The sequence below is a fragment of the Pseudosporangium ferrugineum genome, from assembly GCF_003002065.1.
GTDB lineage: Bacteria > Actinomycetota > Actinomycetes > Mycobacteriales > Micromonosporaceae > Actinoplanes > Actinoplanes ferrugineus_A.
The window spans coordinates 1-55,417 of the sequence record NZ_PVZG01000002.1 but is presented as its reverse complement, the minus strand read 5'-3'; the positions used below and the strand labels follow the sequence as shown (position 1 = coordinate 55,417).

Annotated in this window: 50 protein-coding genes and 3 pseudogenes (1 of these 53 cut by a window edge); 30 read left to right on the top strand and 23 right to left on the bottom strand. The window is 75.3% G+C overall.

The window, feature by feature from the left end; genetic code table 11:
• A protein-coding gene (locus CLV70_RS04495) for a GDSL-type esterase/lipase family protein (RefSeq protein ID WP_106125086.1) crosses the window boundary here: on the top strand, positions 1–876 show its 3' portion. It extends 222 nt beyond the left edge of the window; 876 of the gene's 1,098 nt are visible here — the last part of the coding sequence; its start codon lies off the left edge, out of view; its stop codon occupies positions 874–876.
• Here CLV70_RS04495 and CLV70_RS04490 read toward each other — a convergent pair whose 3' ends face one another.
• Positions 877–1,446 carry a TetR/AcrR family transcriptional regulator gene (locus CLV70_RS04490; RefSeq protein ID WP_106125085.1) on the bottom strand — a complete coding sequence of 190 codons (570 nt, stop codon included), beginning with the start codon at positions 1,444–1,446 and terminating at the stop codon, positions 877–879.
• Between the two features lie 120 nt (positions 1,447–1,566).
• Here CLV70_RS04490 and CLV70_RS04485 point away from each other — a divergent pair, with 120 nt between their 5' ends.
• Both CLV70_RS04485 and CLV70_RS04480 read left to right on the top strand, forming a co-directional pair.
• Positions 1,567–2,229 (top strand): NADPH-dependent F420 reductase, encoded by a 663-nt coding sequence (locus tag CLV70_RS04485; protein WP_106125084.1) that lies wholly within the window; start codon positions 1,567–1,569, stop codon positions 2,227–2,229.
• On the top strand, positions 2,226–3,167 hold the full coding sequence (locus CLV70_RS04480; protein ID WP_106125083.1) for a quinone oxidoreductase family protein: 942 nt from the start codon (positions 2,226–2,228) through the stop codon (positions 3,165–3,167). Before CLV70_RS04485 ends, CLV70_RS04480 begins: the two co-directional genes overlap by 4 nt.
• A 19-nt stretch (positions 3,168–3,186) precedes the next feature.
• Here the strand turns inward: CLV70_RS04480 and CLV70_RS04475 are convergent, their stop codons facing one another.
• Complete coding sequence (locus tag CLV70_RS04475) at positions 3,187–3,744, bottom strand: TetR/AcrR family transcriptional regulator (protein ID WP_106125579.1); 558 nt, start codon at positions 3,742–3,744, stop codon at positions 3,187–3,189.
• A gap of 80 nt (positions 3,745–3,824) precedes the next feature.
• Here CLV70_RS04475 and CLV70_RS04470 point away from each other — a divergent pair, with 80 nt between their 5' ends.
• The gene (locus tag CLV70_RS04470) at positions 3,825–4,241 is read left to right on the top strand and encodes a nuclear transport factor 2 family protein (protein ID WP_106125082.1); all 417 of its coding nucleotides are present in this window, start codon (positions 3,825–3,827) and stop codon (positions 4,239–4,241) included.
• The gene (locus CLV70_RS04465; protein ID WP_106125081.1) at positions 4,238–5,056 is read left to right on the top strand and encodes an NAD(P)H-binding protein; all 819 of its coding nucleotides are present in this window, start codon (positions 4,238–4,240) and stop codon (positions 5,054–5,056) included. Before CLV70_RS04470 ends, CLV70_RS04465 begins: the two co-directional genes overlap by 4 nt.
• On the opposite strand, the gene CLV70_RS04460 is transcribed toward CLV70_RS04465, so the two are convergent.
• Both CLV70_RS04460 and CLV70_RS04455 read right to left on the bottom strand, forming a co-directional pair.
• Complete coding sequence (locus tag CLV70_RS04460) at positions 5,041–5,970, bottom strand: carbohydrate kinase family protein (protein WP_106125080.1); 930 nt, start codon at positions 5,968–5,970, stop codon at positions 5,041–5,043. The two genes, CLV70_RS04465 and CLV70_RS04460, sit on opposite strands and share 16 nt — an antisense overlap.
• Positions 5,971–5,980: 10 nt before the next feature.
• Positions 5,981–6,190: a hypothetical protein gene (locus CLV70_RS04455; protein WP_106125079.1), complete on the bottom strand. Its 210-nt coding sequence runs from the start codon at positions 6,188–6,190 to the stop codon at positions 5,981–5,983.
• A gap of 207 nt (positions 6,191–6,397) precedes the next feature.
• Between CLV70_RS04455 and CLV70_RS04450 the strand changes: the two genes are divergently transcribed.
• The 7 genes from CLV70_RS04450 to CLV70_RS04420 all read left to right on the top strand — a co-directional run bounded on the left by CLV70_RS04450 (position 6,398) and on the right by CLV70_RS04420 (position 16,836).
• Positions 6,398–7,264, top strand: a complete 867-nt coding sequence (locus tag CLV70_RS04450; protein WP_106125578.1) for an ABC transporter ATP-binding protein — start codon at positions 6,398–6,400, stop codon at positions 7,262–7,264.
• An 11-nt stretch (positions 7,265–7,275) separates the two neighbouring features.
• Entirely contained in the window at positions 7,276–7,953 is a 678-nt protein-coding gene (locus CLV70_RS04445) for an ABC transporter ATP-binding protein (RefSeq protein ID WP_106125577.1), read from the top strand.
• A gap of 19 nt (positions 7,954–7,972) precedes the next feature.
• Entirely contained in the window at positions 7,973–11,128 is a 3,156-nt protein-coding gene (locus CLV70_RS39580) for an FtsX-like permease family protein (protein ID WP_158277702.1), read from the top strand.
• Complete coding sequence (locus tag CLV70_RS04435) at positions 11,125–13,884, top strand: FtsX-like permease family protein (RefSeq protein WP_158277701.1); 2,760 nt, start codon at positions 11,125–11,127, stop codon at positions 13,882–13,884. The genes CLV70_RS39580 and CLV70_RS04435 overlap by 4 nt, the downstream gene beginning before the upstream one ends.
• A gap of 78 nt (positions 13,885–13,962) precedes the next feature.
• Positions 13,963–14,730 (top strand): NAD(P)H-dependent oxidoreductase, encoded by a 768-nt coding sequence (locus CLV70_RS04430; RefSeq protein WP_106125077.1) that lies wholly within the window; start codon positions 13,963–13,965, stop codon positions 14,728–14,730.
• 81 nt (positions 14,731–14,811) lie between these two features.
• Positions 14,812–15,171, top strand: a complete 360-nt coding sequence (locus CLV70_RS04425; RefSeq protein WP_158277700.1) for a putative quinol monooxygenase — start codon at positions 14,812–14,814, stop codon at positions 15,169–15,171.
• A gap of 6 nt (positions 15,172–15,177) precedes the next feature.
• On the top strand, positions 15,178–16,836 hold the full coding sequence (locus CLV70_RS04420) for an FAD-dependent monooxygenase (protein WP_146163954.1): 1,659 nt from the start codon (positions 15,178–15,180) through the stop codon (positions 16,834–16,836).
• On the opposite strand, the gene CLV70_RS04415 is transcribed toward CLV70_RS04420, so the two are convergent.
• The 6 genes and pseudogenes from CLV70_RS04415 to CLV70_RS04400 all read right to left on the bottom strand — a co-directional run bounded on the left by CLV70_RS04415 (position 16,754) and on the right by CLV70_RS04400 (position 27,638).
• The gene (locus CLV70_RS04415) at positions 16,754–17,692 is read right to left on the bottom strand and encodes a chorismate transformation FkbO/Hyg5 family protein (protein ID WP_106125074.1); all 939 of its coding nucleotides are present in this window, start codon (positions 17,690–17,692) and stop codon (positions 16,754–16,756) included. The genes CLV70_RS04420 and CLV70_RS04415 overlap by 83 nt on opposite strands.
• Positions 17,680–19,119, bottom strand: coding sequence for an FAD-dependent oxidoreductase (locus tag CLV70_RS04410; protein ID WP_106125073.1), 1,440 nt, complete (start codon positions 19,117–19,119; stop codon positions 17,680–17,682). The genes CLV70_RS04415 and CLV70_RS04410 overlap by 13 nt, the downstream gene beginning before the upstream one ends.
• On the bottom strand, positions 19,116–21,986 hold the full coding sequence (locus tag CLV70_RS41975) for an SDR family NAD(P)-dependent oxidoreductase (protein ID WP_342750354.1): 2,871 nt from the start codon (positions 21,984–21,986) through the stop codon (positions 19,116–19,118). Before CLV70_RS41975 ends, CLV70_RS04410 begins: the two co-directional genes overlap by 4 nt.
• 101 nt (positions 21,987–22,087) lie before the next feature.
• Positions 22,088–23,296 (bottom strand): annotated as a pseudogene (locus tag CLV70_RS41970) (acyltransferase domain-containing protein); the annotation flags it as partial.
• A gap of 149 nt (positions 23,297–23,445) precedes the next feature.
• Positions 23,446–26,730, bottom strand: coding sequence for a beta-ketoacyl synthase N-terminal-like domain-containing protein (locus CLV70_RS40795; RefSeq protein WP_245908027.1), 3,285 nt, complete (start codon positions 26,728–26,730; stop codon positions 23,446–23,448).
• A 125-nt stretch (positions 26,731–26,855) separates the two neighbouring features.
• Positions 26,856–27,638 (bottom strand): MBL fold metallo-hydrolase, encoded by a 783-nt coding sequence (locus CLV70_RS04400; RefSeq protein ID WP_106125072.1) that lies wholly within the window; start codon positions 27,636–27,638, stop codon positions 26,856–26,858.
• 83 nt (positions 27,639–27,721) lie between these two features.
• Here CLV70_RS04400 and CLV70_RS04395 point away from each other — a divergent pair, with 83 nt between their 5' ends.
• From CLV70_RS04395 to CLV70_RS04370, 6 genes are all read left to right on the top strand, one after another.
• The gene (locus tag CLV70_RS04395; protein ID WP_106125071.1) at positions 27,722–28,303 is read left to right on the top strand and encodes a TetR/AcrR family transcriptional regulator; all 582 of its coding nucleotides are present in this window, start codon (positions 27,722–27,724) and stop codon (positions 28,301–28,303) included.
• Positions 28,304–28,396: 93 nt separating this feature from the next.
• On the top strand, positions 28,397–28,918 hold the full coding sequence (locus tag CLV70_RS04390; protein ID WP_106125070.1) for a 2Fe-2S iron-sulfur cluster-binding protein: 522 nt from the start codon (positions 28,397–28,399) through the stop codon (positions 28,916–28,918).
• Positions 28,915–29,901 (top strand): FAD binding domain-containing protein, encoded by a 987-nt coding sequence (locus CLV70_RS04385; protein ID WP_106125069.1) that lies wholly within the window; start codon positions 28,915–28,917, stop codon positions 29,899–29,901. Before CLV70_RS04390 ends, CLV70_RS04385 begins: the two co-directional genes overlap by 4 nt.
• A complete protein-coding gene (locus tag CLV70_RS04380; RefSeq protein ID WP_106125068.1) occupies positions 29,898–32,249 on the top strand; it encodes a xanthine dehydrogenase family protein molybdopterin-binding subunit in 2,352 nt (783 codons plus the stop codon). Before CLV70_RS04385 ends, CLV70_RS04380 begins: the two co-directional genes overlap by 4 nt.
• A gap of 53 nt (positions 32,250–32,302) precedes the next feature.
• Entirely contained in the window at positions 32,303–33,403 is a 1,101-nt protein-coding gene (locus tag CLV70_RS04375) for an XdhC family protein (RefSeq protein WP_106125067.1), read from the top strand.
• Positions 33,404–33,496: 93 nt separating this feature from the next.
• On the top strand, positions 33,497–34,399 hold the full coding sequence (locus CLV70_RS04370; RefSeq protein ID WP_106125066.1) for an aminoglycoside phosphotransferase family protein: 903 nt from the start codon (positions 33,497–33,499) through the stop codon (positions 34,397–34,399).
• Between the two features lie 30 nt (positions 34,400–34,429).
• Here CLV70_RS04370 and CLV70_RS04365 read toward each other — a convergent pair whose 3' ends face one another.
• Complete coding sequence (locus tag CLV70_RS04365; RefSeq protein WP_106125065.1) at positions 34,430–35,833, bottom strand: FAD-dependent oxidoreductase; 1,404 nt, start codon at positions 35,831–35,833, stop codon at positions 34,430–34,432.
• Positions 35,834–35,998: 165 nt separating this feature from the next.
• On the opposite strand from CLV70_RS04365, the gene CLV70_RS04360 reads away from it, so the two are divergent.
• Both CLV70_RS04360 and CLV70_RS04355 read left to right on the top strand, forming a co-directional pair.
• Positions 35,999–37,567 carry an acetolactate synthase large subunit gene (locus CLV70_RS04360; RefSeq protein WP_106125064.1) on the top strand — a complete coding sequence of 523 codons (1,569 nt, stop codon included), beginning with the start codon at positions 35,999–36,001 and terminating at the stop codon, positions 37,565–37,567.
• Positions 37,564–37,800 carry an NAD(P)-dependent oxidoreductase gene (locus CLV70_RS04355; protein WP_211303627.1) on the top strand — a complete coding sequence of 79 codons (237 nt, stop codon included), beginning with the start codon at positions 37,564–37,566 and terminating at the stop codon, positions 37,798–37,800. Before CLV70_RS04360 ends, CLV70_RS04355 begins: the two co-directional genes overlap by 4 nt.
• On the opposite strand, the gene CLV70_RS04350 is transcribed toward CLV70_RS04355, so the two are convergent.
• Complete coding sequence (locus CLV70_RS04350) at positions 37,797–38,696, bottom strand: LysR family transcriptional regulator (RefSeq protein ID WP_106125063.1); 900 nt, start codon at positions 38,694–38,696, stop codon at positions 37,797–37,799. The genes CLV70_RS04355 and CLV70_RS04350 overlap by 4 nt on opposite strands.
• A gap of 69 nt (positions 38,697–38,765) precedes the next feature.
• Complete coding sequence (locus CLV70_RS04345) at positions 38,766–40,001, bottom strand: serine hydrolase domain-containing protein (protein ID WP_106125062.1); 1,236 nt, start codon at positions 39,999–40,001, stop codon at positions 38,766–38,768.
• A gap of 92 nt (positions 40,002–40,093) precedes the next feature.
• Between CLV70_RS04345 and CLV70_RS04340 the strand changes: the two genes are divergently transcribed.
• Positions 40,094–40,906: a helix-turn-helix transcriptional regulator gene (locus tag CLV70_RS04340; protein WP_106125061.1), complete on the top strand. Its 813-nt coding sequence runs from the start codon at positions 40,094–40,096 to the stop codon at positions 40,904–40,906.
• A gap of 24 nt (positions 40,907–40,930) precedes the next feature.
• Here CLV70_RS04340 and CLV70_RS04335 read toward each other — a convergent pair whose 3' ends face one another.
• From CLV70_RS04335 to CLV70_RS04320, 4 genes are all read right to left on the bottom strand, one after another.
• On the bottom strand, positions 40,931–41,608 hold the full coding sequence (locus CLV70_RS04335; protein WP_106125060.1) for a response regulator: 678 nt from the start codon (positions 41,606–41,608) through the stop codon (positions 40,931–40,933).
• The gene (locus CLV70_RS04330) at positions 41,605–42,846 is read right to left on the bottom strand and encodes a sensor histidine kinase (RefSeq protein WP_245908026.1); all 1,242 of its coding nucleotides are present in this window, start codon (positions 42,844–42,846) and stop codon (positions 41,605–41,607) included. Before CLV70_RS04330 ends, CLV70_RS04335 begins: the two co-directional genes overlap by 4 nt.
• Positions 42,847–42,919: 73 nt before the next feature.
• Complete coding sequence (locus CLV70_RS04325; RefSeq protein WP_211303626.1) at positions 42,920–43,765, bottom strand: ABC-2 transporter permease; 846 nt, start codon at positions 43,763–43,765, stop codon at positions 42,920–42,922.
• Complete coding sequence (locus CLV70_RS04320; protein WP_106125058.1) at positions 43,762–44,688, bottom strand: ABC transporter ATP-binding protein; 927 nt, start codon at positions 44,686–44,688, stop codon at positions 43,762–43,764. The genes CLV70_RS04325 and CLV70_RS04320 overlap by 4 nt, the downstream gene beginning before the upstream one ends.
• Before the next feature lie 147 nt (positions 44,689–44,835).
• Here CLV70_RS04320 and CLV70_RS04315 point away from each other — a divergent pair, with 147 nt between their 5' ends.
• The gene (locus CLV70_RS04315; protein WP_106125057.1) at positions 44,836–45,309 is read left to right on the top strand and encodes a hypothetical protein; all 474 of its coding nucleotides are present in this window, start codon (positions 44,836–44,838) and stop codon (positions 45,307–45,309) included.
• Between the two features lie 118 nt (positions 45,310–45,427).
• Here the strand turns inward: CLV70_RS04315 and CLV70_RS04310 are convergent, their stop codons facing one another.
• Positions 45,428–45,670, bottom strand: a complete 243-nt coding sequence (locus CLV70_RS04310) for a hypothetical protein (protein WP_106125056.1) — start codon at positions 45,668–45,670, stop codon at positions 45,428–45,430.
• Between the two features lie 65 nt (positions 45,671–45,735).
• Here CLV70_RS04310 and CLV70_RS04305 point away from each other — a divergent pair.
• Positions 45,736–46,074, top strand: a pseudogene (locus CLV70_RS04305) (hypothetical protein); the annotation flags it as partial.
• Positions 46,075–46,114: 40 nt separating this feature from the next.
• Positions 46,115–46,621 (top strand): annotated as a pseudogene (locus tag CLV70_RS04300) (nucleotidyl transferase AbiEii/AbiGii toxin family protein); the annotation flags it as partial.
• A gap of 38 nt (positions 46,622–46,659) precedes the next feature.
• Here the strand turns inward: CLV70_RS04300 and CLV70_RS04295 are convergent.
• Both CLV70_RS04295 and CLV70_RS04290 read right to left on the bottom strand, forming a co-directional pair.
• Positions 46,660–47,067, bottom strand: coding sequence for a TIGR03618 family F420-dependent PPOX class oxidoreductase (locus tag CLV70_RS04295; protein WP_106125054.1), 408 nt, complete (start codon positions 47,065–47,067; stop codon positions 46,660–46,662).
• A 22-nt stretch (positions 47,068–47,089) separates the two neighbouring features.
• Positions 47,090–48,073, bottom strand: coding sequence for an aldo/keto reductase (locus CLV70_RS04290; protein ID WP_106125053.1), 984 nt, complete (start codon positions 48,071–48,073; stop codon positions 47,090–47,092).
• Between the two features lie 112 nt (positions 48,074–48,185).
• On the opposite strand from CLV70_RS04290, the gene CLV70_RS04285 reads away from it, so the two are divergent.
• Positions 48,186–49,373 carry a glycoside hydrolase family 183 protein gene (locus CLV70_RS04285; protein WP_106125052.1) on the top strand — a complete coding sequence of 396 codons (1,188 nt, stop codon included), beginning with the start codon at positions 48,186–48,188 and terminating at the stop codon, positions 49,371–49,373.
• Positions 49,374–49,468: 95 nt separating this feature from the next.
• Here CLV70_RS04285 and CLV70_RS04280 read toward each other — a convergent pair whose 3' ends face one another.
• Entirely contained in the window at positions 49,469–50,149 is a 681-nt protein-coding gene (locus CLV70_RS04280; protein ID WP_211303625.1) for a TetR/AcrR family transcriptional regulator, read from the bottom strand.
• A gap of 84 nt (positions 50,150–50,233) precedes the next feature.
• Here CLV70_RS04280 and CLV70_RS04275 point away from each other — a divergent pair, with 84 nt between their 5' ends.
• Positions 50,234–51,364, top strand: a complete 1,131-nt coding sequence (locus CLV70_RS04275) for an FAD-dependent oxidoreductase (protein ID WP_106125051.1) — start codon at positions 50,234–50,236, stop codon at positions 51,362–51,364.
• Positions 51,365–51,383: 19 nt separating this feature from the next.
• Positions 51,384–52,229: a VOC family protein gene (locus tag CLV70_RS04270; RefSeq protein ID WP_106125050.1), complete on the top strand. Its 846-nt coding sequence runs from the start codon at positions 51,384–51,386 to the stop codon at positions 52,227–52,229.
• Between the two features lie 23 nt (positions 52,230–52,252).
• Here CLV70_RS04270 and CLV70_RS04265 read toward each other — a convergent pair whose 3' ends face one another.
• Positions 52,253–52,582, bottom strand: coding sequence for a DUF4267 domain-containing protein (locus CLV70_RS04265; RefSeq protein ID WP_281260431.1), 330 nt, complete (start codon positions 52,580–52,582; stop codon positions 52,253–52,255).
• Between the two features lie 228 nt (positions 52,583–52,810).
• Here CLV70_RS04265 and CLV70_RS40785 point away from each other — a divergent pair, with 228 nt between their 5' ends.
• Genes CLV70_RS40785 through CLV70_RS04250 form a run of 3 tightly spaced genes read left to right on the top strand, consistent with a single transcriptional unit; the run spans position 52,811 to position 54,562 of the window.
• Positions 52,811–53,098, top strand: coding sequence for a TetR-like C-terminal domain-containing protein (locus CLV70_RS40785; RefSeq protein WP_245908079.1), 288 nt, complete (start codon positions 52,811–52,813; stop codon positions 53,096–53,098).
• 52 nt (positions 53,099–53,150) lie between these two features.
• Positions 53,151–54,119: an AraC-like ligand-binding domain-containing protein gene (locus CLV70_RS04255; protein ID WP_245908024.1), complete on the top strand. Its 969-nt coding sequence runs from the start codon at positions 53,151–53,153 to the stop codon at positions 54,117–54,119.
• 2 nt (positions 54,120–54,121) lie between these two features.
• Positions 54,122–54,562: an SgcJ/EcaC family oxidoreductase gene (locus tag CLV70_RS04250; protein ID WP_158277699.1), complete on the top strand. Its 441-nt coding sequence runs from the start codon at positions 54,122–54,124 to the stop codon at positions 54,560–54,562.
• 161 nt (positions 54,563–54,723) lie between these two features.
• On the opposite strand, the gene CLV70_RS38950 is transcribed toward CLV70_RS04250, so the two are convergent.
• Complete coding sequence (locus tag CLV70_RS38950; RefSeq protein ID WP_146163952.1) at positions 54,724–55,251, bottom strand: hypothetical protein; 528 nt, start codon at positions 55,249–55,251, stop codon at positions 54,724–54,726.
• Between the last annotated feature and the right edge of the window lie 166 nt (positions 55,252–55,417).

Here is a 55,417-nt window from a genome sequence, read left to right as displayed (position 1 = left end):
GGCGGCATCGGCAAGCTCGTGATCCCGCCGCGGGAGGAGGCGGTCTCGGATCCCGTGGACCTGCCGGTCGCCGCCGGGGCCGATCTCACCGTCAGCCTCTACCTGCCCGGGGAGACGGGACTGACGACGTACTCGCACATGGCGCTGGAGACCGCCCGGACGGCCGCCGGCGATCACACCGCCTCCGCCACCCTGCCGGACGAGGAGCGGGTGGCGGGCCGGTTCATCGTCTCGGGCGTCGACGTGCTCGCGCCGGACGACACCGCGGTCGCCGTGGCGTTCGGCGACTCCTGGTTCGAGGGTGTCGGCACGACTCCGGGCGCGGACCGCCGCTCGGTGGACCTCCTGAACCGGCGGCTGGACCGGGGCTGGGTCGTCAACCAGGGCCTGTCCGGGAACCGGCTGCTGGTCGACGGGGTCGGCGAGCACGCCCTGGCGCGCTTCGACCGCGACGTGCTCGCGATCCCCGGCGTCACCCACGTCCTGGTCTTCCTCGGCATCAACGACCTCGTCCTGCCCCGCATGTACGGCGCGGCCCCCGCCACGTCCGGCGAGTTGATCGAGGGCTTCACCGCGCTGGCCGCCCGCGCCCACGACGCCGGCCTGAGGATCCTGGCGGGCACGATCGGCCCGTTCGGGGGCGCCACCTACGAGGGGCTGAGCACGCCCGAGGGCCTCGCCGCCCGCCGCGAGGTCAACGACTGGCTCCGCGGCACCACCGCCGTCGACGCGTTCTTCGACGTGGACCGGGCGGTGGCCGACCCCGGCGCCCCCGACCGCATCCGCCCGGACCTGGACGCCGGCGACGGCATGCACCTCAACGACGCCGGCGCCCGGGCCATGGCCGCCTCGGTGGACCTGGCCGAGCTCGGGTGATCAGGGGCGGGGCCGGATGCCGTCCAGCGCCATGGTCAGCACCCGGTCCCGCTGGGCGTCCTGCACGAAATTCGCCCCGCTGACGCCGTTGACCAGGAAGAGCACGTCGTCGAAGCTCACGTCGCCGCGGGCCTGGCCGGCCTGCTGGGCCCGTTCGAGGAGCGGGCGGCCGGCCGCGTGGATGATGTCGCGGCCCGCCACGAACATCTCCTCCTGGTGCGCGATCGCGTCGTAGACGGCCTTCTTGGTGGTCGCGTAGCTGACGAACTGGCGCAACCAGGTCTCCAGGGCGTCCCAGGGGCCGAGATGGCCCAGGTCCGCCGCCGTCCGCGCCAGGGCCTCCACCTCGTCCAGGTAGACGGCCTCGAACAGGTGCGCCCGGGTGGGGAAGTTGCGGTAGAGCGTGGCGATGTTGACCCCGGCGCGGCGGGCGATCCCCTCCAGCGACCCGGCGGCGCCGTCGGTGGCGAAGACCTCCCGGGCGGCGTCGATCAGCGCGTCGAAGTTGCGCCGGGCATCGGCTCGCAGCGGCCGCCGTACGGTGCGCGCCGCGGGCTCCGTCGTATCCATCACACACACCTCCGGGACCACCACGATTGACAAACGCAGGACCCCCTTCGCTAAAGTGAAGGCACCCCTTCGCTAAGGCGCAGGTCCTCCTTCACTTTAGGCCCCGAGGAGCACACGAGCATGACCACCATCGGCATCATCGGCTGCGGGAAGATCGGCGGCACCCTCGCCCGGCTCGCCGCCGACGCCGGCCACCACACGATTCTCAGCAACAGCCGCGGCCCCGGAAGCCTGCGGGAGCTGGCGGCCCAGCTCGGCGATCGCGCCAGGGCGGCGACGCCGGAGGAGGCCGCGCGGGACGGCGACCTCGTCGTCGTGTCCGTCCCGCTGAAGGCGTACCGGCAGGTCCCCGCCGCGGACCTGCGCGGCAGGGTCGTCATCAGCACCGTCAACCACAACCCCGGCCGGGACGGCGCCTTCCCCGGGATCGAGGCGGGCGAGACCACCGCCGCGGGCGTGCTCCAGGCCCACCTGCCGGAGTCGCCGGTGGTCCAGGCGTTCAGCAACATCTTCTTCAAGCACCTGGCCACCCTCGGCCGCCCGGCCGGCGCCCCCGGCCGGTGCGCCCTGCCCATCGCCGGCGACGACGCCGCGGCCAAGGCGAGGGTCGCGGCGCTCCTCGACACCCTGGGCTACGACGCGTACGACGCCGGTGCGCTCGGCGAGAGCCGCAGGTTCGCGCCCGGCACTCCCGGCGGCAACGCGTACCTCGACCCGGAGGGCATGTTCGCCGCCCCGGGCCGCCCCCTCTCCGCGGCCGCCCTCGCGGAGCTGCTCGCATGAGGGCCGCGGTCGTCACCTCGTACGACGAACCCCCGCACTACCGGGACGTCCCCGAGCCACGGGCGGGCGGCGAGCACGACCTCGTGGTCGACGTCCTGGCGGCCGGCCTGCACCCCCGCGTCCGGATGCAGGCCGACGGCTCGCACTACACCAGCGCCCGGGAACACCTGCCGCTGGTGCCCGGCATCGACGGCGTGGGACGGGCCCCGGGCGGCGACCTGTGGTACTTCCTCGGCGGCGCGCCGGGCTCGATGGCCGAGCGCGCGGTGATCGACACCCGCCGCGGCATCGCCCTGCCGGAGACCGCCGATCCCGTCGCGGTGGCCGCCACGCTGAACTGCGCCATCGCCTCCTGGCTGGCGCTGCGCCGGCGGATCACCTTCGCGAGGGGCAGCACCGTGATGGTCGTCGGTGCCACCGGCGGCACCGGGCGGATGGCCGTACGCGTGGCGCACCACCTGGGAGCGGGCCGGGTGATCGCGGTCGGGCGCGACGCCGCCCGGCTGGCCGCGATCCCCGGCGCCACCGGCACCGCCCTGCTCGGCGATCCGGCGGGGCTCACCCGCGCGGGAAGGGACGTGGACGTCGTCCTCGACTTCCTCTGGGGACCGCCGGCCGTCGCCACGATGGCCGCCCTCCTCGCCGGGCGCGACCCCGGCGCCGGCCCGCTCACCTGGATCAACCTGGGCGAGATGGCCGGCGCGGAGGCGGCGGTGCCGGCCGGCCTGCTGCGATCCTCGCGACTGCGGCTGATCGGCAGCGGGCAGGGGTCGCTGACCGGCGCCGAGACGGCGGCCGAGGTGCCCGCGGTGGCCGCCCTGATCGCCGACGGCACGTTCGCGGTGCCCGCCTCCCCGGTGCCGCTGCGCGACGTCGAGCGGACGTGGACCCGCCCGGCGGACAGCCGCAGTCGAATCGTGTTCCTGCCGGGCGCCTGACGGCGGGCGCCCCGGCGGCTCAGGCCGCGGGCCGGCCGCGGGCCTCGGCGAAGACGCTGCCGACGAGGTCCCGCAGGCCCGCTTCGACGTCGATGGGCGGCTGGTCGCTCAGGTGCTCGACCAGGTCGCTGCGGACCGCCGCGAGCAGGGAGTGCGCGAGGAACCCCGCCGGGGAGCCGGGGCGGGCGCGCGCGATCAGGCCGGCGAGGGTCGCGTGCAGCCCGGCGTAGCTCTCGTTGCGGTACGGGCTGCCGTACCCGGCCCGCTCCAGGGCCAGACTGAGGACGCGGTGCCGCCGCTTGAACCGCCAGGTGCGGACGAGCAGGTCGAGGGCCTGATCGGCGGGGCCGGCGGCCGATGGCTCCGCGGCCGAGAGCTCGGCTGCCACCCGCTCGTCGTACACCGCGCGGATGAGGCCGAGCCGGTCGCCGAAGCCGCGGAAGAGGGTGCCCTTGCCCACGCCGGCTGCCGCGGCGACCGCGTCCATCGACACCTCGTCCGGGTCGCCCGCCCGGTCGAACAGGCGTCCCGCCGCGGCGAGCACAGCCTCTCGGTTGCGCGCCTTGTCGGACCGCATCGCCACCCCCTTGGAAAACGGACCGTCAGTCCGCTACGGTGAAACGGACCGCCAGTCCACATCCTATCCGAGGAGGCCGCGTGTCCCCGCAGCCGAAGGACGTGCTCCGCCAGGCCATCGACCACCTGCTCGCCAAGGACATGAACGCGTTCACCGATCTGTACGCCGAGGACGCCGTCATGGAGTTCCCCTTCGCCCCGCCCGGCCGGCCGCAACGCCTCGACGGTCGCGAGGCCGTGCGCGCCTACCTCGCCGACTATCCGGACCTGATCGACGTCCAGCGGGTGTTCGACCTCGACGTGCACGAGACCACCGACCCGGCCGTCATCGTCGCCGAGTTCGCGGCCGGCGGCCGGGTCGTCGCCACCGGCACCGCCTACACGGCGCGCTACATCGCGGTCCTGACCGTCACCGGCGGGCTCATCCGGCACTACCGCGACTACTGGAACCCGCTCGCGCTCGGCGACGTCCCGGTCGGACAGGGCGCGGCGGCGTGACCGTCCTGATCCTCGGCGCCTCCGGCACCACGGGCAGCCGGGTCGCCCGGCACCTGGCAGCGCGCCGCGTACCGGTCCGCCGGGCCGGGCGCTCCCCCGCCGCCGACGTGCGCTTCGACTGGGCCGATCCCGGCACGTTCGCACCGGCCGTACGCGGCATCCGGGCCGTCTATCTGGTCGCGCCGCCCGGCGTGGCCGACCCGGAACCCGTCGTCGCGCCGTTCCTGGCCGAGGCGCGCGAGGCGGGCGTGGCGCGGATCGTCCTGCTCAGCTCGTCGGCCGTGCCGGTGGGCGGCCCCGGGCCGGGCCGGCTCGGCGCCCTCCTGCCCGCCTTCGTGCCCGAGTGGACGGTCCTGCGGCCGACGTGGTTCGCCAGCAACTTCACCGGCGACCACCCGCACGCCCGGACGGCCCGCGCGGACGGCGAGCTGGTCAGCGCCACCGGGGACGGCCGGGTGCCCTTCATCGATCCGGGCGACATCGCCGCCGTGGCGGGTCACGCGCTGACCGCGACGCGGGCGGAGAACGGCCCGCTGCTGCTGACCGGCCCGGAGCCGCTGAGCTTCGACGACGTGGCCGCGGCGCTCGGCGACCACCTGGGGCACCCGGTGCGGCACCGCCGGGTCAGCGCCGGCGAGTTGTCGCGCCGCCTGCGGGCGGGCGGCCTCCCGGCGGCCTTCGCCGACCTCCTGGCCGGCCTGGACGTGGCGATCGCGGGCGGCGCGGAGGACCGGACGACGAGCACGGTGGAGGACGTGACCGGGCGCTCCCCGCGTACGTTCGCCGCGTTCCTGTCCGGTCAGGAGTCCCCGTAGCCCTCGGGGAGGCCGCCCGCCACGGCCCTCGCGATGGCCCGCTCCAGCTCGTCGGCGCCGATCAGCTGCTCGTGGGTGCCCTCCGCGCCGCAGGCGAACGCGCCGGAGACGGCGCCCGCCAGCACGCACTCCGCGATCGGCCGCCCGGCGAACCAGCGGCTCATGAACGCCGTGCTGAACGCGTCGCCGGCACCGTTGCTGTCGACGACGGGCCGCTCCGGCGGCACGGCCGGGAAGCGTCGTTCCCGGCCGTCCGCCCGGGTCAGCACCCGGCAACCGGCGGCACCCTCGGTGGCCACGACCACCCGGGCCCGTCCCCGCTCGAGCACCGCGCGCATGAGGTCCGAGACCCGCTCCGGCGCGGTCTGTGCGCTGAGGAAGAGCAGATCCGCCTCGCGTACGGGCACCTCGTGGCCCGTGCCGTCCCAGGCGTGGATGTCGGTGGAGGTGGTGATTCCCCGCCGGTGCGCGTGCGCGAACGCGTCATAGCCGCGGCTGCCGGCGACGTGCAGGTGCCGGGCCTGTTCCAGCGACGGCAGATAGGACCGTTCCGGCAGGCGCAGGCCGGGCGGGTGCCGCGGGTCGAAGAAGGAGAACCGGCGGCCCGCGTCGTCGACGAGATTCACGCTGCGCGGCGTGCCGGCCGGCGCGGGCAGGGCGAGGAAATCCAGGCCCACGCCCGCATAGCGGTCCAGGATCTGCCGGCCCTGCGGGTCGTCGCCGATGACATCGATGAACCGGGTACGCAGGCCGAGCGCGTGGAACCCCAGGGCCACCCCGTTGCCGGAGTGCGCCACGTAGTCGCGGATGGGCGGCACCCCGAGGCAGTCGCCGGGTGGGACGGCGAGCTCCGGAACCCGGACGATGGTGTCGATGCCGACACCGCCGAGCACCAGCACGTCGCACCCCGTCATGGCGAGCAGCCTAACGCGGCGACCCGCCCCGATCGATGAGGCGCCCGAGGCCGCGCACCCCGGCCTCGGCCAGCGCCGACCAGGCGACGAGGGCCGCGGTCTTCGCCTGCCGGCGCAGCACGCGCGCGTCGCGCTTGAGTTGCCGCCCGGCCGCGGAACGCCGCCGGGCCGCAGCGATGCGCAGCCTGAGGTGGTCCCGCGGGCTCTGCGATGCGGTCATGACGGCCGCCCCTTTCCCCACAATCAGTTTGCATTGCGAACCACTCAAGAATGGTTGGCAACACGAACAATGTCAAGGTCGAACATCGTCGCCGGGGTTGCGGGACGGGGGTGGCGATCATCGAGCATGATGGTCGAGTTTGGTCCCGACGGGCGGGCCGGAGGAGGGCACGTGCACGAGCCAACGGCGGCCGACGCCCCCGAGACGATGATCGCCTGCGAGAACCTGGTGCGGATCTACCAGACCGGGTCCGTCGAGGTGCAGGCCCTACAGGGGCTGGACCTGGTCGTCGGCCGCGGCGAGATGATCGCCGTCGTCGGTGCGTCCGGGTCGGGCAAGTCCACCCTGCTGTCCATTCTGGCCGGTATCGACGCGCCCACCGCCGGCCGTGCCCGGGTCGGCCGCTGGGACCTGCTCGGCATGTCGCGGGCCGACCGCGTGCGCTACCGGCGCCACACCGTCGGGTTCGTACGCCAGCAGACGTCCAGCAACCTGGTGCCGTACCTGACCGCGCACCAGATGGTCGACCTGCCGATGACCGCCGCGCGCACCCCGGCCCGCACGCGCCGGCGCCGGGCCACCGAGTTGCTGGAGGCCCTCGGCGTCGGCGGATGCGCCGACCGGCGGCCGGGCCAGTTGTCCGGCGGGCAGCAGATGCGGGTCGCCATCGCGGTCGCGCTCGCCAACCGGCCGCAGGTGCTCCTCGCCGACGAGCCCACCGGCGAGCTCGACACCGCCACGTCGGCCGAGGTGTTCGACGCCCTGCACGACGTCAACCGGCGGTTCGGCGTCACCGTCGTCATCGTCACCCACGACCCCGAGGTCAGCGGGCGGGTCGAGCGGACGGTGGCGATCCGGGACGGGCGTACCAGCAGCGAGGTGCTGCGGCGCACCGCCGAGGCCGCGGACGGCGGCACCCACGTCATCGCCGAGGAGTACGCCGTGATGGACCGGGCCGGGCGCGTGCAGGTGCCCCGCGACTACCGCGAGGCGCTCGCCCTGACCCGCCGGGTACGCCTGACGCTCGAGGCCGACCGCGTCGAGATCCGCCCGGACGCCGGGAGCGACGCGTGACCGGCGGCCCGATGCTGAGCGTGCGCGGCGTGCACCGGCGCTTCGGCGAGGGCCCGGCCGCCGTGCACGCCCTGCGCGACGTGTCGTTCGACGTCGGCACGGGCACCATGGTCGCCCTCGTCGGCCGCTCGGGTTCCGGCAAGACCACCCTGCTCAACGTGGTCGGCGGGCTCGACTCCCCCGACGACGGCACGGTCGTGGTCGACGGCACCGAGGTCACCTCGCTCGACGACGACGGCCTGTCCCGGCTGCGGCGGGAGAAGGTCGCGTACGTGTTCCAGACGTTCGGCCTGATCCCGGTGCTGTCGGCGGCGGAGAACGTCGGCATCCCGCTGCGGCTCGCCCGGGTGCCGGCCGCGGAGCGCGAACGCCGCGTCGCGACGCTGCTCGACCTGGTCGGCCTGGCCGGACACGCCGAGCAGCGCCCGGACGAGCTGTCCGGCGGCCAGCAGCAGCGGGTGGCGATCGCCCGCGCCCTCGCCGCCTCGCCGAAGCTGCTGATCGCCGACGAGCCCACCGGGCAGCTGGACGCCGAGACCGGCCTGGCCGTGATGGCGCTGCTGCGCGGGGTGGTGGAGTCGGAGCGGGTCACCGTGCTGGTGTCCACCCACGACCCGGTCATGATGGCGCTGGCCGACCGGGTGCTGCGGATGCACGACGGCCGGGTCGACGAGCAGGCCGGATCGTGACCGGCGCCGGGGGCCGCGCGTGCTGAGCGTCCTCGTCCGCCGGGTACGCAGCCAGTGGGCGCTGCTCGGCACGCTGCTCATGCTGGTCACGGTCGGCGCCACGCTGGCCGGGACGTGCGCGCTGCTGGTCACGCGTACGGGCGGGCAGGCGCTGGAGGTCGTCGCGTCCCGGGCCGACCCCGCCGACGTGAAGGTCACCGCGTACACCGCGGACATCGGCGCGAAGGCCGCCGCCTCGGTGGCCGCCGAGACCCGCGACGATCTCGTCTCCGCGCTGGCGCCGTTGCCCGCCACGACGACCACCCGCGCGTCGTCGCGGATGCGGTCACTGCCGGCCCGGTCGGGCGCGAGCGGGACGACGGCCGAGACGTACCTCTCCGGCATCAGCGATCTGCCCGCCCACGCCGTCCTCGCCGCCGGGCGCTGGCCCCGGGCGGCGGCCGTCCCGGAAGCGGTCGTGCTCGAATCCACCGCGAAGGTCCTCGGGCTCTCCCCCGGCGACACGGTCCGGCTCGGCCCCGAACGCGCCTTCGACCCGTCGCCGGCGCTCACCGTCACCGTCGTCGGCGTGGCCCGGCCGCTGCCGGCCACCGGCTGGGACCGCGACCCCCTGTACGGCGCCGGGTACGACGGCGCCTTCGAGAACGGCCAGCCCGCACCCGTCCGCGCGTACGGTCCCTTCCTCGTCGACCTGGACGTCCTGCTCGCCGGCACCTCCGCCATCGACCGGCTCGAGGTCACCGCCCACCCCGGCCTCGCCCGGGCCACCCGCTCCGAACTGGACGCCGTGTCGGCCACCCTCGCCGGGGCCGACCGGCGCCTGGGCGGGACCCTGGGCGACCGGGTGAAGTTCTACCGCGTCGACGCGCGCCTGCCGGTGACCCTGGACGCGGCCCGCGCCCAGCAGGAGGTCGCCGCCGCGGTCGTGCTCGCGGTCGCGGTCCTGGGGTGCGCCCTGTGCGCGACGGCCCTGGTCCTCGCCGGCCGCCTCACCGCCGGCGTCCGGGCCGGGGAGACCGCCCTGCTGGCCGCGCTGGGCCTCAGCCGCGGGCAGCTCGCCGCCATCGCGGTCGGCGAGGCCGCCGTGCTGGCCGTGCTCGGCGCGGCGCTCGCGGCCCCGGCGTCCGCCGCCCTGCACGCCGGGCTCACCCACCTGCCGCCGCTGTCCGGCGCCGGGCTGGCCGTGGATCCCGCGGTGAACGCGCCGCAGCTGATCGTGGTGGCTCTCAGCGCCCTCGGGCTCGCCGCGGTGCTCGCCGCCCTGGCGGTGCGCCGGGGCGCCACGGGCGGGGGCCGCCGCCGGGCCGAGGTGCTCGCCCGTTCCGGCGCCGACCTGCTGCTGGTGGCCTTCGCCGCGGCCGGGTGGTGGCAGCTGCACGGTCAGACGGCCGGCGCCACCGGCCGTACGGACGCCGTCCGGGTGACCGCCCCCGCGCTGGTGCTGACCGCCGGCGCCGCCGTCCTGCTCCGGGTCGTGCCGCCGGCGCTGCGCGGCCTCGACCGGGTGGCCCGCCGCTCCCGGGGCCTGACGTTCCCGCTCGCCGCGTTCGAGGCCGCCCGGCGGCCGCACGCCGTCGCCGCCGGCCTGCTCGTCGCGCTCGCCTGCGCGGCCGGCACCTTCGGGGTCGCGTTCGACGCCACCTGGCAGCGGGCCCAGCACGACCAGGCCGACCTGGCGGTCGGCACCGACCTCACCGTCGCCGCCTCCGGCACCCCGAGGGCCGGCGACACCGCGGCGATCGCGGCGGCGACCGGCGGCGAGGTCAGCCCGGCCACCGACCGGGGCGTGCCGATCGGGCAGTGGGTGGGCCGCGTCGGCGACCCGCCGCGGCTGATCGCCACCGACACCCGCCGCGCCGGGCCGCTGCTGCGCGGCCGGCTCGACGACGGCCGCACGTGGGCGGGAGTCGGCGCCGCCCTCGCCCCCGCCGAGCGGGTCACCGGCGTCGGCGTGCCCGCCGGCGCGGCCCTGACGCTGCGGGGGACGGCGACCGGCGACGTGCCGATCGCGGTCACGCCGCGGCTGCTCCTCCAGGACGGCTGGGGCATGCGCACCTCCTGCATCGCCCGGAGCGTCCCGCTCGACGGCGCCACCCACCGGGTGCGGGGCTGCACGCCGGGCGCGGGCCTGAGCCTGATCGCCGTGGCCCTGCCGGTCGCGCCGGCCGGGGGCGGACCGTCAGGCGGCGAGATCGCCGTCGCCGCCACCCTCACCGTGCCCGCGGGCCGGCCCGGGGCCTCGTGGACCGCGTCCTCCGCGCCCCCGGCCGCCGGTCAGCTCTCCCGCCCGGCCGTCACGGTCACCGGCACGCCGGCCGGAACCCGGCTGGCGATGACAGCGGACGTCAAGCTCAGCGGCCCGGACGAGGCCGCCCGTACGCTGGTCGCCACCGCCTTCCGCGATCCGGGCCGGGTCCCCGTGGCCGTGTCCGCCCGCCTCGCGGACGACCTCGGCATCGGGCCGGGCGCCCAGCTCAGCGTGCCGGTGGGCGTGACGCCGGTGCCGGTCACGGTCGCCCAGGTGCTGCCGGCCGTACCGGCCGCGCCGACCGCGCCCGCGATGCTGGCCGATGTGGACGCGCTCACCCGCGCCATGGCCGTCCGCGGCGACCTGGAGTTCCCGCTGGACGCCTGGTGGGTGGGGGAGCCCGCGTACGCCGACGCCGCCGCCCGCACCACCGCCCTGCGCCTGGGCACGGTGACCACCCGCGCCGGGGAGACCGGACGGCTCCTCGAGAGCCCGCCGCGCGCCGGGGTGGCGCCGGCGGTCCGGCTGCTCGTCCTGGCCGCGGCGCTGCTGCTGCTCGCCGGCATCGTCCTGCACGTCACCGCCGACCTGCGGCTCCGCGCCGTCGAGGTGGCCCGGCTGCGCGGCCTCGGGGTGACCAGGCGCCAGGTCCGGGTGGCGCTGCTCGGCCAGCACGCCGGCGTACTGCTGCCCGTGGTGCTCGCGGGTGCGGTCGTCGGCTGGCTCGCCACCCGGCTCGTCACGCCGCACATGATCCGATCCGAGACGGGGGCGCGACCGGTGCCCGGAGTGGTTCCCCAATGGCCGTGGGCGGCCGAGACCGCGCTGACGGCCCTGTTCCTCGCCGCCTGCGTGCTCACGGTCGGCGCCGTGGTCGTCGCGCAGACCCGGCGGGCCGACGCCGCGCACCTGCGGGTGACGTCGTGAGGCGCCCGGCCGTGCACTGGCCCAGCGTCCGCGGCCGGGCGCGGGCCGACGCCGGCCCGCTCCTGCTGGTCGCCGCCGTGGTCACCGCCGTCACGCTGCTCGCCGGGGCGGCACCGCCGCTGCTGCGGGCGACCGCGGACGACGCCGTCCGCGACGCCGTCCGCAGCGCCGGCCAGGACGCCGAGATCGTGTCGCAGTCGCACTGGTCCTACGACGACGTCGAGGGTGGCCGGGGCCGCGTGCCCACGATCGCCGACGACGTCGACTACCTCCGCGAACGCGCCGGCGACGCGCTGGACCCCGGCCTGCGGGCCGCGCTGCGGCCACCGGTCGCCGTGGTCACCGGGCCCTCGCTCGACGTCACCGACGGCAGCCTGCTGCGCACGTTCCGGTTCATGTACCTCGCCGACGACAGGGGCCCGCACAGCGCCACCCGGGTCACCTGGATCGCGGGTGTCCCGCCCCGGTCCTCCGCGCCGGCCTCCGACCCGGACTTCGTGCTGCGGCCGAACTCCCCGCCGTGGCCGGTGCAGGTCGGCCTCTCCGAGGCGGACGCGGCGGCCCTGAAGCTGGGTCCCGGCGACCGCATCCCGCTCAAGGACAAGTTCCGGCGCGTCCGTGACGTGCGGATCAGCGGCATCTTCCGGGCGACGGACAGCAGCGATCCGACCTGGCGGCTGGCCCCCGGTCTGCTGAACCCGGCGTCGAGCGCGGACGGCGTCGGCATCACCCGGCTCGGCGGCCTGCTGTCGCCCGAATCGCTGCCCGACGCCCGGCTCGCCGTGGACAGCGGCGACCTCGACCGCGGCATCCACTTCGAACCCGACGCCGACCGGATCGACGCGGACTCGGCCCGCCGGATCGCCGCCACGCTGGTGACCCTCAAGGCGATCTCCGCCGCGGCCACCGACCAGGACGAGACCCTCCAGTGGCAGACCCAGCTCGACAAGGTGCTCAGCGACGTGCAGACGCGGGTGAACGCGGCCACCGCCCAGGCGTCCGTCCTGCTCGTCAGCGTCCTCGCCGGCACGGTCCTGGTGCTGATGCTCGCCGCCGCCCTGCTGGCCCGCCGCCGCGCCGTCGCGCTCACCGCCGCCCGGCAGCGCGGCGCCGGGCTCACCGATCTGGCGGTGGAACTGCTGATCGAGTCGGCGGCGGTCGCGCTGACGGCCGCCGCCCTCGGGCTCGTCCTGGCCCGGCTGGTGGCCCCCGGCGTGTCCTGGGGGTGGGCGATCCCGGTCGTCGTCGCGGCGGCCGCGGCGGGTCCGGCGTACGGTGTCACGCTCGCCGCCCGCGCCACCCGCGACAAGCGCCAACCGGCCAACCGGAGCGCCCGCCGCCACCTGCACCGCACCGCCCTGCTGCGGCGCGCGGCGCTGGAGTTCGCCGTGGTCGTCGCCGCGGCCGGCGCGATGGTGGCGTTGCACCAGCGGGGCATTCTGGAATCGGTCTCGGAGCCGGCCGGGGCGCTCGACGCGTGGAAGAGCCAGGGCGACACCGCGGTGCTCGGCGCGAGCGCGCCGGCGCTCGGCGTCCTCGTCGGCGCGCTCGTCCTCGTCCGCCTGCTCCCCCCGGCCCTGCGCCTCGCCCTGCGCCGGGCCCTGCGGTCCCGCCACCCGATGAGGGTCTTCGGCACCGCCCAGGCCGCCGCCACCGGGGCCCGCATCCTGCCCCTGCTCGCCCTGGTGGTCTGCGCCGCGCTGGCGACGTTCGCGCTGACCGTCGGCACCACCGCCGACCGCGGGCTGGCGGACGCGGCGTGGCGCACGGTCGGCGCGGACGCCCGCGTCGACGCCGGCCCCTCCTCGGGCGTCGACGTGCCGGCCCTCGCCCGGCGCATCGCCGCGGCGCCGGGCGTACGGCAGGCCGTCACGGCCCAGGTCATCGAGGGAGCGCGGGTGACGAACGGCACCGGGCTGCTCACGCCCCGGTTCGTGATCGTCGACTCCGGGGCGTACCGGAGGCTGCTCTCCACCACCCCGCTGCCGGACACGCCCGCCCTGGCCGGGCTCGCCGGCCGGGCCGCGGGTGACGTGCCGGTGCTGGTGCGCTCGGCCGACGGCAGCATGCGCCCCGGGACGCGGCTGGCCCTGCCCCGCGAGGACATGCCGGCCGTGCCCCTCACCGCGGTCGGCGAGGCACCGGCGATCGGCGACACCGGCGACACGATCGTGGTGGACGCGGCGGCGCTCACCGCCGCCGGCATACCCGTCGTGCCCGACACCATCTGGGTCACCGGGCCGGGAGCCGCCCGGGCCGTCTCCGGGATCGCGGCCGTCGACACCGTCTCGCGGACGGACGTGCTGCGGGAGCGCCGCACGGCCCCGCTGACGGCCGGGCTGCTGCGGCTCGCCTGGCTCACCGCCGCCGTCCTGATCGCGCTGGGCCTGCTCAGCCTGGCGCTGGCCGCGGCGGCGAGCGCCCCGCAGCGGTGGCAGACGCTGGGCCGGCTGCGCACCCTCGGGCTGCGGCTGCGCGACGGGCGCTGGGTGGCGGCCGGGGAACTGCTGCCGCCGGTGGCGGTCGCGGCCGTCGCCGGGCCACCGCTCGGCGTGCTCCTCGCCGTCCTGACCGTGAACTCGCTGGATCTGCGCCTGCTCGTCGGGTGGGACGGCGACCCGGCGCTGGCCGTGCCGTGGTGGCAGGCGGGCGTCGCCGCCGTCGTCCTGCTGGCCGCGGTGGCCGCGGTCGTGGCGGCCGAGACGGCGCTGCGGCGGCGCAGCGGGCTGAACGAGCTGCTCCGGGTGGGCGGGTAGGCGGCGTGGCCCGATCCTGACACTTGTTGTCCGCCGGGGCGGTCGCCGGGGCGGTCGCCGGCTTCCATGATCGGAGGCATGAACGTTCTCTGGATCCTGGCCCACCCCGAACCCCGCTCCCTGAACGGCTTCCTCGCCGCGGAGGGCCGGCGGGCGCTGCGCGCCGAGGGACACCACGTCGAGGTGTCCGACCTGTACGCCATGGGCTGGAACCCCGTCGTCGACGCCTCCGCGTACGCCCACGACCCGGCCGAGCGGTTCCGGGTCGCCGACGCCGCGAAGCACGCCCACCACGCCGGCACCGTCGCCGCCGACATCCGCGCCGAGCAGGAGAAGATCGACCGGGCGGACACCCTCGTCGTCCAGTTCCCGCTGTGGTGGTTCGGGATGCCGGCCATCCTCAAGGGCTGGTTCGACCGGGTGTGGCACCAGGGGTACGCGTACGGCCTGCGCGGCCCGGACGGCGAATGGAGCGGCTACGGCGACGGATTCCTCGCCGGCAAGCGGGCGCTGGCCGTGGTCACCATGGGCGGCCCGGCCGGCTTCTACGGCGAGCGCGGCATCCACGGAGCCGTCGACGAACTGCTCTTCCCGCTCCAGCACGGCATGCTCTTCTACGGCGGCGCCAAGGTCCTGCCGCCGGTGCTGCTCTGGGGCACCGACCGCTTCACGCCCGAGGACGCGGCCGGCGCGGCGAAGGAACTGCGCGAGCGCCTCCGCGCTGTCCCGGCGACCGAGCCGATCCCGTATCGCCCGCGGAACGGCGGCGACTACGACGACCGCTTCGTGCTCCGCCCGGAGGTGGCACCCGGCCTGACCGGCTCCCGCGCCCACCGGTCGGCGTAACGGTGTACCGCTGAGCGGGACTCGGCCTCGGAATGGACGCCGGTGGGAAACGAGACTGTTACCCAGCCGAGGGAGGTAGCCGTGAGTGAAGAACGCATCGCTTTTCCCGAGCCCGACGAGGACGAGACCGGGCCGTACACGCACCTGGGTTTCGCCAGGGCCAGGCCCGGCAGCGAGGCCACGGTCGAGAAGCTGATCCTGGCGCTCGTGGAGCCGTTGCGGGCCGAGGCGGGCGCCGTCGGGTTCCATGTGTACCGGGACCGGGCCGATCCGGCGCTGTTCGTCATCTACGAGGTGTTCCGGTCCCGGGCTGACCTCGAGCGGCATGTCGCGCAGCCGTACGTGCAGGACTTCATCGCGGAGATCCGGCCGCACGTCGAGGGGCCACTGCGGCAACAGTTCCTGCGGATGCTCAGCACGCCCCCGGCCGGGACGGAGTGACCGGCCGTGACCTCCTGTGAGGTGCTGGTCGCCGGCGCCGGGCCGAGCGGGCTGATGACCGCCGCCCTGCTGGCGCGGCAGGGCGTCACCGTGCGTGTCGTCGACGCCGGTGCCGGGCCGGCCACCGAGTCGCGGGCGTTCGCCGTCCAGGCCCGTACGGTCGAACTGTTCCGCTCAGTGGGACTTGCGGACGAGCTTCTCGCCCGCGGGGTGATCAATACCGGGATCACCTTCCACATCAGGGGCCGGCCGGTGGGCGGGCTCGACTTCGATCGGGCGCGGGCCGGGGACACGCCGTACCAGTTCATCCTGATGGCGCCGCAGAACGAGGTCGAACAGGTGCTGCTCGACGACCTGGCCGGGCACGGGGTCACCGTCGAGCGCGGCACCCGGCTCGAGTCGTTCACCCAGGACGACACGTCCGTGCGGGCCCGGCTGAGCACCGGCGACGTCACCTGCCGCTACCTCGTCGGCGCGGACGGCGCGCACAGCACGGTCCGCAAGCAGCTCGGCCTGAGCTTCGAGGGCGACGGGTACGCCCAGCGCTTCCTGCTCGCCGACTGCCGCGTGGACTGGCCCTTCGACCACACCCGGTTCCGCATCTTCATGAACGGCGGCCGGATCGGACTGTTCCTGCCGCTGGACGGCGCCGCCCGCTCCCGCGTCATGACCACCGACCCGTCCGGCGGCTCCGGGCCCGTGACGCTCGACGAGCTCCAGACGGAGCTGCGACTGGCGATGCGGGTCCCGGTGACGCTCTCCGATCCGGTGTGGACGACGCGCTACCAGGCCCACCTGCGCCACGTCGACCGCTACCGCGCCGGGCGGGCGTTCCTGGCCGGCGACGCCGCGCACATCCACTCCCCGGCCGGCGGGCAGGGCATGAACACCGGGTTGCAGGACGCGGCGAACCTGGCGTGGAAGCTCGCGGCGGTGCTGCACGCCGGCGCCGGCGACGCGCTGCTGGACAGCTACCACGACGAACGGCACCCGGTCGGGGTGGAACTGCTGCGCTTCACCGACCGGCTCTACCGGGTCGCGGCGAACCTGCCCGGTTGGCGGGGACGGCTGCGGGACCTGCTCGGGCCGTTCCTCATCGGCCGGATGAGCGCGGCGCCGCTGCCGCACCGCAAGGCGTTCCGGCGCCTGTCGCAGACCGGGCTGGCCTACCCGCCGGGGCCGTTCGCCGCCGACGGGGTGATCCGCTCGGCGGCGGGACCGCACGCGGGCGGGCGGGCGCCGGACGCGCGGCTCAGCACCGGCCGGTCCATGTTCGACCTGCTGGCCGGTTACCGGCTGCGCGTCGTGGCGTTGTCGCGCAAGCCGCTCGGCGACGAGGAGGCTGCCGGGCTCACCGCCGGCCTGCGCGGCATCGAGGCGCTCGGCGGCGGGATCGTCGCCCACCTCGTCGGCCGGGTGGCGTGCCGCCGGGACCCTCGGGTCGAGCCCGTCGACTGCGTCGAGGTGTTCGAACGCTACGGCCTGGTCCGCGACGACGCGCAGGCGCTGTTCGTGATCCGCCCCGACGGGTACGTCGCGTGGCGGTCCGACGAGATCGACGCCGGCGCCTGCCGGAGCTTCCTCACCCGGCTCCTGCCAGCACCGGCACCGGAGCCATCCCCTCCACCTCCACGAGCAGGTCACGCCGGCACAGGTCGGTGGTGAGGTAGGCGACGTCCCCGGTCAGCGTGCCGCCGAGCAGGCGGCGTACCGGGTCGCGGTGGGCCGGGTGCCGGACGTACACCTTGACGGCCCGCAGCGAGCGCGGGTCGGCGAGCGCGGCCAGGTTCTCCAGCGTCGTACGGCACTGGGCGGCGAGGTCCCCGGCGTGGGCGGTCTCGTGGCCGAGGATGCTGGCGGTGCCGGAGACCAGCAGCGGACCGCCGGGCAGGCGGCTGGCCCGGGCGAACGCGGGCGGGCGCGGGCCGTAGCGGACCGGGTAGCGGTAGGCCGGCACCTGGCGGCGGTTCTCCACGGCGGTGTGTCCCGGCTCGCGGCGGGCGAGCAGGTAGAACGCGACGCCGTCGGTGCGGGCGCCGACGCCGGTGCCGGCCGGGAGCGGCCCCGGCGGCAGCGGCGACCGGGCGAACGCGTCCGCCCGCCCCCGGCAGAAGTCGCGGTACGTCTCCAGCCCGTCCGCGTTCGGCTCGTTGATCCGGCCGACCGCGTTCCACATCCGGAACACGTACGGGTAGCCGAGGTCGCCGAGCAGCGCGAACGCCCGCAGGTACGCGTCCTGCACGCCGGGCGCGTACCGGGCGGCGGGCGGCACCGAGACCGCGCAGAACGCGTACCGGCCGTCGTGGCCGTACGCGATGTCGTCCCGTACGCCCGAGGTCACCGGCCGGTTCGTGGTCCACACCTCGGTGACCGCCTCGCCGGGGTCGCGGGCGACGTGCAGGTCGAGGGCGGGCGCACCGTGCCGGATCGCCGGACCGGCCGCGGCGGTGGTCCAGCGGATCACGCCGAGCGGGTGCGCCACGCCGGCCGGGTCGCCGAACCGGCAGCTCAGAGTGTCCAACCGAGCCCGTCCTTGGCGAGCGGGAGGCCGTCACCGCGGTCGTCGAGGGGCGCGCCGTACAGGGCCTCCTCCTGCAGGTTGCGGCCCTGCCGGAAGGTCTCGCCGACGGTACGGGAGCCGTACAGCGGGTTGAACCGGTCGTCGGCGCCGGCGAGCCGGTCCACCGCGCCGCCCAGGTCCGCGGCGGCGCCGGCGAGCCGCACGCCGATCCCGGCCTCGCCCGGCAGCAGGCCGCCGACCAGCTCGGCGAACGCGGCCGTCTCGGTCACGTCCACCGAGGTGACCCGCTTCGCCTGCCAGAAGTACGACGTCTCGTCGCGCTGCATGTCGTAGAAGGACACCAGGAACTCGTAGAACGCGCCGTACTCGCGGCGGTACCGGGCCTCGAACTCGGCGAGGCTGCGGTCCTCGGGCACCGCGCCGTCCAGCACCGCGTTGATCGAGCGGGCGGCGAGCAGCGCCCCGTACGTGGCCAGGTGCACGCCGGAGGAGAGCACCGGGTCGACGAAGCAGGCGGCGTCGCCGGCCAGCACCATGCCGGACGCGGTGAACGACCGCTTCCAGTAGGAGTAGTCCTTGCGGACGCGCACCTGGTCGTACGGCGCCTCGGTGGCGGTGGGCACGCCGCCCAGCTTGGTGCGGACCTCCGGGCAGGCGTCGATCATCGCGCGCCAGGCGGCCCGGGGGTCGCGCTGCACCTCGGCCCGGTGCTCCGGTCCGATGACGGCGCCGACGCTGGTCAGGTCGTCGCGCAACGGGATGTACCAGATCCAGCCGGCGTCGAACGCCGCGCAGAAGATGTTGCCGGCGTGCGGTTCGGGCAGCCGGGCGCCGCCGGCGAAGTAGCCGAACACGGCCAGGTTGCGGAAGAAATCGGAGTAGACCCGCGAGCCACCGACCCGGCCGTGCAGGCGGCTGGTGTTGCCGGACGCGTCGATCACGTACCGGGCGTGCACGGTGTGCCGGGTGCCGTCCGGGTCGTCGTACTCGACGCCGCCCACCCGGCCGTCCCGCTCGACGACGCCGCGGACCGCACACCCCTCGCGGACGGTGACGCCCCGGCGGGCGGCGTTGCGCAGCAGGATCTCGTCGAACTTCGAGCGCTCCACCTGGAAGGCGGTGGAGGTGGGATCGGGCAGCCGCGGCGACATGGCGAAGGAGAACTGCCACGGCTCCGGGTTGCGGCCCCAGCGGAACGTGCCGCCGCGTTTCAGGGTGAAGCCGGCCGCCGCCACCTCGTCCGCGACGCCGAGGATGCGGCAGAGTCCGTGCACTGTGGACGGCAGCAGCGACTCGCCGATCTGGTACCGCGGGAACGTCTGCTTCTCCAGCAGCAGCACCCGGTGGCCGCGCATCGCGACCACGGTGGCCGCGGTCGACCCCGCCGGCCCGCCGCCGACCACCACCACGTCGTAGTTCCCGGTCATTCGTCCCCCTCCAGCCCGGCACGGGCCTCGATCCAGGTGCGCAGGGCGGCCGCGGTGCTCGCGCCGTCCGCGCTCAGCACGCTGTCGTGGTCGCCGGGGATGTCCATCACCTCGTGCGGCAGCGGCCACCGGGGCCGCCAGTCGCCCGCCGGGTCGGCGGCGAGCATCTCGCGGGTGGGGCCCGCCCGCAGCAGCAGCGCCGGCACCGGCGACGGGCCCGGCTTCCAGGCGTCGAAGAGCCGCAGGTACGCCCCGCCGGCGAGCATCGCGGCATCGGTGAAGACCCCGTGGAACAGCTCCTCGGGCAGCTCGCGGTCGCTCTCGACGAGCGCGAGGGACCGCGGGTCGTCACGGCCGGCGGCGCCGTGATGGGTCTCGACGAGCACGAGGCCGGCCGGCGGGAAGCCGTCCGCGGCGAGGCGCACGCCGACCTCGTGCGCGATGGCGCCCCCGGTGCAGAAGCCGACCAGCACCACCGGCCGGTCCCCGGCGATCCGCCGCACGGTGTCCGCGTGCAACCGGGCGAGGGTGTCGACGCTGTCCGGGACCTCCCGGCGCGGCCCGGACCCCGGGTTGCTCAACGCATGCAGGTCGTACGCGCCGTCGAGGGCCCGCGCGAGCCCCAGCGGAGCCGGCGTGGCCAGCGCGAGGTAGCCGGGCAGGAAGAAGAGCACGGGTGCGGCCGGGTCGCCGGCGGCCAGCCGCAGGGGTTCGACGGCGTGCTCGGCCCGGTCCGCGGCGGGGAACGCCGGCAGCCCGGCGGAGGCGAGGTAGCGCAGCGCCAGCGCCGCCCGGACGCCCTCGGTCCGCAGCACCCGCCGGTACACGGCGGTCAGCCGCTCCGGGGGTGCGGCCGTCGGCGGTGGGGGCGGCGGCTCCCCGGCGGCCCCGAGGTCCATCGCCGCGTACACGTGGGCGGTCAGCGCGGCGAGCGACGGGTGGTCGTACACGACGGTGGCGTCCAGGCGGGCGCCGGTGAATGCGCTGAGCCGGTTGCGCAGCTGCACGCCGGCCAGCGAGTCGAAGCCCAGGTCGGCGAAGTCGCGGCCGGCCGGGACCGACGCCGCGCCGGGGAAGCCCAGCACGGCGGCGACCTCGGCCTGGATCAGCCCGGCGAGGGTGTCCTTCCGCTCCGCCTCGGGCAGCGCGGTGAGCCGGTCGCGCCAGCCGCCGAGCTCCGGGCCGGCGGCGCCGGGCGCGGGGGCCGGCGGCGGCGCGAGCCCGGCGAGGATCGGCGGCACGGGCCCGGACGCCGCGAGGTCCCGACGGTCGATGGCGATCGGCACCAGCACCGGCTCCGGGGTCCGCAGCGCCCGGTCGAGCAGGGCGGCGCCCTCGGCGGCGGTGAGGGCCCGCACGCCGCCGCCGGTGAGCCGCCGCCGGGACGCGCCGGAGGCGACGCGCTCGCCCATGCCACCCTCGCCGGCCTGCCACAGGCCCCACGCCAGCGAATGGGCGGGCAGCCCCCGGGCGCGGCGGTGCGCGGCGAGCGCGTCGAGGAACGCGTTGGCGGCGGCGTAGTTGCCCTGCCCGGGCCGGCCGAGCACCCCGGCGGCGGACGAGTACAGCACGAACGCGGCGAGGCCGGACCGCTCGGTGGCCTCGTGCAGATGCCAGGCGGCGTCCGCCTTGGGCGCCAGGGACGCGGCGAGCCGTCCGGGCGTCAGCGCGGTGAGCAGGCCGTCGTCGAGCACCCCCGCGAGGTGGAAGACGGCGGTGAGGCCGGGACCGCAACGGGCGACGAGCCGGTCGACGGCCGCGCGGTCGCTCACGTCGCAGGCCACCACCGCCACGTCGGCGTCGAGCTCGCCGGTCCACTCCGGCGCGCTGCCGCGCCGGCTCGCGAGGACCAGATGCCGGATTCCGTACGCGCTGACGAGGTGCCGGGCGAGCACGGCGGCGAGCCCACCGGTGCCGCCGGTGATCAGCACCGTGCCGTCCGGGTCGAACGCGGGTGGCACGCCGTCCGCCGGTCCGGCCGGCCCGAGGCGGGGCGCGAGCACGGTGCCGCCCCGGATCGCCAGCCGGGGCTCGGCCAGGGTCAGCGCCCGGGGCAGGGCCGCCGCGGACTCCGGGGTGCCGCACAGGTCGACGAGGGCGTACCGGCCGGGGTGCTCCGCCTGGGCGCTGCCCACCAGCCCCCACACCGCGGCGGCGGCCGGGTCGGGATCGGGACCGGTGGCGCGCTCGGTGACCACCACGAGGCGGCCGGGCCGGTCGTCCGTGGCGTGCCCGGCGAGCCGGGCCAGCGTGGCGGCGAGCAGGACGCGGGCCCGGGCGGGTGCGTCACCGTCCCCGCCGGACGGCCGGAAGACCTCGGCGGGCCCGGCGGCCCCGGCCGGGCCGGCGGGCGCCCAGTCGAGCCGGTACAGGTGCCGGCGGGCCGCACCACCGTCGGTGACCTCGCGGCTGACCATCGACTCCACCGTGGCGACCGGCCGGCCGGACGGGTCGGTGACGGTGATCCGCACCTCGTCCGGACCGAGCCGCGTCGAGACCACCCGGGCGGCCGCGGCACCGGGGGCGTGCAGCGTCACGCCGGACAGCGCGAACGGCACCCGCAGCCGGTCCGGCGGCTCGGCCAGCAGCGTGCTGCGCAGGGCGGCGTCGAGCAGCGCGGGATGCAGCCCGTAGGCGCCGGCCGTGACGGCCGGCCCGGCGGGCAGCGCCAGCTCGGCGTAGACCGAGCTCTCGTCGCTCCAGACCGCGGTGACCCCCGGAACGCGGGCCCGTAACGGAATCCGGCCCCGGCGAGGCGGTCGTAGTCGACGCCGGCGGGCCGGGCGCCGGGCGGCGGCCAGGTCCCCGGCGCGGCGGGGGCCGCCCCCGCGGGGGCCGCCGCCTCCGCGTAGGCATGCCGGGTCCACTCCCCCGCCTGCCCGGACGGGCGGGACCAGATCGCCATCGCCCCGTCCGGCCCGGCCACCACCTGGACGTCGGTCGCGCCGGACAGCACCAGCGGGGTGTCGACGGTGAGACCGGTGAGGGCGGCGCCGGGCCCGGCGGCGCGCCACGCCATCTCGACCAGGGCCGCGACGGGCACCACGACCTCGTCACCGATCACGTGGTCGGCCAGCCACGGCTGGCGGCCCAGGGACAGCACGCCGGAGTGCCGCACCTCGGGGCGGTCGGCGGCCGGTTGCGCGTCGCCGAGCAGCGGGTGGCCGGAGGCGGCGGCCGGCGGAGTCGCGTCGAGCCAGTAACGGGCCCGCTGGAACGGGTACGTCGGCAGGTCACGGCGGCGGGCGGTGCTGCCGGCGTACGCGACCGGCCAGTCCACCGCCACCCCGTGCACGTGCAGGGTGGCCAGGGCGTCGAGGAAGTCCGGCACCTCGGCGTCGTCGCGGACGCCGGGGATGACGTCGGCGGGGCTGTCCGCGGCGAGGCACTCCCGGGTGAGCACGCCCAGGACCGCGGCGGGGCCGACCTCCACGTAGCCGGTGGTGCCGGCGCCGTCGAGCCAGGCCACCGCGTCGGCCCAGCGGACCGTGTCCCGGGCGTGCCGCACCCAGTGGTCCGCGGTGGCGAGCGCGTCCGGCTCGGGCCGCCCGGTCACGGCGGAGACCACGGGCAGCGACGGCCGCCGGTACGTCACGGTCGCGGCCACCGCGCGGAAGTCGTCCAGCATGGCGTCGAGCAGCGGCGAATGGAACGCGTGGCTCGTGCGCAGCCGGCGCTGCCCGCCGCCGAGCCGCGCGGCCAGGTCGGCGACCGCGTCCTCGGCGCCGGAGAGCACCACGGCGCCCGGCCCGTTGACGGCGGCGAGCGCGACCCGGCCCGATGCGTCGGCGAGCAGCTTCTCCGCCTCGTCGGCGCGGGCCCGGACCGCGACCATCACGCCGCCGGGCGGCAGCGCGGCCATCAGCCGGCCCCGCGCCGCCACCAGCCGCGCGGCGTCCGGGAGGTCGAGCACGCCGGCGGCGTACGCGGCCGTGAGCTCGCCGATCGAGTGACCCGCGAGGTGGCCGGGGTGGACGCCGCACGCCCGGTACAGCGCGTACAGGGCGGCCTCGAACGCGAACAGGGCCGGCTGGGCGTAGTCGGTGCGCTGGAGCAGCTCCGGGCCGGCGTCGATGACGTCGCGCAGCGGCCGGTCCAGGTGCACGTCGAACGCGGCGCACACGGCGTCGTACTCGGCGGCGAAGGCCGGGAAGGCGGCGGCCAGCGCGCGGCCCATGCCGGGCCGGTGCGCGCCCTGGCCGGTGAACAGGAACGCCGTCCGCGGCTCGCGGTGGGCCACGGCCTCGTGCAGGGCGGGATGGGGCACGCCCCGCGCCAGGGCCCGCAGCGCGTCGGGGTCGCCGCCGCGGACCACCGCCCGGTGCGTCAGCGGCGCCCGACCGGTGGCCAGCGAGTACGCCACGTCCCGGGCGAGCCCGTCCGGCGGGAGGCCGGCGAGTCGTTGCGCGTACGCCCGCAGCCCCGCCCCGTCCGCCCCGCCGAGCACCACGGCGCCCGGTCCCACACGTCCGGCACCCGCTCGGCGGAGGGCTCCGCGGCCGGCGGCTCCTCGAGGATCACGTGCGCGTTCGTGCCGCCGATGCCGAACGACGACACCGCCGCGCGCCGGGGGCGGTCGCCGGCCGGCCACGGTTCCGCGGTGCCGAGCAGGCGTACCGCGCCGCTGGCCCAGTCGACCAGCGGCGAGGGGTCGTCGCCGTGCAGCGAGCGGGGCAGCCGGCCGTGCCGCATCGCCTCGATCATCTTGATCACGCCGGCCACGCCCGCCGCCGCCTGGGTGTGGCCCAGGTTCGACTTCACCGAGCCCAGCCGCACCGGCTCCGCGCGGCCCTGCCCGTACGTGGCCAGCACCGCGGCGGCCTCGATCGGGTCGCCGAGCCGGGTCCCGGTGCCGTGCCCCTCGACGACGTCCACGTCGGACGCCGCCAGCCCGGCGTCGGCCAGGGCCAGCCGGATCAGGTCCCGCTGCGCGGCGCCGTTCGGGGCGGTCAGCCCGTTCGACGCGCCGTCGGAGTTGACGGCGGAGCCGCGCAGCACGGCGAGCACCGGATGGCCGAGGCGGCGGGCGTCCGACAGGCGTTCCAGCAGCACCAGCCCGGCGCCCTCGGCCCAGGCGGTGCCGTCCGCCCCGGCCGCGAACGAGCGGCAGCGCCCGTCCGGGGACAGCCCGCGCTGGCGGCTGAACGCGAGGAAAGGCCGTACGGTGGACAGCACGGTGACGCCCCCCGCGAGCGCGAGGCGGCACTCGCCATTCCGCAGCGCCGTGGCCGCCAGGTCCATGGCGACCAGCGACGAGGAGCACGCGGTGTCCACGGTCAGCGTGGGCCCGCGCAGGCCGAGCGCGTACGCGATCCGCCCGGACGCCACGCTGCCCGCCGAGCCGATGCCCAGGTGTGCCTCGAGGTCGTGGCTGTCGCCCAGGCGCCCGGCGTAGTCGCTGTGCATGAGGCCGACGAAGACCCCGGTGTCGCTGTCGCGCAGGGCGGGCGCCGGGAGGCCGGCCCGCTCGAACGTCTCCCAGGCGACCTCGAGCAGCAGGCGCTGCTGCGGGTCGGTGGCCAGCGCCTCGCGCGGCGACATGCCGAAGAAGCCGGGGTCGAAGTCGGCCGCGTCGTAGAGGAAGCCGCCGCGCCGGGTGTACGTGGCACCGGCGCGGTCCGGGTCGGGGTCGTAGACGGCGTCGGTGTCCCAGCCGCGGTCCGCCGGGAACTCGCCGGTGGCGTCCACGCCGTCGTCGACCAGCCGCCACAGCTCCTCGGGCGACCGTACGCCCCCGGGGAAGCGGCATCCGGCGGCGACGATCGCGATCGGCTCGGCAGGCGTCCGCGGCCGCTCGGTGACGCTGGCCGGCGCCCCGCCGAGTCGCGAGTCCAGGTACGCCACCAGCGCCGCCGGGTTCGGGTGGTCCCACAGCACCGTGGTGGGCAGCCGCAGCCCGGTACGCACCCCGAGCCGGTGCCACACGGTGACCGCCTGCACGGACGTCACGCCGAGGTCGGCGAAGGCGGTGGCCATCCCGGTGACCGGGCCGCCGATCGCCGCGAGTTCGGTGCGGACGAGCTCGGCCAGCGCGGCCCGGCGCTCGCCGGCGGTCATCGCGTCGAAGCGGGCCGTCTCCGCGGACGGCACGGCCGCGAGCCCCTCGCGCAACAGCGACCGCCGCGGCTTGCCGGAGCCGGTACGCGGGATCGCCGGGGTGAAGACGATCTCCTCCGGCACCTTGTACGCCGACAGCGCCGCCGCGCACGCCCGCAGCAGCACCGCCGGGTCGGGTTCCGCACCGGCCGGTGCCACGAACGCGACCGGCACCTCGCCCAGCAGCGGGTGCGGGCGTGCCACCACCGCGGCGTCGCCCACCTCCGGCAGGCTCAGCAGCACCCGCTCCACCTCGGCCGGGTCCACATTGGCGCCGCCGCGCACGATGCGGTCGCCGGTCCGGCCGATCACCGTGAGGTGCCCGTCGGCGTCGATCCGGCCCAGGTCCCCGGTGCGGTACCACCCGCCGGGCAGCGCCTCGGCGGTCGCCGCCGGCTGCCCGTGGTAGCCGAGGATCAGGTTCGGGCCGCGTACCCGGATCTCGCCCTCGCCGTCGGCGGGCCCGCCGGTGACCGGGTCGGTCAGCCGGACCTCGACGCCCGGCACCGGCGGCCCGCTGGTGCCCGGCCGCCGGGGCCCGGCGGCCGGCTCGACGGCGATCATGCCGCAGGTCTCGGTGCTGCCGTAGCAGTCCAGCACCGGCACTCCGAGCAGCGCCTCCGCGTCGGCCCGCAGCGCCGCGTCGCTGACCGCGCCCGCGGTCACGCAGATCCGCAGCGAGCCGGTGCGGTCCGGACGGGCGTCCAGCAGGTGCCGGTAGGTGACCGGCACCCCGGCCAGCACGGTGGGGCGTTCCTCGCCGATCAGCCGGGCGACGGTGGCCGGGTCCGGCGCGTCCACGATCCGGGCGCTCGCGCCGGCGACGGTCACGCCCAGCACGCACAGGGAGTGGGCGAAGCTGTGGGCCATGGGCAGCGGCCAGAGCAGCCGGTCGGCGGCGTTCAGGCCGAGCAGCGGGCCGTAGCAGGAGACCGCGGACCACAGCGCGGCCCGCTGGGTGGCGAGTGCGCCCTTGGGTACGCCCGTGGTCCCCGACGTGTAGAGCAGGAACGCGGGCTCGTCGAGGCCCGGGTCGTCGCGGGGTACGGCGTCCCCGGGCGCGCTGGCCGCTCCCGGCGCGAGCAGCCGCACGGGCCGTCCGGCCAGCCGCGCGATCCGGGCGTGGTGCCGCTCGTCGGCCACCACGACGGCGGGGGTGCAGCCGGCGAGCAGGGTCGCGAGTTCGCCGTCCGTGCCGCGCGGCCCGAGCGGCGCGCCGACGGCCCCGGCCCGGACCGTGGCCAGCACCGCCTCGGCCAGGTCCACGCCGTGATCCAGCACGAACGCGACGCGCTCGCCCGGTTCCACCGCCAGCGCCACGGCCAGCCGCGCGGTACGCGCCCCCACCTGCGCCCAGGTGACCGCACGCCGGTCGTCGGAGAACGCCGGCCGGTCGCCCCGGTGGAGAGCGTTGTCCCGCAGCACCTCCGGGATCGGGCGGACCTCGGCGTGGGCGGAGATGGCGGAGTAGGCGGCGGTGGAGGCGTGATCGTCGGTGCTCGGGCCTCGGAGCATGGCGCCGATCGTGACACTGTGGATCGTGGTCGGGCCCGTCAGTGACGGGCGGGAGGGCCCATCGTGCCCGAGGGGGCACCGCCCGTGGCCCCGGCGGCCGGCGCGGCGGCACCGTCCACTGCGGATCAGCCGCCGCTGAGGGCGGCGAACGCGACCGGGTCGTGGGCGGAGAAGACCGTCAGGTCCGGCTCGTCGCGGGCGAGCAGCGCCGCCAGGCGGGCGTGATTCTCGCGCACCTTGCTCCGGTCCCACGCGACCATGGTCTCCAGCGCACGCAGCGAGAACGGCACGCCGCCGCTCCCGTCGACGGTGCCCCGGTAGTAGAACGCGTCGCCGGCGTGCAGCAGCCACCCGCTGCCGGAGTCGACCGCCACGCAGGCGTGCCCGCGGGTGTGGCCGGGGAGCGGGATGAGCACGATGCCCGGCGCGATCTCGTCCAGGGGCTTCGCGGCGGCGAAGCCGCGCCACGACTCACCGGCCGCCCCGTGCTCCACGAGGCGGGGCCCGTGCGCCCACTGGGCGGGGCGGAACCGCTGCCGCTCGCGCCGGGTCGGATCGGTGACCGCGCCGGACACCTCGTCGGCGGTGGCGTGCACGCTCGCCTCGGGAAAGTCGGAGAGGCCGCCGATGTGGTCGGCGTCGAAGTGGGTGAGCACGATGTGCCGCACGTCCTCGCGCCGGAAGCCGAGCCCCTCGACCTGCCGCGCGGCCGTCTCCCCTGCGTCGAGCACGGGCCGCACGAAGCTGCGCACCGGCCCGATGCGGCGGCGGGGGTCGGCGACGTCGGCGAGGCCGTAACCGGTGTCCACCAGGACCAGGCCGTTGCCGGTCTCGAGGAGCAGCACGTGGCACACCAGGGAGGCGCCGGGCGGGCGCATCGTGCCGCAGTTGAGGTGGTGCACCTTCACCGGATCACTCCGTCATCGAGGTCGGCCTACGATAAGTGAGAAGAGCCTTCCGGAAACCGGTCGGCAGTGCAAGGAAGGTCGGGATGGCCGAGGACAGGGCGCCGGTGACGCGCCGGCGCGCCGATGCCCGCCGCAACATCGACGCGCTGGTCGAAGCGGCGGGCGCGGTGTTCGCGACCTCCGGCGTGGAGGCGCCCGCGAAGGAGATCACCGACCTGGCCGGCGTCGGGGTCGGCACGCTCTACCGGCATTTCCCGCACCGCGCCGACCTGGTCAAGGCCGTGGTGGAGAGCGGCATCGACGCGGTCGCGCAGGCCGGTCCCGCGCTGGCCGCCGGGCACCCGCCGGCGGAGGCGCTGCGCCTCTGGGCCCGGCGGTTCACCGAGCTGATCGCGACCAAGCGCGGGCTCGCCTCGGCGCTGCAATCCGGCGATCCGGCGTTCCGGGAGCTGCCCGGCTACTTCCTGCGGCGGCTGGGCCCGATCGTCGCCGACCTGCTCGACGCCGCCGTGACCGAGGGGACGGTCCGCGAGGACCTCGGCGCCGAGGATCTTCTGCACGCCCTCACGATGCTGTCCCAGCCGGCGCCGGGGCGGGGAATCGACCACAATCAGCGCGTCGTCGCCGTCTTCCTCGACGGCCTGCGCCACGACCCCGCCCGGTAGCCGGAAATCGAGCACGCCCTTGCGCCCCCTCCACCGCCGTGCCTACTATCCGGAAAACTTTTCCACTTAGGCCGCTGACGAGAGGCTCCCACCATGACCGAGGACGGTGGACCGGTGCGGATCAACGGAAGCCCGGTGGCCCTGCCGGACGACCCGCGCGTGTCCCTGCTGGACCTGCTGCGCGAACAGGCCGGGCTGCACGGCACGAAGAAGGGCTGCGACCAGGGCGCCTGCGGCGCCTGCACGGTGCTGGTGGACGGGCAGCGCGTCCTGTCGTGCCTCGCCCTGGCGGTCCAGTACGCCGGCCGCGAGGTCGTGACCATCGAGGGCCTGTCCGAGGGCGACACCCCGCACCCCCTGCAACGGGCGTTCGTCGAGCACGAGGGCTTCCAGTGCGGCTACTGCACGCCCGGCCAGATCTGCTCGGCCCTCGGCATGATGGCCGAGGTGGAGCGCGGCGTGCCCAGCTACGTGACGGCCGACCTCGGCGCCGCCACGGCCGGCCTGGACGGCGACGAGTTGCGCGAGCGGATGAGCGGCAACCTGTGCCGCTGCGGCGCGTACAACGGCATCGCCGACGCCGTCGCGGAGACCTTCGCGGGGCGGACCCGATGATCCCCTTCACGTACGCGAGGGCCGGGGACGAGGAAGACGCCGTCCGCCTCGCCGGCACGGCCGGCAGCACGTACCTGGGCGGCGGCACGAACCTGGTCGACCTGCTGCGCCGGACGGTCGAACGGCCGAGCGCCCTGGTCGACGTGACCGGACTGTCCTCGTCGATCGAGGACAGCGGCGGCGGCCTGATGATCGGGGCGGCTGCCCGCAACACCGCGGTCGCGGAGCACCGGCTCGTGCGTACCCGCTATCCGGTGCTGTCCCGCGCGATCCTCGCCGGGGCCTCCGGGCAGATCCGCAACATGGCGACGGTCGGCGGCAACCTGCTCCAGCGGACCCGCTGCCCGTACTTCTACGACGTCGCCGGATACCGGTGCAACAAGCGCAATCCCGGCGAGGGCTGCGACGCGGTCGGCGGGCCCCACCGCGGCCACGCGATCCTCGGCGCCTCGCCGGCCTGCATCGCGGTCCACCCCTCGGACATGTGCGTCGCCCTCGCCGCCCTCGACGCCGACGTGCACCTGCGCGGCGCCGGCGGATCGCGCCTCGTGCCGCTGACCGGCCTGCACCGGCTGCCCGGGACCCACCCGGAGATCGAGACGGTGCTCGCACCCGGCGAGCTGATCACCGGCGTGCAGCTGCCCGCGCCGGTGACGGGTGAGCGCTCGGCGTACCGGAAGGTGCGGGACCGGGCCAGCTACGCGTTCGCGCTGGTGTCGGTCGCCGCACTGCTCGGCGTGCAGGACGGTGTGGTCACCTCTGCCCGGCTCGCGCTCGGCGGCGTCGCGCCCAAGCCGTGGCGGGCGTACACGGCGGAGCGGTCCCTGATCGGCGGCCCGGCCACGGCCACGGCGTTCCGGGCCGCGGCCGAGGCGGAGCTGGCCGCGGCGACCCCGTTGCGCGACAACGGTTTCAAGGTGGAGCTGGCGGTGCGCACCATCACGGCTGTCCTCGATGGACTGGTGCGGGAGGAGCGGGCATGAGCGACGCGCACGACGCGAAGCTGGTCGAGGAGGGCGCCGCCCTCGCGCGGCGCCCCGGCCGGACGACGACCCCCGTGCCGGCGGTCCCGGAGAACTGGGCCGGCGTCGCGCACGCCGACCCGCTGTCCCGCGGGCACCGCGGCTACGTCGGCACGCCGCTGGCCCGCCTCGACGGCCCGGTCAAGGTACGCGGCCGGGCACCCTTCGCCGCCGAGTACGGCTACGACGACCTGGCCTACGCGGCCCTCGCCTACAGCACCATCCCCAAGGGACGGATGACCGGGCTCGACACCGCGGCGGCCGAGGCCTCCCCCGGCGTCGTCCTGGTGCTGACCCACCGCAACGCGCCCCGGCTGAACCCCCAGCCCGGCTACGACATGTCCCTGCGGGATCCGGGGATCGGTTTCGAGCGGCTCCCGGTCATGCAGGACGACCGCGTGCACTGGAACGGCCAGCCGATCGCGCTCGTCCTCGCCGAGACCCAGGAGCAGGCCGATCACGCCGCCTCGCTGATCCACGCGACGTACGCGGCCGAACCGGCGGTGACCTCCTTCGCGGCGGCGCTCGCGGCGGGCACGAGGCCGCTCGAGATCTTCGGCCGGCGGATCCGCGTGGAGCTCGGGGACGCGGAACAGGCCCTCGCGGCGTCGGCGGTGTCGGTCGACGAGACGTACCGGACCCCGCCGCACCACCACAACACCATCGAACCGCACGCGGTCACCGTGGCGTGGCACGGCGACGAGCTCCGCGTGCACGACAGCACCCAGGGCGTCCTGCACACCGCGTGGACGCTGGGGCAGATCCTCGGGATCGACCCCGCCCGGATCCGGGTGACGTCGCCGTTCGTGGGTGGCGGCTTCGGCGTGAAGGTGTTGTGGCAGCACCACGTCCTGGCCGCCGTGGCCTCCCGGACGGCCGGACGCCCGGTGCGCCTCGCGCTCTCCCGCGAGGGCGTCTTCCGGATGACCGGGGGCCGCCCGCCGGCCGAGCAGCGGGTGGCCGTCGGCGCGGACGAGGACGGCAGGATCCGTGCCATCGTGCACACCGGCGCGTACGCCACCACCCGGCACTCCCCCTGGCCCGAGCCGCTGTCCATGGCGAGCCAGAACCACTACGCGTCGGACGCCTTCGTGCTCGACACCTCCATGGCGTACGCCGATCTGGTGCAGAACTGCAGCATGCGGACGCCCGGCTCGACGATCGGCTTCTTCGCCCTGGAGAGCGCCGTGGACGAGCTGGCCGGGAAGCTGGGGATGGACCCGATCGAGCTGCGCCTGCGCAACGAGACGGCGACGAACCCGATCGGCGGCAAGCCGTTCTCCTCGCGGCACGCCGCCGAGGCCTGGCGCGCGGGCGCCGAGCGGTTCGGCTGGTCCCGGCGCAGTCCCGTGCCGGGCTCGGTCCGCGACGGCGAATGGCTCGCCGGGATGGGCTGCGCGATGGTCTCGCACCACTATCAGCGGCGCCCCGGCGGGGCCGCCCGGATCCGGCTCACCGCCGACGGCCGGGCCCGGGCCGAGGTCGCCGCGCACGAGATGGGCATGGGTACGGCCACCGTGCAGTCCCAGATCCTCGCCGACCGGCTCGGGCTCGACATCGACCGGGTGTCGGTCGGGTACGGCGACTCCGCGATGCCCGGCCGTTTCCTCGCCGTCGGGTCCTCGCAGAGCGCCGGGATCGGCGGCGCGCTGCTCGCCGCCACCCGCAACCTCATGGATGAGCTGCTGAAACTCGTCCGCGACGGGTCGCCGCTCGCCGGGCTCACCCTGGCCGAGGTCGGCGCGGTGAACGGCGGGCTCGCCGCCCTCGACGACCCGTCCCGGCACGAGAGCTACGAGTCCGTCCTGGCCCGCGCCGGGCGCGCGGAGCTCGTCGTCGAGGGCAGCGGCGAACCGCCGGCCGAGATGGCGAACGTCTCCATGTTCTCGTTCGGCGCCATCTTCTGCGAGGTACGGGTCAGCTCGGTCACCGGCGAGACGCGGGTCAGCCGGATCCTCGGGTCGATCGACTGCGGCCGCGTCCTCAATCCCCGGACGGCGGCGAGTCAGTTCCGGGGCGGGATCGTCATGGGGCTCGGCGCGGCGCTGACCGAGGAGACGGTCTTCGACGACCGCAACGGGCGGATCGTCAACGCGAGCCTCGGCGACTACCACGTGCCCGCGCACCTCGACGTGCCCCCGATCGACCTGATCTGGACCGACATCCCCGATCCGTACGCGCCGGCCGGCGCGCGTGGCATCGGAGAGCTGAGCAGCACCGGGGTGGCACCGGCCGTGGCGAACGCGATCCACAACGCCACCGGCCGGCGGATCCGGGACCTGCCGATCACCCCCGAGAAACTGCTGTGACCGGGACGGGACGCCGTACGGTGGAACCGCCGACCGCACCCGGAGGGGGCCGCATGCGCGACGTCCTGGACAGTCTGCTCACCTGGTGGGAGGCCGGGGAGCCGGCCGGGCTGGCCACCGTGACGTCGACCTGGTCGAGCGCGCCGCGGCAGCCCGGGGCGGCCATGGCCGTCGGGCCGGACGGCACCGTCGCGGGCAGCGTCTCGGGCGGCTGCGTCGAGGGCGCGGTCTACGAGCTGTGCCGGGAGGTCGCCGGAACCGGTACGGCCCGCACGGCCCGGTTCGGCGTCAGCGGCGACGACGCCTTCGAGGTGGGCCTGACCTGCGGCGGCACCATCGAGCTGCTGATCGAGCGGGTCGGCCCGGACAGCTTCCCGGAGCTGCCCGCCCTGGTAGCGGCGGTGCGGGACGGGCGGCCGGTGGCGCTGGCCAGCACGTTCGCGGCCGGCGCCGTACGCCACCTGCTGATCGAGCCGGACGGCCGGGAGGGGTCGCTCGGCCACGACCGGATCGACGACGCCGTCACCGACGACGGCCGCGGTCTCCTCGCCGCCGGCCGCACCGGGCTGCTGCACTACGGACCGCACGGTGAACGCCGCGGCGAGGGGCTGTCCGTGATGGTGTCCGCGTTCGCCCCGCCCGCCCGCATGCTGGTCTTCGGCGCCACCGACCACGCCGCGGCCACCGCCGGGATCGGGTCGCTCCTGGGCTTCCACGTCACCGTCTGCGACGCCCGGCCGGTGTTCGCCACCGCCCGCCGGTTCCCGGCCGCGGACGAGGTGGTCACGGACTGGCCGCACCGCTACCTGACGGCCGAGGCGCAGGCGGGGCGCGTCGACGACCGTACGGTCGTCTGCGTCCTCACCCACGATCCCAGGTTCGACGTGCCGGTGCTGGAGGTGGCGCTGCGCCTGCCGGTCGCGTACGTCGGCGCGATGGGTTCCCGCCGCACCCACGACGACCGGCTCAAGCGGCTGCGCGAGGCGGGCCTGACCGACGGCGCCCTGGCCCGGCTCGCCTCCCCGATCGGCCTCGACCTGGGCGCCCGTACGCCCGAGGAGACCGCGCTGAGCATCGCGGCCGAGATCATCGCCGTGCGCTGGGGCGGCACCGGTCAGCGCCTGACCCGCACCGACGGCCCCATCCACCCCTGACCTCCCGCCGCGAAGCGGGCGCCGATATCGTTCGACCGGGCGCCGCGGCCCGCATAGACTCCCCCGGTTTTCCCCGGCCGGACAGGGAGTTCCGTGAGCAGCACACCGCGTTTCGGTCCCGCCCCGCGGCGGATCGCCGTCGAGCCGGAGCAGGTGCGCCGGCTCGTCGCCGACCAGTTCCCCGAGTGGGCCGGCCTGCCGGTCCGGCCCGTGCGCGACGGCGGGTGGGACAACCGCACCTTCCACCTCGGCGCGGAGATGTCGGTGCGGCTGCCGAGCGCCGCCGAGTACGCCGCCGCGGTGGACAAGGAGCACCGGTGGCTGCCGGTGCTCGCCCCGCGGCTCCCGCTGCCGGTGCCCGTGCCGCTGGCGAAGGGGAAGCCGGGCGCCGGGTACCCGTACCCGTGGTCGGTCTACCGGTGGCTGGACGGCGAACCGGCGAGCGCGGACCGGATCGCCCGGCCCGTACCCTTCGCCCTCGACCTGGCCGGGTTCCTCGCGGCCCTGCACGGTGCCGGGAGCGCCGGCGGGCCGCGCCCGGGGCTCCACAACTGGTATCGCGGCGGCCCGCTGCACGCGTTCCAGCCGTTCGTGGACCGGGCCCTCACGGCGCTCGGCGGCCGGATCGACGCCGGCCGGGCCGTCGAGCTCTGGCGGGCCGCCCTGGACGCGCGCGGGGACGGTGTGGAGAAGTGGTTCCACGGCGATGTCGCCCGGGGGAACCTGCTGCTGCGCGACGGGGAGCTCGCGGCCGTCATCGACTTCGGGGCGTGCGGCGTCGGCGACCCGGCCTGTGACCTGGCGGTCGCGTGGACGCTGCTGACCGCCGACGGCCGGCGGGCGTTCCGGGAGCGCCTGCCGGCCGACGACGCCACGTGGGCGCGCGGCCGCGGCTGGGCGCTGTGGAAGACGCTCGACACCTGCGCGTCCGCCCTGGGCACCCCCCGCGAGGCGGCGGAGCTGCGCGTCCTCGCCGAGGTTCTCTCGCAGGGTTGATCCCCGGCCGCGGCTCGGCCCGCGGTGCCGTCAGGCGGCCTCCAGCGGGGGGACCGGCCGGGGCCGGGGCACGCTGCGGGCGCGCCAGGCCCGCCACAGCGAGCCGGGCGTGGCGAGGACGGCCGGGTGCTCGATCATCTGGGTCACCTTGGCGAAGCCGAGGGCGAGCACCGGGTCCACCGTCGTGGCCTCGACGACCATGCCGGCCAGCGAGGCCCGCACCCGCTCGAGGCCCCGCGGCGGCAGGTTGATCGACGGCCGGGCGCGGTCGCCGGCCGTCGACGTCGCCCACGCGGCGTCCACGACCACCTGCTGGAGGTCGAAGAACGGCCGGGCCGGGGCGGTCAGGTCGGGGCCGGAGCGCAGGAACATCGACAGGCAGGATGCATGCAGGGCGGCCGACGACATGCCCTGGCCGTAGATGGGGTTGAAGGACGCCACCGCGTCGCCGACCGCAAGCAGCCGGGCCGGCAGCCGCCCGGCCTTCGCCCAGTCCCGGCGCCGGCTGTCCGCCTGGCGGTACGTGATCACGTCCCCGATGATCCCGTGCGACACCGCCCGGCCGAACGGTTCGGGAAAGTCCTGGCGGCAGCGCCGGATCAGGTCCTCGGCGGTCTCCCCCGGCCGGCAGGTCCCGTAGCCGCCCATCATGACGATCCAGCGGTCGTTCTCCACCGCCGAGAACGCCACGCCCGCGAGGTCACCGCCCTTCGCCGGGGTCAGGGCACAGAGCGCGGCGCCGATGTCGGGGCGCCCCGGCGGGCGTCGGAAGAACGCGGTCGCGTAGTTGATGCCGGTGATCTGCCGGGTCATCGGCGGCGCGTCCCAGCCGGCCGCGGTCAGCCAGTCGGAGACCTTGCTGGCCCGGCCGGTCGCGTCCACCACCAGGTCGGCCGGCTCGTGGCCGCCGTCGCCGTCCGACTCGTACCGCACGCCGGTGACCTCGGTGGCGTTGAAGTCCAGCCCGGTGACCCGGCCGTTGATGATCTTCACGTTCGGCAGCTCGCGGACCCGCTCGCGGACCTGCTGCTCGAGGAAGGGCCGGGTGGCGGTCAGCGCGTCGCCGATCGGGGCCACGGGCTTGCGCACGCCGTCGGTGTAGGAGGCCCACTGCTGGGGCGAGATCGGCTGCGCCCCGGCGGCCCGGGCGCCGGCGTCGAAGCCGGGGAACCAGCGCTCCAGCTGCCGGCCGCCGGCCTGCAGCAGCGCGTGGACCTGGGTGCCCTGCGGCACGCCGCGCCGCGGGGCGACGACGTCGGTCAGGGTGTCCCGCTCGATCACCACGACCGTCGCCGCGTGGTCGGCCAGGACCCGCGCGGCGAGCAGCCCGGCCATGCTGCCGCCGAGCACGACGACCCGGTCCAGCCCGGCCGGCGCGCCGGTCGGCGGCTCGACCGAGCCGATGGTGGCGAACGTACGCGCGGCTGACGCCATGCGGATCCTCCCGGTAACGCGCTGAACACATCGGAGGGTCAACGATAGTGAGGATCCGCCCGCCCTGTCCGTACGCCTGGGCAAACGGTGCAAAGGCCCTGCACCAACGGCCCACCGGTTCGCCGTTGACGATCTTGGGTTGCTAGCTTCGGCGCGGAGGTGCGGATGAGCGGGATGACCGGCGCCGAGGCGATGGCCCGTACGCTGATCGGTGGCGGGGTGGAGGTCTGCTTCGCCAATCCGGGAACGTCGGAGATGCACTTCGTGGCGGCCCTGGACCGGCTGCCCGCGCTGCGCGGCGTGCTGTGCCTCTTCGAGGGCGTCGCCACCGGGGCCGCCGACGGGTACGGCCGGATGGCCCGGCGCCCGGCCACCACGCTGCTGCATCTCGGTCCCGGGCTGGCCAACGGCGTCGCGAACCTGCACAACGCCCGGCGGGCCGGCACGCCGATCGTGAACCTGGTCGGCGATCACGCCCTCGGCCACAAGCCGCTCGACTCGCTGCTCGAGTCGGACATCGACGCGCTCGCCGGCACCGTGTCGGCCTGGCTGCGGCGCTCCTCGACGGTGGACGGGCTCGGCACGGACGTCGCCGCCGCCGTCGCGGCATCGCTGGCGCCCGGTGGCACCGGCCCGGACCGCACGGGCACGTCGGGAGCGATCGCCACGCTGGTCGTACCGGCGGACCTGTCCTGGTCGGCGCCGGCCCGCCTGGCACCGCCGGAGCCAGTCGCGGCCCCCGCGGCGCCGTCCCCGGTGGAGCTCGATCCGGTCGCCGCCGTGCTGCGCTCCGGGGAGCCGGTCGCGCTGCTGCTGGACGGTACGGCGCTGAGCGGACCCGGCCTGCGCGCGGCGGGCCGCATCGCCCGGGCGACCGGGGCGCGACTGCTGTCGCGCAACTGGCCGGCCCGGCAGCGGCGCGGCGCCGGGGTGCCGCTCACCGAACCGCTCGCCTACCGCGGGGAGCAGATCACCGCGCAGCTCACCGGCGTGCGGCACCTCGTCCTGGCCGGCGCGCGGGAACCGGTGACCTCGTTCGCGTATCCGGGGCGTACCGGGCGGCCGACGCCCGCGGGCACCCGGATCCACGCGCTGCCGGCGGACTTCCTGGAGGCGCTGGCCGACGAGGTCGCGCCGGGCGTGACCCCCGTCGTGGCCCGGCTGGACCCGCCGCCGCTGCCGCCGGGCGAACTGACCGCCGGCAACTGGGCGGCGGTCGTCGGGGCGCTGCTGCCCGAGGAGGCCATCGTGTGCGACGAGTCCATCACCGCCGGCCTGACCACCCTGCACACCGCCACCGCCTCGTCGCCGCCGCACGACGTGCTGGGCCTGACCGGGCTGTCGATCGGCCAGGGACTGCCCGTCGCGCTCGGCGCCGCGATGGCCTGCCCCGACCGCCCGGTGGTCTGCCTGGAGGCCGACGGCAGCGCCATGTACACGCTCCAGGCACTGTGGAGCCACGCGCGCGAACAGCTCGACATCACGACGGTCATCCTCAACAACCGGGCGTACGCGATCCTCCGGGGCGAGCTCGACCGGGTGGGTGCGGGTGCCGCGGCGGCGGGGCTGGCCGACCTGTCCCGGCCGGACCTCGACTTCGTGTCCCTGGCCACCGGCCTGGGCGTGCCCGCCACCCGCGCGTGGACCACCGAGGAGCTCGCCCGGCAGTTCCGCCACGCCCTGAGCGAGCCGGGCCCGCACCTCATCGAGGCGATGCTGCTCCCCGGCGCGTGAGAGGACGCCCGCGGACGGCCGACGGCACGGTGCTCGACGCCGGCGGCACGGTCTTCCACGCCGGGCTGCTCGACCTCGGGCCGGAGAGCCCCGGGCGGCGCACCGTCGGCCTGGCGGACGCGCCCCCGCTGGACTTCTCCGTGCGGATCACCCGCGCGACCGTGGCGGCGGCCATGCTCGACGAGGCCGAGAACCCGCGTTTCCCGGGTGCCGTCGCCGTGCCGCCGGCCTAATCGGTGACGAGGTCCGCGACGGCGGCCCGGACCTGTTCGCGCAGCCACGCGTGCGCGGTGTCGGAGTCGTAGCGCTGGTGCCAGCTGGCGTTGATCGCGGCGGCGGGGAATTCCACCGGCGCCGGGCGGGTGATCAGCCCGAAGGCGTCGAGGAGCGGACGGCTGATCACCGCCGTGGTGGTCACCAGCACGTCGCTGCGGCTCGCCACGTGCAGGGCCATGGTGCCGGTGGCGACGGCGGCCACCACGCGGCGGCGCAGGCCCTCGGCCGCCAGCACCTCGTCGACGGGGGCGGTGAGCCGGCCGCGCCGGGACACGTGCACGTGCGGCTGGGCCGCGTACGAGGCCAGGTGCAGGCCCTCGGCGCACGGGTGGCCCCGGCGCATCGCGACGACGAGGGGGTCGTGCCCCAGGTTCTCCGACCGGAATTCCGGCAGGCTCGGCCGTCCCTCGCCCAACTCCAGATCCACCCGGCCGCGCCGCAGGTCGTCGGTGTCGGTGGCGTTCTCGGCGAGGATCCGCAGGCTCGCCCGGGGTGCGCGCTCCATGATCCGGCCGAGCAGCAGCGGCGCCAGCGCCGTGGCGAGCAGGTCGTGGCACTGGAGCGTGAACGTACGGTCGAGCTCGTCGAGGTGCAGCTCGCGGCTCGGCACGAGGACGTCGTGGGCCTGGCGTACCAGCCGGTGCACGTCCTCCCGGATCGCCGTCGCGTACGGCGTGGGCATCATCGTGCGGCCGGTGCGCACCAGGATGTCGTCGCCCGTGAGCTTGCGCAGCCGGCCCAGGGTGCGGCTGACCGCGGGCGACGACAGGTGCAGCCGCTCGGCCGCACCCATCACGCTGCCCTCCTCCAGCAGGGCGTCCAGCGCGATCAGCAGGTTCAGGTCAAGATGCATGGCAGTAAATCTTACTCAGCAAAGGATGCAGCTGCGTCAAGTCGCGTCCTCGCAGGACGTCCGGAGAGGTCAGCGCCGGGCGGCGGCACGGGCCCGCCGGTCGGGGCGTTGCGGCATCTCGCCCAGCACCCCGGCGAACAGCGCGTCGCGCAGCGCCACCTCGCGCGGGTCGTCCCACAGGTGGAAGCCGGTGCGGTTCATCGCGTAGGCGAAGCCCGTACCCGTGTCGGGGTCCGCGAAGGCGAAGGACCCGCCCAGGCCCATCGTGCCGAAGGCCGTGCCGGACGCGGAGCCGAAGCGGAACGCGGGGAAGGGCTTCACATAGCCGAGGGAGAACCGGGTCGGCACCCGCAGCACCTCGTCGGTGAGCCCCCGCGAGGGCGGCTCCGCCGGGTTCCTGAGCTCGTCGAGCGTCGCCGCGGTGAGGCCCAGCCCGGCGCCCCCGGTCGCCGCGTCCCCGTAGAGCTTGGCGACGGAACGCACCAGGCCGATCCCGTTGACGGCGGGAATCTCCGCGGCCTGGACGTCCGGCCGGTTGATGTTGTCCGGCTCGCCCAGCACCCGCGGGTTGCGGAAGGCGCGGGCGCTCAGGCTGCGCGGGTTGAAGAAGGCGCGGACGAAGGACGGCGGCATCGCGTTCAGGTGCAGCATCATCTGCCAGGGCCGGAAGCCGTGGATGCGGGCGATCCGGCCGCGGTCGGTGCCCGCCGGCAGGCCGATGTGGAAGTCCAGGCCGAGCGGCGCCGCCACCTCCTCGGCGAAGAACCGGCCCAGGCGGCGTCCCCGCGGGTCGGCCCGGCTGACGAGTTCGCTCTCGTACCAGCCGAGCGAGGTGCCGTGGTAGCCGTGGCGTTCGCCCGGGGTCCACGCCGGACGCTGCTGCGCCAGCACGGCCGAGAGCGCCGGCGAGCCGGACAGGTCGCGCAGCTCCAGCGGCCGGTCGATGACCGGCAGCCCGGCCTGATGGGACAGGAGCTGGCGTACGGTCACCGCCTCCTTGCCCGCGGCCGCGAACTCGGGCCAGTAGGACGCCACCCGCCGGTCGTAGTCGAGCTGCCCGCGCGAGTGCAGCACCGCGAGGGTCGTCGACGACACACCCTTGGTCGTCGAGAAGACCGGCACCATCGTGTCGCGCTCCCACGGCGCGCGGGTGGTGCCGTCGCGGTAGCCGCCCCAGAGGTCGACCACCTTGCGTCCGTCGCGGTAGACCGCGCAGGCCGCGCCGATCTCGCCCCGCTGCGTGAAGTTGCGCCGGAACGCGTCGGCCACCGGGCCGTAGCCCTCGTCCACCGCTGCGTCGATCATGCCGGAACGGTGGCACGGCGGGCAGGTCGCTGCCAGGGACGCACAATCCCTGGGAAGTTGACGGCATCGGGTGGTCCTGGGACATTCGCGCCATGGATCGCGAGGAACTGGCGGATTTTCTGCGCTACCGTCGCGCCGCGCTCGTGCCCGACCGCCCGGCCGGCCGCAAGACCCGTGGCCTGCGCCGGGAGGAGGTCGCCGCGCGGGCGTTCATCTCGGCCGACTACTACACCCGGCTGGAGCAGCGGCGCGGCCCGCGACCCTCGCCGGAGGTCGCGGCGGCGCTCTCCCGGGCGCTCGAGCTGACCACCGACGAACGCGACCACCTGTTCCGCCTGATCGGCCACAACCCGCCGCAGGACGCCCCGGAGCCGGACGGCGCCGATCCGGGCCTGCGCCGGGTGCTGCACGCGCTCGACCGCAGCCCCGCGATGGTCGTCTCGAACCTGGGCCGGACGCTGCTGCAGAACGACCTGGCGCTGGCCCTGTTCGGCGACCAGACGCAGCATGAGGGGCCGGCCGCCAGCGGCTATTTCCGCTGGTTCACGATGCCGGAGGAGCGCGGCCTCTATCCGCCGGACATCCACGAGCAGCAGAGTGCGACCTATGTGGCCGCCGTCCGGGCGGCGGCGGATCTGGAGCCCGACCCGGCCGAGGGGGCCCGGCTGATCGCCGCGCTGCGGGCACACAGCCCCGAGTTCCGTCGCCTGTGGGAGCACCACGAGGTGCGGATCTGCCGTCAGGAGACGACGTCGCTGCTGCACCCCGCGGCGGGCCGGCTGGACTTCGACTGCGAGGTCGTCTTCAGCGACAGCGGCCGGCAGCGCCTGCTCATCTTCACCCCGCGCGACGACACCACGGTCCGAGCCATGGAACTGGTGCAGCCTAGGGCGAGGGCGAGATGAGCGTCGGCGAGGTGGCCGGCAGGCTCAGCCCGGACGCTGCGGCCGGGTGAGGCCCTGGTCGTACGCGAAGATCACGGCCTGGACCCGGTCCCGGGCGCCGACCTTGGCGAGCACCCGGCCGACGTGGGTCTTGACCGTGGATTCGGAGAGCACCAGCCGCTCGGCGATCTCCCCGTTGGTCCACCCGCGGCCGATCGCGACCAGGATCTCCCGTTCGCGCTCCGTCAGGGTGGCGAGCCGCGGGTCGGCCGGCGGCCGGGTGCCGTCCGGTCCGTCGCCGAGCCGGCCGGCGAACGCGTCGAGCAGGCGCCGGGTCAGGACCGGCGCGATCACCGCGTCGCCCGCGGCGACGGCCCGGATGCCGGCCAGCAGCTCCTCCGGGTACGCGTCCTTGAGCAGGAAACCGCTGGCACCGGCCCGGAGCGCGGCGTGCACGTACTCGTCGAGGTCGAACGTCGTGAGCATGAGGATGTGCGACCGGCCGCCGTCCGCGACGATCCGGCGGGTCGCCTCGATGCCGTCCATGCCGGGCATCCGTACGTCCATCAGCACCACGTCGGGATGCAGCTCGGTGGCCTGACGCACGGCCTCGGCACCGTTCTGGGCCTCGCCGACCACCTCGGTGTCCGGGTGGCTGTCGAGCAGCATCCGGAAGCCGAAGCGTTGCAGCGGCTGGTCGTCGACGATGAGCACGGTGATCATGCCGTTCCGCCCTCCGCGTCGAGGTCGGCGGTCACCGTCCAGCCGCCGCCGGGCGCCGGGCCGGCCGTGACCGTGCCGCCGTACAGGGCGGCGCGCTCGCGCAGCCCGATGAGTCCGTGACCCTCACCGGCAGAGGGTACGGGCTGCTCGCCGGGCGGCGGGCCGGAGTCGCCGACCGTGATCCGCAGGCGGCCGCCCTCGACCCGCACCATCAGGTGGATCCGGGTGCGCGGACCGGCGTGCCGCAGCGCGTTGGTCAGCGCCTCCTGCGCGATGCGGTACGCGGTCAGCTGCACGCCCGTGTCGAGGGCGTCGAGGGCACCGCTGCTCTGATACTCGACCTGCGGCCCGGCGGCGCGGATCCGGCGGCACAGGGAGTCGAGGTCGGCCACCCGCGGCTGCGGGCTGAGGTTCGGCTCGTCGGTCTGCTCGCGCAGCACGCCCAGCATCCGCCGCAACTCGGCGAGGGAACCGCGGCCGGTCTCGGCGATCAGCCGCAGCGTCTCGGCACCGCGCTCGGGCGACGTGCCCGCCGCGTACCGGCCGCCGTCCGCCAGCGTGATGATCACCGAGAGGCTGTGGCCGACGATGTCGTGCATCTCGCGGGCGACCCGGGCCCGCTCGGTGGCCGCCGCCAGCCGGCTGCGCTGGTCGCGTTCGGTCTCCAGCTGGGCGGCCCGCTCCCGCAGCGCGGCGACCTGCGCGCGGCGCACGCGGATCGCGAAGCCGAGCGCGGCGGCGGCCGTGCCGAAGCTGCCGACGATGAACAGCACGTCCTGGACCGGTACGTCGCCGGCCAGTCGCGCCACGATCACGACCACCGCCACGGCCAGCCCCGGCACGGCCCAGAGCAGGCGATGGAGCCGGCCGTGCAGCACCAGGCTGTAGACGGCGACCAGCACGGCGACGTCGGCGCGCAGCAGCACCCCGGCGGCCCACTCGGCCACGAAGACGGCGAGGACGACGTGGAGCACGGCCATCGGGGCCCGGCGGCGCCACCACAGCGGCACGATGAGGGCGGCCTGGCACAGGATCATCTGCGGGCGGGGCGGGTCGGTGAAGACGACCGGTGCCTGCGACGGCCGGTGGTCCTGGATGAGGTCGGGCACGCAGAACACCAGGACGATCGCCAGCAGGACGGCCGTGTCCGGCACCCACGGGTGCTCGGCCGTCCACTGCCGCAGGCGGCGCCCGTACCGGAACAGCCGGGTGTCGGCCAGCCCGTGCTCGCTGATCATGAACTCATCCTCCGGCATGGGCCGCGGACGGCACCCGGCCGAGCCGGATGCCGCCTCGCACGGGACCCCGAGATCAGGCGTCCGAGCGCATCAGCCGGTACGCGGCCCCGCCGAGCGCGAGGACCGTCCAGCCGAGCAGGACCGCGAGCCCCGCCCCGGCCGACAGCGTGCCGGCGGAGTGCTGCATCGCGGTCATCGCGTCGCCGGCGCTGCTGGGCAGGTACGGGTTGAGGTCGTCACGCCACGCCTGCGGCAGGAGCGACATCAGCCCGGGCACCAGCATGAACGTGCCGACCAGGGCCGAGATGCCGCCGGCGGTCGAGCGCAGCAGGGTGCCGAGGGCGACGCCGATGACGCCGACCAGCCCCAGGTAGACGCCCGTGCCGAGCAGGCCGCGCACGACGCCGTCGGCCGAGAGCGCCAGCTCCGCCGGGGTGCCGTCGAGCACGCCGCTGCTGATGAGGAAGCCGATGAAGGCACCGGCCGTGGCGGCGACGAACGCGAGGACCCCGTACACCGCGGCCTTGGTCCACAGCACCGGCAGGCGGCGCGGCACCGCCGCCAGGGTCGAGCGGATCATGCCGGACGAATACTCGCCCGACGCGGTCAGCACCCCGAGCACGCCCAGGGCGATCAGGGAGAAGGGCACCCCGAAGAGCGCGAGACTGTACGCGGTGGAGTCGGCGAAATCCGGATCCATCTGCGCCGAGCCCAGCATCGACTCGTAGCGCAGCGCCGCGATGGTGCCGAAGCCGAGCAGGAACAGCAGCCCGATGCCGAGCGTGATCCAGGTCGACCGCAGCGACCACAGCTTCGACCACTCGGAGCGCAGCACCCCCCGGGCGGTCACCCGGACGCGCGGATCCACGGCCCGGACCGGGGTGGCCTCGACGGGCCGGGTGTCGGTGGCGACGCTCATGCCGCCCTCCCCGGGACGGTCGCCGAGTGGTACTCGACGGATTCTCTGGTCAGTTCCATGAAGGCCTCCTCGAGGGAAACGGTCTTGGCGGTCAGCTCGAACAGGGCCACGCCGTGCGTGGCCGCCACGAGCCCGATCTCCCGCGCCGACAGCCCGGTGACGCTCAGCTGCTCGGAACCGGGCCGCCCGGTGATCTCCACGCCCGGGCCCGCGAGCAGCCGGCGCAGCTCGGCCGGGTCGGCGCTGGCCACCACGACCGTGTCGCCGCCGGCCTGGAGCACCAGCTCCTGCACGGTGGTGTCGGCCAGCACCCGGCCCCGGCCGACGACGATCAGGTGGTCGGCGACCAGCGCCATCTCGCTCATCAGGTGCGACGAGATGAAGACGGTCCGGCCCTCGGCGGCCAGGCCGGTGAGCAGCGTACGGATCCACAGCACGCCCTCGGGGTCGAGCCCGTTGACCGGCTCGTCGAGCATGACGGTCTGCGGGTCGCCGAGCAGCGCCGCGGCGATGCCCAGCCGCTGGCCCATGCCGAGCGAGAAGGCGCCGGCGCGCTTGCGGGCCACCGACTGCAGGCCGGTCTGCTCGATCACGTCGGACACCCGGCGCCGCGGGATGCCGTGGGTGTGCGCCACGGCCATCAGGTGGTCGAACGCGGACCGCCCCGGATGGATCGACCGCGCCTCCAGCAGCGCGCCGACCTCGTGCAGCGGCGCGGCGTGCCGGGCGTACGGGCGGCCGTTCACGGTCACCGTCCCCGACGTGGGCGCGTCCAGCCCGATGATCATCCGCATGGTGGTGGACTTGCCGGCCCCGTTCGGGCCGAGGAAGCCGGTGACCGCCCCCGGCCGTACGGTGAAGCTCACCCCGTCGACGGCGGTCTTGTCGCCGTAGCGCTTGGTCAGTTGTCGTGCCTCGATCATCGCTTCCCCCTCACCGGTCCGCCGGGTCCCGGCGTCGTGAGGCAAACGCTAGATCCGCCCGGGCGGCGATCCGTCGTACCGCGGTCGGATCTTTGCCCGGGCCGTAGTACCCCGGTACCACCGGCCACCCGTGATCGTTGCCCGGGTATGAGGACGAAGTCGATCGTGGTGCTGGCCTGTCTCGCCGTCGCGTCGCTCGTGGTGCCGCCAGCCGGGGCCGACCCGCTCTCCGGCTTCCCCGGCCTCCTCGACGGCGTGGAGCGGAACCCCGCGGTGGTCGCCGCCATGCGCCCGTACCGGTCCTGCATGAGGAGCCGGTACGGGTACGACGTCGACGAACGCACCGACTTCCTCTTCGCGCCGCGGCTGTCGTACACGGACGCTCCCCTGCCGGGCCACAAGCCCGGCGCGGCCTGGCGGCGCGGCGTCAAGCAGGTCCGGGCCGCGTTCGCCGCCGATGTGGACTGCCGCCTCCCGGCCTACCGGATCGCCATGCGCCTGGTAGCGCCGCGCCTCGCCCCCTGGGAACGCCGGCACCGCGCCGAACTGGCCGCCGTCCGCGAGGCCTGGCGCGAACGCGTCGACCAGGCCCGCTCGCTGCCCCGCACGATCCCCACCTGAACCCCGCCCACCGGCCCCGCGCCCGCTCAGGGGCGCCGCGGCGCTCGCTCGGGCGGGTCCGGCTCGGTGCGCGCTCAGGCGAGACCGGCGCGCAGCCGGGACCGGACGGCGGCGGGATTCAGGCGCTCCGCGAGCCGGTCCCGAGGACCGCGCGGACCGCCGAGCGGAGCAGGTCCAGGTCGTCCACGACCGTGCCGAGGGTGACCAGCGCCACCGGCCGATCGCCGGCGAAGGCGGGGATGCCGGCCGGCGTCCCGGTCTCGTACGCGCTGCTGCCGATAGCCCGACGCTCCCCCAGCTCCCCCTCGGCGCGCTTGCCCGCACCGCCCCACAGACCACCCGACCGGCCTTCACCCCGCACGGCGGATCAGGAAGTAGGCTGGCAGCGTGGGTGAAGGCATTGAACACGCAGATGCGGATGGTGCCCGGCCGCCGGTGGGCTACCTTCCGTACGGTGATCGCAAGCCCTATGTCGTGGCCGACACGCTCGCAGCACTGACCGGGCCGACCCGCGGCGTGGTCACCCTGCCCCCTCATCTCGACTGGTCCGGCCGCGCGAACTACGACCTCGGCCGGCCCGCACGCCTGGCCGGCATGTACAAGGTGGTACTCATCGAGGCCGGCAGCGTCGAAGATCTGAACGCCTGGCTCGACCGCGAACTACTCCTCCGCCTCTGGCCCACCCTCTGGTTGCCGCCGCAGCTCCGGCGCCGCTGGGAGGAACGTTTCCCGGAGCTCGCCGCCACCCGCACGGCAGCCGCATAACAGGTGGACCCTTTTCACGAGCGACTCGTGTTCACCGCATGACCGTCGTGGGGAGTTCGGCGCAGCGGTGACGGCCGTCGTCCGGGCTTACCGCGAGGACGGGGTCGCGGTTGATGTCGAGCGGCGGTACGACACCTTCGCCAGGATGGTGGCGACCGAGGGCAGGCACACGGCCAAGGTGGAACTGGGCGTCGATTGGCGTGCCAACGACCCGATCCTGATGTCCATCGGCCCAGTCCTGCATCCCGATGATGCGGTAGCGAACAAAATGAGCGCGCTCTATGGCCGGGCGTTCGCTCGCGACTTCATCGACATCGATGCCACACTGCGGTCAGGAAAGTACTCCCGCGAAGACCTCCTACGCCTCGCCGAACGAGCCGATTCCGGCTTTGACCGGCGCATCTTCGCCGGCGCCCTGGAGCAGGCCGACGTCCTGGACCCGGCGGACTTCGATCAGTACGGGATTCCGAGCCGAGCGCTGAATGATCTCCGAAGCCGGTTCGCAGCATGGCGACGCGACCTGCTCGGCGAAGCCCCGCCCGAATAAGAGGCGCGTATGCGGGGCGGGGCGGATTCCCGTAGGCGTCAGTGTTCGCTCAGCTCGCCCCAGGCGTGCCAGCGGTCGATCTCGACCTGGACGGTCATCCGGGGGCGTTCGCGGTTGGCGTACGGTTCGCCGAGGTAGTGGCGGGCCAGGCGGTCGATGTCCTTCAGGTCCGTGTCGTCGGCGATGGAGACGGCGCGGCCCTGCACGCTGACGTGGCTGTACCAGTCGGGGGCGAGGACGGTCAGGGAGACGCGCGGGTCCGCGTGCAGGTGCTTGAGCCGGGCGCGTTTCGCGTCGAGGCCGAGGAGGATCCGGCCGTCGTCCTCCAGCAGGTACCAGGTTGCCACCGTGACGGGGCGGCCGTCGGCGGCGACGGTGGCCATGACGGCGGGGAGCGGGCGGCGGAGGAAGGCGGTCAGCTTCGGCGGCAGCGGGGTCGTGGGCATGGGTCGAGCCTAGATCGGCGGCTCAGCGTTCGATCACCTTCATCTGTTCCTCGGTGTGGTGGCCGCCCTCGGCCACGGGCAGCGCGGTCAGGGTCGCGAGCTGCTCGGGGGTGAGGGTGACGGCGTCCGCGGCGGTGTTCTCCTCGACCCGGCTCACCCGCTTGGTGCCGGGGATGGGCACGATGTCGCCGCCCTGGGCGAGCAGCCAGGCGAGGCCGACCTGCGCCGGGGTGACGCCCGCCTCGGCGGCCACCGCCTGCACCTGGTCGGCGATGCGCAGGTTCCGCTGGAAGTTCTCGCCGGTGAAGCGCGGGTGGTGCTTGCGGAAGTCGCTGTCGTCGAGGCGCTCGATGTCGGCCGGGGTACGCAGGGCGCCGGTCAGGAACCCGCGGCCCAGCGGCGAGTACGCCACCAGCCCGATCCCCAGCTCCCGCAGCAGCGGCAGGAGCTCCTCCTGGTCACGGGTCCAGAGGGAGTATTCCGACTGCAGGGCGGTGACGGGGTGCACGGCGTGGGCGCGGCGGATCGTGCCGGCCCAGGCCTCGGAGAGCCCGACGTACCGGATCTTGCCCTCCTGGACCAGCCCGGCGAGCGCGCCCATGGTGTCCTCGATGGGGGTGCCGGGGTCGACCCGGTGCTGGTAGTACAGGTCGATCCGGTCGGTGCCGAGGCGCTTCAGCGAGCCCTCGACCGCGGTGCGGATGTTGGCCGGGCTGCTGTCCAGCCCTCCCGGCACGCGGCCGTCGTGGGAGACGAGGCCGAACTTGGTCGCCAGCACGACCTGGTCGCGGCGGCCCCGCAGGGCGCGCCCGACCAGCTCCTCGTTCACGTACGGCCCGTAGATCTCGGCCGTGTCGATCAGGGTCACCCCCAGCTCGAGGGCACGGTGGACGGTGCGGATCGACTCGGCGTCGTCGCTGCCCGCGCCGCTGTAGCCGTGGGACATGCCCATCGCGCCCAGGCCGATCCGGGCGACCTCGAGCTCACCGAGCTTTGCCGTACGCATGATGTCTCCTCCTGGGGTTTGTCCCAGCCTTTCACGCCCCGGGGAAAAGGCACGGCGAAACGAAGATCCACGCCGGGCGCCGTTCGATTCCCGTCGATGTTAGGGTGCGATCATGCTGGCTCGTGCGCTCGCCGCCGTCGTGCCCCTGCTCGCCGTCACCCTCCTGCCGCCGGCCCCCGCGGTCGCGCGCGCCGCCGACACCCCGGCACCACGGGCCGCGGGTGACACGCGGGCCGGGCTCAGTGACACGCCGGCCGGAGGCGACACGCGGGAGGCCGGCGCCGTGGCGCAGGCGCGGGCCGCGGCGGACGCGGCCGGCTTCGAGGCCCGGTTCCAGGCGAAGAACGACTGGACGTGGAGCGGCGGGGACCAGGTCACCAGCCTGCGCGCCACGAACGGGCTGACCTACTGGTCGTTCGGCGACACCATCATCGGCGAGGAGGATCCGGCGACCGGCGCCTACCGGCCGGGCTGGGAGTTCCTGCCGAACACGATCCTGGTGCAGCGCGGCGACGGGTGGGACGCGACCACCTTCCGCAACGCCGTGCCGGACGCCGCCGACGGGGACCGCTACTGGACGCAGGGCATGTTCCAGGCCGGCGGCTTCCTCTACGTGCTGTGCCAGCGGGTACGCAACACCGATACGTACTTCCAGCTGCGCGGGGCCGAGCTGGCGAAATTCGCGTTCAACGCGGACGGCACCCTGGCGTTCCGCGGCATGTTCGCCACCCCCTCGACGGGCAAGCTGGACGGCGATTCCGCGGCGACCGCCCAGTTCAGCATGGACGCCGTGGTCAGCGGCGCCTACGTGTACGTCTTCGGCTTCGCCAACGCGCCGGGCGACGCGTTCGCACCCCACCGCAGTTACGTCGCGCGGGTGCCGGTCCGCTCGGTGGAGAATTCCGGCGCGTGGCGCTTCCGTGACGCCGCCGGCGCGTGGCAGCCCGACATGGCCCTCGCCGAGCCGATCCTGAAGGCGCAGATCTCCAGCGTCCGCGTGATCGGTGGCCGCTGGGTGCTGGCCTACAAGCCCTGGAACGGCTGGGGCGACACGGTGTACGTCGAGACCCGGTCCCAGCCGTGGGGCAGCGCGATGGGCACGACCACGATCAGCTCACCGGCCGGCACCACGGCGGGCGGGCAGCGCTACCTCACGTATTCGCCGCAGCTGCACCCCGAGCAGGCGCTGGACTCGGGCCGGCTGCTGGTGAGCATCGCCTGGAACGGTGCCGACCTGTCGGACACGGCCAACGACGCGGACCTTTACAAGCCGCGCTTCTACGAGGTCACCCTGCCCTGACCCCGCGCCGCGCCGCGCCGCGCGAGCCGCCCCGCGCAAGCCGCGCCGCCCCACGCAAGCAACGCCGCGCAAGCCGCGCCGATGGGAAGGGCTGGTCAGGCCGGGCCGGGTGGCAGGGCGGCGTTGAGGATGCCGTCGAGCAGCACGTCGAGCGCCCACGCCGCGCGCTCGTCGGGGTCGCCCGAGACCAGCAGGCCGCCGAGGCGGGCGATGTGCGGCATGCGGATGGCATCGATCCCGGCCAGGACGTCCCGGAGGGTGTCGAGGTCGCCGGCGGCGCGCTTCGCCGGCTCCCGGGCGGTGTGCTCGGCGGCGAGCGCGGTCGGGTAGAGCAGCAGCATGTCGACTCCCCACGCGGCCGCCCGGTCGTCCGCGCCGCCCTCGTGCAGCAGGGCCAGGACCGCCTCGACCAGGGCCAGGTAGTTCGGGCCGCTCGGCTGGGTCGACAGCGCCATGCGGGCGAGCTCGGGGCGCGTGGCCAGCACGTTGCGGTAGCCGACCAGCAGGGACCTCACCCGGTCCCGCCAGGTCTCCCCGGTCGCGCCCGCCTCGACGAGCGGGGCGATCAGCGTGTCCAGGATCTGCGCGTGCAGGTCCTCGGTGTCGCGGACGTACACGTACAGCGAGGCGTGGCCGGTGTCGAGCGCGGCGGCCACGCGCCGCATGGTCACCTTGCCCAGGCCCTCGTCGTTCATGATCCGCAGCGCCGTCTCGATGATTCCCTGCCTGGTCAGGGCGGGTTTGGCGGGGCGTTCGCGACGGCTCTGCACACTCACCCGGTCACGCTAGCACGACCATGGTCGCCGTGAACTGCCGTACGACCATGGTCGTTACGACCATGGTCGTGCTACCGTCCGGTCATGACGCAACCCACCATCGCGATCGTCGGGGCGGGCCTCTCGGGCCTCGTCCTCGCCCGCATCCTCCAGCTCCACGGTGCCGACGCCACCGTCTACGAGGGCGACGCCGACGGTGACGCCCGCAGCCAGGGCGGATCCCTCGACATCCACGACGACTCCGGCCAGCTCGCACTGCGGGCGGCCGGACTCTTCGAGCAGTTCCGCGCCCGGGTGCAGCCGCAGGGCGAGCACACCCGGGTCCTCGACCGGAACGGCAAGGTGCACCTCGACGCCGGGCCGCCCGGCGAGGAGGGCGGGCGCCCCGAGATCGACCGGACCGTCCTGCGCCGCCTGCTGCTCGACTCCCTCGACCCGGGCCGGATCGCCTGGGGACACCGGGTCACGGCGGCGGCCACCCGCCCGGACGGCCGGCACGAGCTGACCTTCGCCGACGGCCGCACAACCGCGGCGGACCTGCTGGTCGGCGCCGACGGCACCTGGTCACGGGTACGGCCGCTGCTGTCGGACGCGAAGCCGGCGTACTGCGGCATCACCCACGTGGAGATCCGCATCCCCGACCCGGCCGCGCACCCCGGCCCGGCGGCGACCGTCGGCACCGGCATGATCTTCGCGCTCGGCGGCGACCGGGCGATCATGGGACACGGCGGCGCCCACATCGAGCTCGGCGCCGCGATGCGGGTGCCGCACGACTGGATGACGGCGACGGGCATCGACTGGACGGACCCGGGAGCGGCCCGGGCGACGCTGCTCGCCGAGTACGACGGCTGGGCGCCGGAGCTGACCGAGCTGCTGCGCGTCTGCGACGACTCGTTCGTACCGCGCCGGATCTTCGCGCTGCCCGTCGGTCACCGCTGGGACCGCGTGCCGGGCGTCACCCTGGTCGGGGACGCCGCTCACGTGATGTCCCCGTACGCCGGGGAGGGCGCCAACCTCGCCCTGCTCGACGGCGCCGAACTCGCCCGGGCGCTGCTCGATCACCCGGGCGATCCCGAGGCCGCGCTGGCCGCCTACGAGAGCGACATGTTCGCGCGGGCCGCCGCCTCCGCCGGGGCGTCCGCGCAGGGGCTGGAGATGTGCTTCGGCCCCGAGGCGCCCCTGGAGATCGTCTCCTTCTTCACCGCCCCCCGCTGAACCGTCCCGGAGGAACGTCATGGACAAGAACCTCACCCTCGGCCCGGTGGAGCTGACCGTCGCGGACCTCGCGCGCAGCGTCGCCTACTACACCGAGGCCATCGGCATGCGGTTGCTCGAGAGCGACACCGGGCGGGTGACGGTCGGCGTACCCGGCCGGCCCCTGGCCGTCCTGCGGGAGAACCCCGGGGCGGCACCCGCGCCGCCGTCCGGGCCGGGCCTCAGCCACTTCGCCCCCGCCCTGCCGGCACGCGCGGACCTGGCCCGCTTCGTCCGGCACTACGCGCGCTGGGGAGACCCGAGGCTCATCGACCACACCGTCGCCCAGTCCGCCTACGTCGAGGATCCCGACGGCCACACCGTCGAACTGACCTGCCACCGGCCCCGCGAGGAGTGGCGCTGGCAGGACGGCCGGCCGGCGGCGGTCGCCGATCCGCTGAGCGAGGACCTGCTCCTCGGCGAGGAGGGCGCCGACGAGCCCTACCGCGGCCTGCCCGACGGTACGACCATGGGCCACGTCCAGCTGAAGGCGACCGACGCCGGGCTCACGGCCACCCGGTCGTTCTACTGCGACGTGCTGGGCTTCCGCGTCGTGGCCACCCTCGGCGGGAGTTTCCTCGGCGTCGGCGCCGGCGAGGACGACCGGGCCCAGCTCGTCTTCACCAACCGCTTCGGCCCCGGCAATCCCCGCCCTGTCGCGGGAGAAACGGCCGGGCTGATCGCCGCCGGGCTCGTGTTCTCCGGCACGGCCGAGACCGGAGCACTCCTGGGGCGGCTCTCCGCTGCCCATCACCCGTACCGGATAGAGGCGGGCGTCCTGTCGGTGCGCGACCCGTCGGGCAACCTGCTCCGCTTCGCGGCGTAGGGCCGGCACCGGCGGGCCGTCGCTCAACCGAGCGCCAGGATCAGGCCGGCCGCGACGAGCACGGCGGCCGTGACCCCGTGGACGCCCAGGGCGGTGGCGCGCCTGCCGCCGTTGGTCAGCACGATGACGGCGTCCGCCACCGGCGTGAAGGCCGCGGCGACCAGCGCCCAGCCCAGGGCCGTACGCCCGGCGGCCGCCCAGACGACGAGCAGCACCAGGCCGGAGGCGATGTCGCGGACGCCCTTGATCGCGGTCAGGGCGCGGAGGTTGTCCGCGGCGACGCCGAAGTCGAGCGTGGCACGGGCGGGGGTGAGCAGGAAGCGGGTGCCGAGCCACCCCGACCCGCCCCCGATCTCGCCCTGCGCCGCGATCAGGTCGTCCGCGCCGCCCGCGAGCTCGCCGAGGCCGGCGGCTGGACCGCCGTCACGATGCGCCGCCTCGCCGGCGAACTCGGCGTCACCCAGCCGGTGCTCTACTCGGCCTTCGCCGGCCGCCAGGCCCTCATCGACGCGGTGGCGCTCGCCGGCTTCAGCGACCTCGCGTCGGCCCTCGAGGCGGTGGAGGCCGCACCGATGGCGCGGATGCGCGCCTACCTCGACTTCGCCGCCGCCCACCCCCGCGTCTACGAGGCGATGTTCTCGCTGCCGTCGGGGCTCGCCTTCGCGGCCGACGACACCCCCGCACCGCTCCGGCGTGCCTTCGCGGGCATCCGCGACGCCTTCCCCGACGCCGACGGCACCCGCGCGGAGGTCGCCTGGTCGGCCCTGCACGGGCTGGCTACCCTTCAGGCGAGCGGGCGCCTGCGGGCGGGCCAGGCCCGGGCCCGGCTCGAGCACGCCCACCGCCTGCTCACCCGGGAGATGCCCTGATGACCCACCCCCACCCGGACCTCCGGCTCATCCCGGCGCCGGGGCGGTAGCGGTGTTCACCGACATCGGGGCCTTTCAGGAGATGCTCGTGGCCAGCGGCATGCCGCCGGTCCGCAGCGGGCGGCACGGCTCCGCGGAGTTCCGGGCCGGCATCGTGCGGCGCGACCTGGGGGCTCTCCGGCTGATCGAGCTGGTCACGCCCGAGGGCGAGTGTTTCCGGGACCCTCGGTCCGTCCGAGCGGCGGACGAGGAGTTCTGGCAGATCGAGGTCATGGTGCGCGGGCGCGCGGGCGTGGAGCAGGGCCGCGGCACGGCCGATCTCGGGCCCGCCGACCTGGTTCTCGTCGATCCGGCCCGGCCGGTGCGGTTCGCCAGCACCGCCTCCCGGCACGTGAGCATCCTGGTGCCCCGGCGCGAGCTGCGGCTGCGCCCGGGTGACGCGGCCCGCCTCGCCGGCGTACGGATCAAGGGCGATCGCGGACCGGCGGCCCTGGTGGCGTCGCTGGCGCGGGACCTGGCCCGCTCGGCGCACGGGTTCCGGGACGGCGAGGCGCAGCGCACGGCGGCGGCGGTCACCGAGCTGATCTCCGTGACGCTCCAGGCCAGGCTGGACGACGAGGCGGCCCCGGCTCCGGACCGGGCGATGCGGGACCGCATCGTCGGGCACATCGAGGCCCGACTGTCCGATCCGGACCTGTCACCGCCGGCGCTGGCGGCGGCACACCACATTTCCGTACGCCGGCTGCACAGGCTCTTCGAGGACCAGCCGGAGACGGTCGCGGGCCTGATCCGCCGGCGCCGCCTGGAGCGGTGCCGGGCCGACCTGATGCACGGCAACCGTACGGTCGCTGCCGTCGCCGCCCGCTGGGGTTTCCGCGATCCGGCGTATTTCAGCCGCCTCTTCACGGCGACCTACGGCTGCAACCCGGTGGCGCTGAAGTCCAGCAACCGGGCACGGGATGTCAAGGCGCCCGCACCCGCCCCCGGTGAGGATGGAGGCCACCCCGACCCAGAAGGATGATCATGGAACAGTCGATCGAGGCGATGAGCGCCATCCCGCTGCGCATGTACGAGGCCTGGAACAGCGGGGACGTCGCCGGCTTCTTCGCCGACTTCGCCGAGGACGTGGTGTTCGCGGAGCTCGAGGGAACCATCTACACGAGTCGCACCGAAGCGGTTGCGGCCCACGAGGAACTCCTCGGCACCATGATGAAAGGCTCCCGCCTGGTACGCGGCCACGTCCTGTTCGCCCGCATCGTCAGCCCGGGCGTGGGCGTCGTGCACAGCCGCGTCGGCATCCTCATGCCCGGCGAGGACGAGCCCCCATCGACCCGCTTCTCCATGCAACTCTTCGTCGTGGTGTGGCGCGACGACCGCTGGGTGGTGGCCGCCCTGGAGAACGCCCGGCTCCTCTCCCTGGAATCCATGGCCGCCCTCGAATCCCTCGGCGCCGCCGGCAACTAGCGGCAGCGCCGTTCGGCCAAGGGTTCGAGGCCGGCTGCTGCTGGCACGGGTGTGTGCCGCGCCCGCCACCGCCGGAGCGAGACGCTCCCTGATCCAGCGTCCTCAGCCGCCGGCGGTGAGCGTGCCGGCGAGGCTGGCACGGGGCGAGGCAGGGTCCCATGCTATCCCTGTTCAGGTGGTGACCCAGTCGGCTGATCGCTGCGCACGTCCTTCCAGACCGCCGCGGCTGCCTTCCCGCCGAGCCAGTGCACCAACTGGCGTTCCACCTTCCGGGAGGCGCGCGGCAGCTTCAGAAAGACGTCTCGCGACACGTCCAGACGGCCGTATCCGATTATCTTTGCCTTGCCGACCTCGGTCGACATGCCTTCAACGAGAGCGATCACACGGCATTTCCAGCTCCGGACCGGTTCCTGCTCGAACGAATACGGCAGGAGTACGTACAGGTCTCCGTCTCGCAGAACCACGTCGTTGGCATGCCAGCCAAGGCCGTTACCCTCAGCAGCCTCGATGAGGGCTCGCAGCTGCTGAACATCGACAACACGAATGGCCGACGGCACGGGCAGCCCTGACACGGTCCCGGCCGCGCTCTCGCGACCGGACCACCATGGGCGCCACCACGCTCGACGGCTATGGTTGACGACATTGACCATCGTGTCCGGGTGGATGAGCGGATGGGTGGGGTCATTCATTCTGTTGAGGGCCTCCCGTATCCGATGGCTTCCCTCTTCGGCGACGCCATCGTAGATCCGGCCCGTGGATGGGGAGTGTCAAGTTAACGGCTGATCTTGGTTGTTGAGGTGGTCAGTTGTCGGCCGGAGTGAGCCGGCCTTCAAAGGCGATCTGGAAGGCGTTCAG

Excerpts from the sequence above, each read along its gene's own strand:
- CLV70_RS04345 (WP_106125062.1), bottom strand. The coding sequence starts at position 40,001 with ATGATCGACGCAGCGGTGGACGAGGGCTACGGCCCGGTGGCCGACGCG.
- CLV70_RS04375 (WP_106125067.1), top strand. The coding sequence starts at position 32,303 with ATGCGCGACGTCCTGGACAGTCTGCTCACCTGGTGGGAGGCCGGGGAG.
- CLV70_RS04480 (WP_106125083.1), top strand. The coding sequence starts at position 2,226 with ATGAGGGCCGCGGTCGTCACCTCGTACGACGAACCCCCGCACTACCGG.
- CLV70_RS04290 (WP_106125053.1), bottom strand. The coding sequence starts at position 48,073 with ATGCGTACGGCAAAGCTCGGTGAGCTCGAGGTCGCCCGGATCGGCCTG.
- CLV70_RS04285 (WP_106125052.1), top strand. The coding sequence starts at position 48,186 with ATGCTGGCTCGTGCGCTCGCCGCCGTCGTGCCCCTGCTCGCCGTCACC.
- CLV70_RS40795 (WP_245908027.1), bottom strand. The coding sequence starts at position 26,730 with ATGCTCCGAGGCCCGAGCACCGACGATCACGCCTCCACCGCCGCCTAC.
- CLV70_RS04335 (WP_106125060.1), bottom strand. The coding sequence starts at position 41,608 with ATGATCACCGTGCTCATCGTCGACGACCAGCCGCTGCAACGCTTCGGC.
- CLV70_RS04490 (WP_106125085.1), bottom strand. The coding sequence starts at position 1,446 with ATGGATACGACGGAGCCCGCGGCGCGCACCGTACGGCGGCCGCTGCGA.
- CLV70_RS04455 (WP_106125079.1), bottom strand. The coding sequence starts at position 6,190 with ATGACCGCATCGCAGAGCCCGCGGGACCACCTCAGGCTGCGCATCGCT.
- CLV70_RS04450 (WP_106125578.1), top strand. The coding sequence starts at position 6,398 with ATGATCGCCTGCGAGAACCTGGTGCGGATCTACCAGACCGGGTCCGTC.
- CLV70_RS04360 (WP_106125064.1), top strand. The coding sequence starts at position 35,999 with ATGAGCGGGATGACCGGCGCCGAGGCGATGGCCCGTACGCTGATCGGT.
- CLV70_RS04445 (WP_106125577.1), top strand. The coding sequence starts at position 7,276 with ATGCTGAGCGTGCGCGGCGTGCACCGGCGCTTCGGCGAGGGCCCGGCC.
- CLV70_RS04330 (WP_245908026.1), bottom strand. The coding sequence starts at position 42,846 with ATGATCAGCGAGCACGGGCTGGCCGACACCCGGCTGTTCCGGTACGGG.
- CLV70_RS04380 (WP_106125068.1), top strand. The coding sequence starts at position 29,898 with ATGAGCGACGCGCACGACGCGAAGCTGGTCGAGGAGGGCGCCGCCCTC.
- CLV70_RS04485 (WP_106125084.1), top strand. The coding sequence starts at position 1,567 with ATGACCACCATCGGCATCATCGGCTGCGGGAAGATCGGCGGCACCCTC.
- CLV70_RS38950 (WP_146163952.1), bottom strand. The coding sequence starts at position 55,251 with ATGAATGACCCCACCCATCCGCTCATCCACCCGGACACGATGGTCAAT.
- CLV70_RS04275 (WP_106125051.1), top strand. The coding sequence starts at position 50,234 with ATGACGCAACCCACCATCGCGATCGTCGGGGCGGGCCTCTCGGGCCTC.
- CLV70_RS04460 (WP_106125080.1), bottom strand. The coding sequence starts at position 5,970 with ATGACGGGGTGCGACGTGCTGGTGCTCGGCGGTGTCGGCATCGACACC.
- CLV70_RS04325 (WP_211303626.1), bottom strand. The coding sequence starts at position 43,765 with ATGAGCGTCGCCACCGACACCCGGCCCGTCGAGGCCACCCCGGTCCGG.
- CLV70_RS04295 (WP_106125054.1), bottom strand. The coding sequence starts at position 47,067 with ATGCCCACGACCCCGCTGCCGCCGAAGCTGACCGCCTTCCTCCGCCGC.
- CLV70_RS04395 (WP_106125071.1), top strand. The coding sequence starts at position 27,722 with ATGGCCGAGGACAGGGCGCCGGTGACGCGCCGGCGCGCCGATGCCCGC.
- CLV70_RS04365 (WP_106125065.1), bottom strand. The coding sequence starts at position 35,833 with ATGGCGTCAGCCGCGCGTACGTTCGCCACCATCGGCTCGGTCGAGCCG.
- CLV70_RS04340 (WP_106125061.1), top strand. The coding sequence starts at position 40,094 with ATGGATCGCGAGGAACTGGCGGATTTTCTGCGCTACCGTCGCGCCGCG.
- CLV70_RS40785 (WP_245908079.1), top strand. The coding sequence starts at position 52,811 with ATGCGCGCCTACCTCGACTTCGCCGCCGCCCACCCCCGCGTCTACGAG.
- CLV70_RS04390 (WP_106125070.1), top strand. The coding sequence starts at position 28,397 with ATGACCGAGGACGGTGGACCGGTGCGGATCAACGGAAGCCCGGTGGCC.
- CLV70_RS04270 (WP_106125050.1), top strand. The coding sequence starts at position 51,384 with ATGGACAAGAACCTCACCCTCGGCCCGGTGGAGCTGACCGTCGCGGAC.
- CLV70_RS04410 (WP_106125073.1), bottom strand. The coding sequence starts at position 19,119 with ATGACCGGGAACTACGACGTGGTGGTGGTCGGCGGCGGGCCGGCGGGG.
- CLV70_RS04430 (WP_106125077.1), top strand. The coding sequence starts at position 13,963 with ATGAACGTTCTCTGGATCCTGGCCCACCCCGAACCCCGCTCCCTGAAC.
- CLV70_RS04385 (WP_106125069.1), top strand. The coding sequence starts at position 28,915 with ATGATCCCCTTCACGTACGCGAGGGCCGGGGACGAGGAAGACGCCGTC.
- CLV70_RS04475 (WP_106125579.1), bottom strand. The coding sequence starts at position 3,744 with ATGCGGTCCGACAAGGCGCGCAACCGAGAGGCTGTGCTCGCCGCGGCG.
- CLV70_RS04315 (WP_106125057.1), top strand. The coding sequence starts at position 44,836 with ATGAGGACGAAGTCGATCGTGGTGCTGGCCTGTCTCGCCGTCGCGTCG.
- CLV70_RS04250 (WP_158277699.1), top strand. The coding sequence starts at position 54,122 with ATGGAACAGTCGATCGAGGCGATGAGCGCCATCCCGCTGCGCATGTAC.
- CLV70_RS04320 (WP_106125058.1), bottom strand. The coding sequence starts at position 44,688 with ATGATCGAGGCACGACAACTGACCAAGCGCTACGGCGACAAGACCGCC.
- CLV70_RS04350 (WP_106125063.1), bottom strand. The coding sequence starts at position 38,696 with ATGCATCTTGACCTGAACCTGCTGATCGCGCTGGACGCCCTGCTGGAG.